Origin of the sequence: Herbaspirillum sp. NPDC101396, from assembly GCF_044767365.1 — a bacterium.
Classification (GTDB): Bacteria; Pseudomonadota; Gammaproteobacteria; order Burkholderiales; family Burkholderiaceae_D; genus Herbaspirillum.
Map to the genome: position 1 here is coordinate 857325 of NZ_JBIWNT010000001.1, position 55747 is coordinate 913071.

Annotated in this window: 57 protein-coding genes and 1 riboswitch (2 of these 58 only partly in view); of the genes, 15 read left to right on the top strand and 42 right to left on the bottom strand. The window is 62.2% G+C overall.

The annotated features are described in order from the left end of the window. The 27 genes from cbiB to ACIROY_RS03930 all read right to left on the bottom strand — a co-directional run. Positions 1–785, bottom strand: partial view of an adenosylcobinamide-phosphate synthase CbiB gene (gene cbiB / locus ACIROY_RS03800; RefSeq protein ID WP_402339783.1) — the 5' portion only. 196 nt of this gene lie to the left of the window's left edge; only the first 785 of its 981 coding nucleotides appear in the window; the start codon lies at positions 783–785; the stop codon falls past the left edge of the window. Beyond that, positions 779–1357: a bifunctional adenosylcobinamide kinase/adenosylcobinamide-phosphate guanylyltransferase gene (cobU, locus tag ACIROY_RS03805; RefSeq protein ID WP_402339786.1), complete on the bottom strand. Its 579-nt coding sequence runs from the start codon at positions 1355–1357 to the stop codon at positions 779–781. The genes cbiB and cobU overlap by 7 nt, the downstream gene beginning before the upstream one ends. After that, the gene (gene bluB, locus ACIROY_RS03810; protein ID WP_402339789.1) at positions 1354–2022 is read right to left on the bottom strand and encodes a 5,6-dimethylbenzimidazole synthase; all 669 of its coding nucleotides are present in this window, start codon (positions 2020–2022) and stop codon (positions 1354–1356) included. Before bluB ends, cobU begins: the two co-directional genes overlap by 4 nt. Further along, complete coding sequence (locus ACIROY_RS03815; protein WP_402340152.1) at positions 2019–3377, bottom strand: cobyrinate a,c-diamide synthase; 1359 nt, start codon at positions 3375–3377, stop codon at positions 2019–2021. The genes bluB and ACIROY_RS03815 overlap by 4 nt, the downstream gene beginning before the upstream one ends. Before the next feature lie 41 nt (positions 3378–3418). After that, a complete protein-coding gene (gene cobO, locus ACIROY_RS03820; RefSeq protein WP_016834956.1) occupies positions 3419–4021 on the bottom strand; it encodes a cob(I)yrinic acid a,c-diamide adenosyltransferase in 603 nt (200 codons plus the stop codon). A gap of 12 nt (positions 4022–4033) precedes the next feature. Then, a complete protein-coding gene (locus ACIROY_RS03825) occupies positions 4034–5170 on the bottom strand; it encodes a CobW family GTP-binding protein (protein ID WP_402339792.1) in 1137 nt (378 codons plus the stop codon). Further along, on the bottom strand, positions 5167–6726 hold the full coding sequence (cobJ, locus tag ACIROY_RS03830) for a precorrin-3B C(17)-methyltransferase (protein WP_402339795.1): 1560 nt from the start codon (positions 6724–6726) through the stop codon (positions 5167–5169). Before cobJ ends, ACIROY_RS03825 begins: the two co-directional genes overlap by 4 nt. A gap of 31 nt (positions 6727–6757) precedes the next feature. Beyond that, entirely contained in the window at positions 6758–7567 is an 810-nt protein-coding gene (locus tag ACIROY_RS03835) for a cobalamin biosynthesis protein (protein WP_402270979.1), read from the bottom strand. Between the two features lie 2 nt (positions 7568–7569). Next, positions 7570–8397 carry a precorrin-4 C(11)-methyltransferase gene (gene cobM / locus ACIROY_RS03840; protein ID WP_402270977.1) on the bottom strand — a complete coding sequence of 276 codons (828 nt, stop codon included), beginning with the start codon at positions 8395–8397 and terminating at the stop codon, positions 7570–7572. Further along, entirely contained in the window at positions 8394–9152 is a 759-nt protein-coding gene (cobI, locus tag ACIROY_RS03845) for a precorrin-2 C(20)-methyltransferase (RefSeq protein WP_402270975.1), read from the bottom strand. Before cobI ends, cobM begins: the two co-directional genes overlap by 4 nt. Further along, the gene (cbiD, locus tag ACIROY_RS03850) at positions 9149–10324 is read right to left on the bottom strand and encodes a cobalt-precorrin-5B (C(1))-methyltransferase CbiD (RefSeq protein ID WP_402339798.1); all 1176 of its coding nucleotides are present in this window, start codon (positions 10322–10324) and stop codon (positions 9149–9151) included. Before cbiD ends, cobI begins: the two co-directional genes overlap by 4 nt. Beyond that, on the bottom strand, positions 10311–11933 hold the full coding sequence (locus ACIROY_RS03855) for a precorrin-8X methylmutase (RefSeq protein ID WP_402339801.1): 1623 nt from the start codon (positions 11931–11933) through the stop codon (positions 10311–10313). The genes cbiD and ACIROY_RS03855 overlap by 14 nt, the downstream gene beginning before the upstream one ends. After that, complete coding sequence (locus tag ACIROY_RS03860) at positions 11930–12658, bottom strand: cobalt-precorrin-7 (C(5))-methyltransferase (RefSeq protein ID WP_402270968.1); 729 nt, start codon at positions 12656–12658, stop codon at positions 11930–11932. The genes ACIROY_RS03855 and ACIROY_RS03860 overlap by 4 nt, the downstream gene beginning before the upstream one ends. A gap of 22 nt (positions 12659–12680) precedes the next feature. Then, a complete protein-coding gene (locus ACIROY_RS03865; RefSeq protein WP_402339803.1) occupies positions 12681–14603 on the bottom strand; it encodes a putative cobaltochelatase in 1923 nt (640 codons plus the stop codon). Between the two features lies 1 nt (position 14604). Further along, the gene (locus ACIROY_RS03870) at positions 14605–18744 is read right to left on the bottom strand and encodes a cobaltochelatase subunit CobN (protein ID WP_402339806.1); all 4140 of its coding nucleotides are present in this window, start codon (positions 18742–18744) and stop codon (positions 14605–14607) included. Next, a complete protein-coding gene (locus ACIROY_RS03875) occupies positions 18737–19075 on the bottom strand; it encodes a ferredoxin (RefSeq protein ID WP_167735699.1) in 339 nt (112 codons plus the stop codon). The genes ACIROY_RS03870 and ACIROY_RS03875 overlap by 8 nt, the downstream gene beginning before the upstream one ends. Positions 19076–19164: 89 nt before the next feature. Then, a complete protein-coding gene (locus tag ACIROY_RS03880; protein ID WP_402339809.1) occupies positions 19165–19920 on the bottom strand; it encodes a CbtA family protein in 756 nt (251 codons plus the stop codon). A 21-nt stretch (positions 19921–19941) separates the two neighbouring features. Beyond that, on the bottom strand, positions 19942–20163 hold the full coding sequence (locus tag ACIROY_RS03885) for a CbtB domain-containing protein (protein WP_402270957.1): 222 nt from the start codon (positions 20161–20163) through the stop codon (positions 19942–19944). Positions 20164–20327: 164 nt separating this feature from the next. Further along, a riboswitch (cobalamin riboswitch) is annotated at positions 20328–20641 on the bottom strand. Between the two features lie 131 nt (positions 20642–20772). Continuing rightward, the gene (locus ACIROY_RS03890) at positions 20773–21207 is read right to left on the bottom strand and encodes a hypothetical protein (RefSeq protein WP_402339812.1); all 435 of its coding nucleotides are present in this window, start codon (positions 21205–21207) and stop codon (positions 20773–20775) included. Positions 21208–21253: 46 nt separating this feature from the next. After that, positions 21254–21409 (bottom strand): hypothetical protein, encoded by a 156-nt coding sequence (locus tag ACIROY_RS03895; protein WP_402270954.1) that lies wholly within the window; start codon positions 21407–21409, stop codon positions 21254–21256. 257 nt (positions 21410–21666) lie between these two features. Further along, positions 21667–23331: a methyl-accepting chemotaxis protein gene (locus ACIROY_RS03900; RefSeq protein WP_402339815.1), complete on the bottom strand. Its 1665-nt coding sequence runs from the start codon at positions 23329–23331 to the stop codon at positions 21667–21669. 212 nt (positions 23332–23543) lie between these two features. Then, positions 23544–24842 (bottom strand): cation:proton antiporter, encoded by a 1299-nt coding sequence (locus tag ACIROY_RS03905; RefSeq protein ID WP_402339817.1) that lies wholly within the window; start codon positions 24840–24842, stop codon positions 23544–23546. Between the two features lie 172 nt (positions 24843–25014). Continuing rightward, a complete protein-coding gene (locus ACIROY_RS03910; protein ID WP_402339820.1) occupies positions 25015–25590 on the bottom strand; it encodes a hypothetical protein in 576 nt (191 codons plus the stop codon). Between the two features lie 11 nt (positions 25591–25601). Then, positions 25602–25778: a hypothetical protein gene (locus ACIROY_RS03915; RefSeq protein WP_402270946.1), complete on the bottom strand. Its 177-nt coding sequence runs from the start codon at positions 25776–25778 to the stop codon at positions 25602–25604. A 197-nt stretch (positions 25779–25975) separates the two neighbouring features. Continuing rightward, positions 25976–27625: a phosphoglucomutase (alpha-D-glucose-1,6-bisphosphate-dependent) gene (gene pgm / locus ACIROY_RS03920; RefSeq protein WP_402339823.1), complete on the bottom strand. Its 1650-nt coding sequence runs from the start codon at positions 27623–27625 to the stop codon at positions 25976–25978. 285 nt (positions 27626–27910) lie between these two features. After that, on the bottom strand, positions 27911–28270 hold the full coding sequence (locus tag ACIROY_RS03925; RefSeq protein ID WP_402270941.1) for a hypothetical protein: 360 nt from the start codon (positions 28268–28270) through the stop codon (positions 27911–27913). A gap of 150 nt (positions 28271–28420) precedes the next feature. Next, positions 28421–28672: a GlsB/YeaQ/YmgE family stress response membrane protein gene (locus tag ACIROY_RS03930; protein WP_402270938.1), complete on the bottom strand. Its 252-nt coding sequence runs from the start codon at positions 28670–28672 to the stop codon at positions 28421–28423. 317 nt (positions 28673–28989) lie between these two features. Between ACIROY_RS03930 and ACIROY_RS03935 the strand changes: the two genes are divergently transcribed. From ACIROY_RS03935 to ACIROY_RS03955, 5 genes are all read left to right on the top strand, one after another. Next, positions 28990–29193, top strand: a complete 204-nt coding sequence (locus tag ACIROY_RS03935; protein WP_402339826.1) for a hypothetical protein — start codon at positions 28990–28992, stop codon at positions 29191–29193. A gap of 56 nt (positions 29194–29249) precedes the next feature. After that, positions 29250–30191, top strand: a complete 942-nt coding sequence (gene galU, locus ACIROY_RS03940; RefSeq protein WP_402270933.1) for a UTP--glucose-1-phosphate uridylyltransferase GalU — start codon at positions 29250–29252, stop codon at positions 30189–30191. Positions 30192–30476: 285 nt separating this feature from the next. Then, positions 30477–31472 carry a M14 family zinc carboxypeptidase gene (locus tag ACIROY_RS03945; protein ID WP_402339829.1) on the top strand — a complete coding sequence of 332 codons (996 nt, stop codon included), beginning with the start codon at positions 30477–30479 and terminating at the stop codon, positions 31470–31472. Further along, positions 31469–32227: an alpha/beta fold hydrolase gene (locus ACIROY_RS03950; protein ID WP_402270927.1), complete on the top strand. Its 759-nt coding sequence runs from the start codon at positions 31469–31471 to the stop codon at positions 32225–32227. The genes ACIROY_RS03945 and ACIROY_RS03950 overlap by 4 nt, the downstream gene beginning before the upstream one ends. Positions 32228–32385: 158 nt before the next feature. After that, on the top strand, positions 32386–32892 hold the full coding sequence (locus ACIROY_RS03955; RefSeq protein ID WP_402270925.1) for a hypothetical protein: 507 nt from the start codon (positions 32386–32388) through the stop codon (positions 32890–32892). A 124-nt stretch (positions 32893–33016) separates the two neighbouring features. Here the strand turns inward: ACIROY_RS03955 and ACIROY_RS03960 are convergent, their stop codons facing one another. From ACIROY_RS03960 to ACIROY_RS03970, 3 genes are all read right to left on the bottom strand, one after another. Further along, positions 33017–33334 carry a hypothetical protein gene (locus tag ACIROY_RS03960; RefSeq protein ID WP_402270922.1) on the bottom strand — a complete coding sequence of 106 codons (318 nt, stop codon included), beginning with the start codon at positions 33332–33334 and terminating at the stop codon, positions 33017–33019. Between the two features lie 53 nt (positions 33335–33387). Then, positions 33388–34533, bottom strand: coding sequence for a branched-chain amino acid ABC transporter substrate-binding protein (locus ACIROY_RS03965; RefSeq protein ID WP_402339832.1), 1146 nt, complete (start codon positions 34531–34533; stop codon positions 33388–33390). Between the two features lie 207 nt (positions 34534–34740). After that, the gene (locus ACIROY_RS03970) at positions 34741–35607 is read right to left on the bottom strand and encodes an MOSC domain-containing protein (protein WP_402339835.1); all 867 of its coding nucleotides are present in this window, start codon (positions 35605–35607) and stop codon (positions 34741–34743) included. Between the two features lie 146 nt (positions 35608–35753). Between ACIROY_RS03970 and ACIROY_RS03975 the strand changes: the two genes are divergently transcribed. After that, positions 35754–36206, top strand: a complete 453-nt coding sequence (locus tag ACIROY_RS03975; RefSeq protein ID WP_402340155.1) for a CopD family protein — start codon at positions 35754–35756, stop codon at positions 36204–36206. Here the strand turns inward: ACIROY_RS03975 and alaC are convergent. Both alaC and ACIROY_RS03985 read right to left on the bottom strand, forming a co-directional pair. After that, a complete protein-coding gene (gene alaC / locus ACIROY_RS03980; protein WP_116432969.1) occupies positions 36203–37435 on the bottom strand; it encodes an alanine transaminase in 1233 nt (410 codons plus the stop codon). The genes ACIROY_RS03975 and alaC overlap by 4 nt on opposite strands. 159 nt (positions 37436–37594) lie before the next feature. Then, positions 37595–38494, bottom strand: coding sequence for a LysR family transcriptional regulator (locus ACIROY_RS03985; protein ID WP_402339837.1), 900 nt, complete (start codon positions 38492–38494; stop codon positions 37595–37597). Between the two features lie 126 nt (positions 38495–38620). On the opposite strand from ACIROY_RS03985, the gene ACIROY_RS03990 reads away from it, so the two are divergent. Beyond that, the gene (locus ACIROY_RS03990) at positions 38621–39520 is read left to right on the top strand and encodes an alpha/beta fold hydrolase (protein ID WP_402339840.1); all 900 of its coding nucleotides are present in this window, start codon (positions 38621–38623) and stop codon (positions 39518–39520) included. On the opposite strand, the gene ACIROY_RS03995 is transcribed toward ACIROY_RS03990, so the two are convergent. Together ACIROY_RS03995 and ACIROY_RS04000 are read right to left on the bottom strand one after the other, a co-directional pair. Further along, positions 39517–40422 (bottom strand): DMT family transporter, encoded by a 906-nt coding sequence (locus ACIROY_RS03995; protein WP_402270911.1) that lies wholly within the window; start codon positions 40420–40422, stop codon positions 39517–39519. The genes ACIROY_RS03990 and ACIROY_RS03995 overlap by 4 nt on opposite strands. Positions 40423–40472: 50 nt before the next feature. Further along, positions 40473–41210: a GNAT family N-acetyltransferase gene (locus ACIROY_RS04000; protein ID WP_402339843.1), complete on the bottom strand. Its 738-nt coding sequence runs from the start codon at positions 41208–41210 to the stop codon at positions 40473–40475. Positions 41211–41317: 107 nt separating this feature from the next. Here ACIROY_RS04000 and ACIROY_RS04005 point away from each other — a divergent pair, with 107 nt between their 5' ends. Together ACIROY_RS04005 and ACIROY_RS04010 are read left to right on the top strand one after the other, a co-directional pair. Then, the gene (locus tag ACIROY_RS04005) at positions 41318–42793 is read left to right on the top strand and encodes a PLP-dependent aminotransferase family protein (protein ID WP_402339846.1); all 1476 of its coding nucleotides are present in this window, start codon (positions 41318–41320) and stop codon (positions 42791–42793) included. Positions 42794–42836: 43 nt separating this feature from the next. After that, a complete protein-coding gene (locus tag ACIROY_RS04010; RefSeq protein ID WP_402339848.1) occupies positions 42837–43583 on the top strand; it encodes a sulfite exporter TauE/SafE family protein in 747 nt (248 codons plus the stop codon). Between the two features lie 2 nt (positions 43584–43585). On the opposite strand, the gene ACIROY_RS04015 is transcribed toward ACIROY_RS04010, so the two are convergent. From ACIROY_RS04015 to ACIROY_RS04030, 4 genes are all read right to left on the bottom strand, one after another. Further along, the gene (locus ACIROY_RS04015) at positions 43586–44326 is read right to left on the bottom strand and encodes an LrgB family protein (RefSeq protein WP_053198917.1); all 741 of its coding nucleotides are present in this window, start codon (positions 44324–44326) and stop codon (positions 43586–43588) included. Further along, the gene (locus tag ACIROY_RS04020) at positions 44319–44714 is read right to left on the bottom strand and encodes a CidA/LrgA family protein (RefSeq protein WP_402270901.1); all 396 of its coding nucleotides are present in this window, start codon (positions 44712–44714) and stop codon (positions 44319–44321) included. The genes ACIROY_RS04015 and ACIROY_RS04020 overlap by 8 nt, the downstream gene beginning before the upstream one ends. A gap of 33 nt (positions 44715–44747) precedes the next feature. Then, on the bottom strand, positions 44748–45227 hold the full coding sequence (locus ACIROY_RS04025; RefSeq protein WP_116432978.1) for an acyl-CoA thioesterase: 480 nt from the start codon (positions 45225–45227) through the stop codon (positions 44748–44750). Between the two features lie 179 nt (positions 45228–45406). After that, the gene (locus tag ACIROY_RS04030; RefSeq protein WP_402339851.1) at positions 45407–46324 is read right to left on the bottom strand and encodes a 2-hydroxyacid dehydrogenase; all 918 of its coding nucleotides are present in this window, start codon (positions 46322–46324) and stop codon (positions 45407–45409) included. Positions 46325–46491: 167 nt separating this feature from the next. Here ACIROY_RS04030 and ACIROY_RS04035 point away from each other — a divergent pair, with 167 nt between their 5' ends. Further along, the gene (locus tag ACIROY_RS04035; RefSeq protein ID WP_402270896.1) at positions 46492–46839 is read left to right on the top strand and encodes a hypothetical protein; all 348 of its coding nucleotides are present in this window, start codon (positions 46492–46494) and stop codon (positions 46837–46839) included. A gap of 254 nt (positions 46840–47093) precedes the next feature. Beyond that, positions 47094–48695, top strand: coding sequence for a diguanylate cyclase (locus ACIROY_RS04040; protein ID WP_402339854.1), 1602 nt, complete (start codon positions 47094–47096; stop codon positions 48693–48695). A gap of 56 nt (positions 48696–48751) precedes the next feature. On the opposite strand, the gene ACIROY_RS04045 is transcribed toward ACIROY_RS04040, so the two are convergent. Both ACIROY_RS04045 and ACIROY_RS04050 read right to left on the bottom strand, forming a co-directional pair. Further along, a complete protein-coding gene (locus ACIROY_RS04045) occupies positions 48752–48985 on the bottom strand; it encodes a hypothetical protein (protein ID WP_053198928.1) in 234 nt (77 codons plus the stop codon). A 68-nt stretch (positions 48986–49053) separates the two neighbouring features. After that, positions 49054–49293: a DUF6139 family protein gene (locus tag ACIROY_RS04050; RefSeq protein WP_233526563.1), complete on the bottom strand. Its 240-nt coding sequence runs from the start codon at positions 49291–49293 to the stop codon at positions 49054–49056. Between the two features lie 317 nt (positions 49294–49610). On the opposite strand from ACIROY_RS04050, the gene ACIROY_RS04055 reads away from it, so the two are divergent. The 4 genes from ACIROY_RS04055 to ACIROY_RS04070 all read left to right on the top strand — a co-directional run bounded on the left by ACIROY_RS04055 (position 49611) and on the right by ACIROY_RS04070 (position 54600). Continuing rightward, positions 49611–50582, top strand: coding sequence for a LysR family transcriptional regulator (locus ACIROY_RS04055; RefSeq protein ID WP_402339857.1), 972 nt, complete (start codon positions 49611–49613; stop codon positions 50580–50582). 160 nt (positions 50583–50742) lie between these two features. Further along, the gene (locus tag ACIROY_RS04060) at positions 50743–51219 is read left to right on the top strand and encodes a (2Fe-2S)-binding protein (RefSeq protein WP_402339860.1); all 477 of its coding nucleotides are present in this window, start codon (positions 50743–50745) and stop codon (positions 51217–51219) included. Further along, the gene (locus ACIROY_RS04065; protein ID WP_402339863.1) at positions 51216–53519 is read left to right on the top strand and encodes a molybdopterin cofactor-binding domain-containing protein; all 2304 of its coding nucleotides are present in this window, start codon (positions 51216–51218) and stop codon (positions 53517–53519) included. The genes ACIROY_RS04060 and ACIROY_RS04065 overlap by 4 nt, the downstream gene beginning before the upstream one ends. Before the next feature lie 34 nt (positions 53520–53553). Continuing rightward, entirely contained in the window at positions 53554–54600 is a 1047-nt protein-coding gene (locus tag ACIROY_RS04070) for an XdhC family protein (protein WP_402339866.1), read from the top strand. A 12-nt stretch (positions 54601–54612) separates the two neighbouring features. On the opposite strand, the gene ACIROY_RS04075 is transcribed toward ACIROY_RS04070, so the two are convergent. Continuing rightward, positions 54613–55215: an NTP transferase domain-containing protein gene (locus ACIROY_RS04075; protein ID WP_402339869.1), complete on the bottom strand. Its 603-nt coding sequence runs from the start codon at positions 55213–55215 to the stop codon at positions 54613–54615. A gap of 41 nt (positions 55216–55256) precedes the next feature. After that, on the bottom strand, positions 55257–55747 hold the 3' portion of the coding sequence (locus ACIROY_RS04080; protein ID WP_402270878.1) for an EAL domain-containing protein. Its footprint extends 1612 nt past the window's final position; 491 of the gene's 2103 nt are visible here — the last part of the coding sequence; the start codon falls outside the window, past its right edge — the gene reads right to left on this strand; the stop codon is at positions 55257–55259.

Genomic DNA, 55747 nt, shown 5'->3' on the forward strand with positions numbered 1-55747 from the left:
GCCAATCCGAGCGCACCCGCACCCGACGACATCACCGGCCCGGCGTTAGGACTACTCCATGCCGGCGCCTGTTCGCGCCAGCATTTACGCGCCTGACGCCAGTTGCCCAGCACCGCATACGACAGCGCCGTCAGCCGCGCAGGAATCCAGTTGAGCGCATCGTCGATGCGCGCGGCCGTGCAGCCGAACGCCAGAAAGCGGGGAGTGCGGTAACCCCACATGGCGTCGAGCGTATTGGCCAGGCGAAACAGCAAGGCGCCGGGACCGCCGGCGACGGCAAACCAGAACAAGGTGCCGAAGACGGCGTCGTTGCCGTTCTCCAGCAACGATTCGACGGCGGCCTTGGCCAGGTCGGTTTCCTGCGACTGCGTGGTGTCGCGGCTGACGATGCGGCCGGTCAATGCGCACGCCGCCGCCAGGTCGCCGTCTTTCAGCGCCGCCGCAATCGGCATGACGTGGTCGCGCAGGCTGCGCAGGCCGATGCAGAAATACAGCAGCAACACATGCCAGGCGGCAGCCAGCCACAGCGATTGGCGCGCCAGCAGTATGGTCGCGGCGCAGGCCAGCGCCACCGGCGGCAGCACCGCCAGCAGCCAGGCGAACACGCCGCGTGCATAACTGCCGGGCTGGCGATTCAGCCGTCGTTCAATCCACTGCACATAGTGACCGAAGCCGACCAGCGGATGCCAACGCGGCGTCTCCCCGAGCAGCCAGTCGAGCGCCACCCCGGCCGCCATCAGCAGCGCCAGCAAAGTCATGTCGAAGGCGTTGAAAGCACTCAGCATGCGCGTCCTTTCAACTCCAGCGGCAAACCGGCGGCAACGAACTGCACGCGCTCGCAGAGCGCTGCCACGGCCTGATTCAGGCGCCCCGCTTCATCGACGAACCAGCGTGAAATCGCGCCCTGTGGCACGATGCCCATGCCGACTTCGTTGGACACCAGCACCACGTCGCCCGGCGCGTGCGACAAGGCTTGCAGGAAGCGCTCACGTTCCGCCGCAAAGCGTGCCGGTGCTTCGATGCGGCCGACTTCGGGATATTCCTTGTGTTCGCTGAACAGCAGGTTCGACAGCCAGACGGTCAGGCAATCCACCAGCACGACGTTGCCGGGTTGGCTGGCGCGCGCGATGGCGTCGCCCAGCGCGAGTTGTTCTTCCACGGTTTCCCAATGGGTGTATTGCGTGCTGCGCTGCTGCCGGTGCAAGGCGATGCGCGCCGCCATTTCATCGTCGCCGACGGCGGCCGTGGCGATGTAGATCACCGGCTTGCCGGCGCCGGCCGCCAGCCGTTCCGCTTGTGCGCTCTTGCCCGAGCGCGCGCCGCCGAACACCAGGGTTCGGGTGGTTTGCTGATTCATTTTCTGACCCATTGTTGTTCTTCCTTGTTTCCCCACGCATCGCGAAACACCAGATCGTCCAGCGATTGCCGAGCCGCCCAGCCCTCCTGCTCCAGCATCGGACGCGCATAGAATTCCTTGACGTGCCCCAGGCAGATCACCGCCACCGGCTTGGCGCCCGCCGGCATCGCCAGCAGCGTCGCCAGTTTGTCGGCATCGAACAGCGACACCCAGCCCATGCCGATGCCCTCGGCGCGTGCGGCCAGCCACATGTTCTGGATGGCGCAGGCGACCGAGGCCAGATCCATCTCGGGCAAGGTGCGTCGGCCGAATACGTGGCGTTCGCGATCATCCATCAAAGCCGCCACCAGCAACGCGCCGCACTCGCGGATGCCTTCCACCTTGAGCCGCATGAATTCGTCTTCGCGTTCATGCAGGGCTTGCGCGGTCAGCACGCGCTCCTGCTCGACCAGCGCATGGATGGCGTCGCGGCGGCGGCGTTCGGTGATGCGGATGAAACGCCACGGCTGCATGAAACCCACGCTTGGTCCCAGATGCGCCGCTTCGAGCAGGCGCTGCAGCAACGCCGGATCAACCGGGTCCGGCAAGAAATGACGGATGTCGCGCCGCTCCGCGATCACGCGGTAGACGGCATCGATATCGGCCTGGCTGTAACGATGGCTCATGCCGCTGCCTCAGGTTCAGCTTCAGCTTCAAGCGCAGGCTGCGGCAGAAACAACGCCGCCGCCGCTTCCGGTGACGACGCAAAATAAGCATGCAGGTACGTCGCCGTCACGCCACGTACACGATAGACGCGCTCGCCTGCCGAGGTGTCATACAGGCGCTCACCGGTGTACGCCGCAGCAAGCGCTGTCACCGTGGTCGAATAGTGAAAGGTATGGCAGCGCAGCGTGCCCTGCGGCAGCGCGATGATCTGATAGCCAAGTCCCTGCAAACGCCGCTGCATCACCGCGCGGCCGCTCAGAACGCCGAGCATGCGCGCCCTTGCGCCGTCCTTGTCGCTCAGGCTTTCCAGCAGGTAGAGCAAGCCGCCGCATTCCGCATACAGCGGCTTGCCTTCGGTGCAATGGTCGATCAGCGCCTGCCTCATGGCGACATTGCCCTGCAATTCCTGCAAGTGCAGCTCAGGATAGCCGCCGGGCAAATACACGCTGTCCGCCGGCGGCAGCGCGGCGTCGCGCAGCGGGGAAAAGAACACCAGCGTCGCGCCGAGCTTGCGCAGCAAGTCCAGATTGCCGGGATAGATAAACGAAAACGCCTTGTCACGCGCCACGGCGATGCGCTGTCCCGCCAGCAGTGGCGGCAGCGACGGCACATCAGCATCCGTTTCCGGCGCAATGAACTCGACCGGCGCCGGCATGCGCGCTAGTTCGGTGGCGCCGATCAGCACGGCGGCAGCGTCGATGCGCCGGTCGAGATCGGCAACTTCCGCTGCCGGCACCAGGCCGAGATGACGCTCCGGCAGTTTGAACTGCAGATTGCGCGGCATGCTGCCCAGATACGCAACGCCATGCGGCATGCCCTGACGCAGCATCTCTTCATGACGCGGACTGGCGACGCCATTGCCGAGCAGGCCCAGCAGCGGAAAGCCGGGCCGGTAATGCGCCAGGCCGTAGCCGATCGCCCCCAGCGTCTGCGCCACGCCGGCGACGTCCACCACCGCCACGGCGGGAATCTTCATCAGTTCGGCCAGGTCGGCGCTGCACGGCTCGCCGTCGAACAGGCCCATCACGCCTTCGACCAGGATCAGGTCGGCCTGTTGCGCGGCTTCGTGCAGCAGGCGGCGGCATTCCGCCACACCCATCATCCACAGGTCGAGCTGATATACGGGATGGCCGCTGGCGCGTTCAAGGATGGTCGGGTCGAGGAAGTCAGGCCCGGTCTTGAATACGCGCACCCTGCGGCCCTGCGAGCAATGCCAGCGCGCCAGCGCCGCCGTCACGGTGGTCTTGCCATGATTCGAGCCGGGCGCGGTGATGAATAGCGCCGGGCACAAAGCAGAAGACGCAGCAGAAGACATACCGGAAGTCGAAGCGGCGGCGGACGACAGCGTTGCCATGATCAGAACTCAACGCCCTTTTGTGCCTTGATGCCTTGTTCTTTGTAGGGATGCTTGAGCGGGCGCATCTCGCTGACCAGGTCGGCCAGTTCAATCAGCGCGTCCGGCGCATGGCGGCCGGTGACCACGATGTGCAGCATCTCGCGCCGTGCGGCGAAGACGTCGAGCACTTCCTGCAGATCAAGGTACTGGTATTTGAGGACGATGTTCATCTCGTCGAGGATTACCATGTCATAGGACGGATCCTTGATCATGCGCACTGCTTCGGCCCAGCCGTGGGCGGCGGTTTTCATGTCGGCGTCGCGGTCCTGGGTATCCCAGGTGTAGCCGGAACCGACCACGTGGAAATCACAGTTCGCATGGCCGCCGAGAAAGTCGCGCTCGGCGCTGTACAAGGCACCCTTGATGAACTGCACCACGCCCAGCTTCATGCCGTGGCCGAGGATGCGCATGCCCATGCCGAAGGCGGCACTGGACTTGCCCTTGCCGGTGCCGGTGTTGACGATCAGCAGGCCTTTTTCCTTTTGCGCGGCAGCCTTCTTTTTTTCGAAGCCTTCCTTGTGACGCTGGGTCATGCGTTTGTGCGATTCGGGATCGGTTTTCATGGTGCGTTCTCTTTATTTCCAGTGTGTTCCGGTGAGTTCGGACAGCAAGGCGGCGACCTTGCTGCGGCTCGGGTGGTAGCCGATGAAGACGAGTTCAGATTTGTCGGTTTCGACGTTCTCGTTGGCTGCATCGGCGACATCCAAATTAATCGTCACGCGCGTGCGCACGCCCTGCACCAGTTGCGGCCGCTTGCCCTCCAACGTCCGGACAAAGCCTTTTGTACGCAGGATGGGCTCCGACTTTGCCGCCTCGGCGAGGGCCTGCCTGAGTTTCTCCGCAGGTTGCGGCGACTGGCTACGCAGCGTGAACGACAGCCAGCCCGGATCCTGCTCGTGGAAATGCTTGTGCGTCGCCAGGCCGTGGCTGTGCGCGCCGAGGCCCGAATGCGCATGACCGTTCAGACGGCCCTGATCGGCCAGTACGCTGGCATCGGCGCCGGGCATGCGCACGTGCGTGTAAGTGTGTTGATGCGCCTGCAAGGTCGGCTGATGCAATCGCAGGCCGAGCGCCAGGCGGATGTCGAGTTGCGCCTGGTAGGCCAGTTCGAGGAAACGCACGTTGGGCGCACGCGAGCGCACGCGCTGCTCGGCGTCGAGCAACTGATCTTCGTTCAGGTCATCGATCTTGTTGAGCACGACGACATCGGCATATTCCAGCTGGCGCTCGAACATGGCGGCGACAGCCTCATCGGCGTCGGCGCTGCTGCCGTGCTGCTCGAACCGATCATCCAGCAGCAAGGGCGTATCGACCACCGCCAGCGTCGCGTCGAGAATGAAATGCGCGGCCAGATCCGGCGTCTGCAAGCTTTCCATCACCGCCGTTGGCAAGGCCAGTCCGGAGGTTTCGATCAGCACGTGATCGACCTGTGCGCGCCGCGCCGCCAATGCAAGCATGGTCGGCACGAAATGCTCGTCGTCGCCGTAGGCGATCAGACCGTAGGAAAAATCATGAATGCGCACCTGCCCGCCTTCATCGCTGCTGCTGGCGCGCATCAGATCGCCGTCAATCGTCACTTCGCCGAACTCGTTGATCAGCAAGGCCAGCCGGCGCGTCTGGCGGCGCTGCACCAGGCTGCGCAGCAAGGTCGTCTTGCCGGCGCCGAGGAAGCCGGTGACGATGGTGACGGGGATAGGCTGCGCTGGCATCATGCGCGTTTGCTTTCTTTCTGCCAGCGCTCCACCTGGGCCAAGGCTTCGTCCAGATTGCCGGCCTGCAGCGGATAATCCAGTGCCGGGCGGCGCACTGTCAGTAATGGAATATTCAATGCCTTCGCCGCATCGGCCTTGGCGCGATAACCGCCGACGTCGCCGGAATCCTTGGTCACCACGCAATCGATGTTCCAGTCGCGCCACAAGGCTTCATTGAAGCCCTGCGAAAACGGTCCCTGCATCGCGCAGATGCGGCTGCGCGGGATGCCGAGATCGATCGCGCGCTGGATGAACTCCGGCTCGGCGGTGACGCGCACGAACCATTGCTTGCGGTCGGCGCCGGGCGCTTGCAGGAAGGCCGCGATGTCTTTCGAACCAGTGGCGAGGAAGATGCGCTCGCCGCCGGCGATCGCCTGTACCGCAGCCTCTTCCATCGAATCGTACACCTGGGCATCGGCGGCGGCGATCCCGCTCGGACGTTCGTAGCGCAGATAGGGAATGTCGAGGCTTTGCGACAAGCCCATCAGTTGCTGCGACATCAGTGTTGCATACGGATGCGTGGCGTCGACCAGCGCGCGCGCTTCGTGACGCAGCAAGGCCTGCTTGCGCGCTTCCACGCCTTGGCGGCCGGCCCAGACCGTGACGCCTGGGCAATCCTGCAAGGCCAGTTCGCCACCGTACTCGGTCGCGGTCGATACCACGACCTCATGGCCTTGCGCGGCCAGTTGTTTCGCCAGCGCGTTGCCGTCACTCGTGCCCGCAAAGACCCACACGGCCTGCGACGGCAGCATCGGCTCTTCCGCAACGACCTTCGATTCGTCATGCCAGTCGTTGTAGCCGCGCGGGGTGAAGATGTAGCCGCGCTTGCGTTGCGTGAAACGGTTGCCGATCACGATGCTGGTGAGCATGTCGAATTGCAGCGAAGGCAATTCGTCGAGGCGATGGATGCTGACTTCCTGGCCGGGACGATAGGCGTTCTTCACCACGCCGCACAGCGTATGCGGCGCCTTCGCTTCCAGCATCAGCTTGAGGATGCGGTACACGCCCTCCTGGCGGCCGGCGCTTTGCACGTTGTACAGCACGCAGGCCAGATCAGCCTGGGCGATGTGACGTGCACGGTTCTCAATCCACTCCCACGGACACAGCAAATTCGACAGGCTCAGCGTGGCGAAATCGTGCGACAGCGGCGAACCCAGCAAGGACGCGCAGGCGTTGGCAGAGGTCACGCCGGGGATGACGTTGACCTGGTAGTCGTCGTCCTCCTTCATCTCGTCGAAGGCCAGCGCCGCCATGGCGTAGATGCCGATGTCGCCGCTCGAGATCAGCGCAACCTTCTCACCGTTGCGCGCCTTGTCGATCGCCAGCAAGGCGCGTTCGCGCTCCTGCGTCAGCGGCGGCGTGTGGATTTCCTTGCCCTCGATATGCGAACTGATCCAGCGCAGATACAGCTCATAGGCCACGATGACGTTGCTGTCGCGCAAGGCGGCGATGGCGCGCGGCACGATCAGATCGCCGAAACCGGGACCGACCGACACCAGATTCAATACTCCACTCATAACACTGCTTTCTTTTTCAATTTCATATTATTCATTTCGGATCCGCCTGACTTTCAACATCAGGCAAACCGATGTCTTCCACGATCGCGACGGTCACGCCTTCCAGTGCGGTCTTCGGCAGCGCCAGTACGCCGCGCGGACTGGCGATCAGCGCGCACGGCTCGCACACGCCGTCGACACCAACGTTCTTCTGCACCCATTCCGACGGCGCCGTCACCCAGCCGCGTGCAGCGACGTCCGAGGCTGCGATGACACGCAGCGGCAATTCATTGGCAGCGCAAAAACTCAGCAGGCCGGGCTCTTCCGCTTTCAGGTCGATGGTCGCCACTTCGCGCACGTCGCTCAGCGGACGGCCGACCAAGGCCAATGCGTGCGTCACGGCGGCGGCGATCTTTTCCACCGGCACGTTCTTGCGGCAGCCGATGCCCAGCACCAGCGGCTTCAAGGCTTCGGTCGCAGTGGTCACCACCGGCACCGCGCCGACCACGTTGGCGACGCGATAGGCAAGGCGGTTGCCGCCGCCTTCGTGACCGCCCAACAGCGATACCGCGAAACGCCCCGCTTCATCGAGCAGCACCACCGCCGGATCGGTCAGCTTGTCCTGCGGCAGGCCTTCCAGGAAACGCACCGCCACGCCGCTGGCCGCCAGCATCACCCATTGCCCCTGAGAGCGATAGGATGCGCGGAACTGCTGCTTCTGCGGAATGCCCGCATTCAGCCACGGCCGGTACAGCGTGCCGCCCAGTTGCCCCTGCAGACGCGCCGCCAAGGCTTCACTCTCCGCTCGCACCAGCCAGATGCCCAGAGAAGTCGATGGTGCGTTTTGCAGGGAATTGTTCATGATCAGACCTCGTCTCCGGTGACGGAAATTTCCACGGGTTCTGCGGCGCTGTTGTCTTTATTCTTCTTGTCTTTCTTCACCACACGGAACAGATGCGTGAAATCCTTGGAATACAGACTCGATTCGACTTGCTGTCCCTTGTCCAGTGCCGCACCGACCAACATCATCGTGGTCAGGTTCCAGGCTCCGCGTTTGGTTTCCTCTAGCACGGTCGCCAGCGTGCCCTGATAGACGCGCTGATCGGGCCAGGTGGCGCGGTACACCAGCGTCACCGGCGTGGTCTCGGGATAGTGCAGGCGCAGGTCGGTGACGATCTTTTTCAGATGCGGACCGGACAGGAAGATGCACATGGTGGCCTGATGTTCGGCCAGGCGCGCAATCGATTCCAGCTCCGGCACTGCCGACGCACGGCCGGAGACGCGCGTCAGGATCACTGTCTGCGATACTTCCGGCTTGGTCAGTTCGGCCGTCACGGCTGACGCCGCCGCAGTGAATGACGACACGCCCGGCACGACTTCATAGGCAATGCCGAGCGCTTCGAGGCGGCGCATCTGCTCGGCCGTCGCGCCGTAGATGGCCGGGTCGCCCGAGTGCAGGCGAACCACGTCGAGATCCTGCGCCCTGGCGCGCTCGTAGCATGCCTGCTGCTGCTCGAGGTCGAGCTCGGCGGTGTCGATCAGCTCGGCGTCGGGACGGCAATGCTGCAGCATCTCGGTCGGCACCAGCGAACCTGCGTACAACACCATCTTCACGCTACCGAGCAACCTGGCGCCGCGCAGCGTGATCAGGTCGGGAGCGCCGGGGCCGGCGCCTACAAAGTAAACTTTCATCCTTGATGCCTCTTTTCCAATGCGGTCTTGCGAATGAGCATGGTCGCCAGGTAGCCGCTCACGGCATGGTCCCGGTCGCCTGCTTCCAGTTCGCGCAAATCGTTTGCCAATACTTCGCCGTCCAATCCGATGCGCCGGGCGAAGGCGCAGTGTTCAGCGATGCCCATTTCTTTCAGCAACGCCAGCACCCATGGCAGGCGCGCGCCGATTTTCATCAATACGACGATGTCATGTGTGTCGATCTCCTGCTGCAATGTCGCCGGATCGTCCGGGCACGGCAGGATCAGGGTGCGCTCCTTGCCCACGCCCAGCGGCCAGTCCAGCGCCGCGGCCGCCGACGCATAACTGGTGATGCCGGGGAAAGTCCGGTGCGGAAATGCCGGCAGCAGATCCTTCAGCGCCGCCAGGATGTAACCGTAGGTCGAATACGTCAGCGTGTCGCCGATGGTCAGGTAGGCGACGCTGCGCCCGGCCTGCAATTCGACGGCGATATCCTGCGCCAGTTGCGCATAATGCTCGCGCAGCACGTTGCGGTCGGGGTCCATGTTGAACTCGACTTCGCGCAGGCGTTCCGGCGCGACGGCGACACCTTCCAGGCATTGCAGCGCGACCGAGGTGTCGGCGCTTTTGGCGCGCGGCACGTAAATCAGGTCGGCCTGCTGCAAGGCCTGCATCGCCGCCAGCGGCAAATAACCCGCCGGCCCGGGACCGACCCCGATGCCCCAGAACATGCCCTGCTCATTGCTTGCGCTCATGCACGGCCTCCCAGTAAATTGCCGTCGAGATCGAACAGGCGCACCTCGATGCGCTTCACCGACGGCACACGCGCCTGCGCCAGCGCCGCGATGCGGGCTTCGATGGTGCGCCACAAAGTGACTGCGCCAGGTTTATCCTTCAGACGTTCGATTGCTGCTTCCACTGTATTTGCACTTTCTATTTCGGCGATCAGCGATGCGGAAAATCCGAGCTTCGCCGCCAGTTCCGACGCCACCCGGGCCACACCGCCCATCGCCATATTGCTCTTGCTCGAATGCGTATCCCAGACGCCGTCGAGCACCTTGGCCAGCTTGCCGGGATGCCCCGCCAGCCACAACACGTCCAGCTGCGCACCCTGCTCGGCCAACGCCGCTTGCGTGAAGTCGAGCGCGTCGCCGAGGAAATTGGCGATCTGCACCGAGCGCGCTTCCGGCAGACCCAGCTCGTCCCGCGCAAACGTCCGGCCGATCTTGCCGGGCAGATACGCTACGCAAGACGCCACGCCGCCGGGCGTGCTGTCATCGGCCAGCGCCACGCGGATATACACCTCTATCGACGCGATCCACGAGGCCAGCGACATCGGTTCGACGATGCCCGAGGTGCCGAGGATCGAAATACCGCCGACGATCCCGAGACGCGGGTTGAAAGTCTTTTGCGCGATCTTCTGGCCGTCTTCGCAACCGATGGCGAGATCGAAACCGGCCTCGCCGTTCATGCCCAACTCTGCCAGCACCTCCGCCACCGCCAGCCGCATCATCTGGCGCGGCACCGGATTGATGGCCGGTTCACCGACCGCCACGCGCAAGCCGGGCCGGGTTGCGGTACCGACGCCGGACGCCGCCTTGAAGCGAATTTCTCCCGCATCATTACGCGCGACTTCCGCAAAAATCGTTGCACCGTGCGTGTTGTCGGGATCGTCGCCGCCGTCCTTCAATACCTCTGCACGTACACGCTTGCCATCGAGCTGCTGCACGGCCTGTATCGGCACCAGCAGGTAATGCTTGCCGTCCGGCAGGCTGACTTCCGCCTTGTCGATCTTCTCGTCGCGCAACAGCATCATCAGCGCCGCCTTGACCGCTGCGGTGGCGCAGCTGCCGGTCGTCCTGCCGCGCCGCAAGCCATTGGGAGCCGGCACGGCGAGGTCGAATTCGGCGCGTTCAAGCTCCTGCATTGACTGTTGACTCCGCGTTCTGTGCGGCGATGACCTGTCCGATGGCGTCGATCATCAGGGCGTTGACCACCGTCGCCGCCCATGGCGATCCTCCACGTGTGCCGCTGTTGGTGATGCGCGGCACTTGCAGGCAGCGGCGCAGCTCGTCCTTGCTTTCACGCGTACCGACGAAGCCGACCGGCAAACCGATCACCAGCTGCGGCCGCCAGCCGTGCTCGCGGATCAGGCGCGTCGTCTCGACGATTGCGGTCGGCGCATCGCCGATGGCGAGGATGATGTCGTTGCCGAATTTTTCCCACGCACGGCGCACGCCGGCGGCAGAGCGCGTGATACCTTGCGCCTGCGCCAGAAGATGTGTTTCTCGATCGTGCACGCCGCACCAGGTTTCGACGCCGAGCTGTTCGACCAGCGCGCGTTTCAAGCCGGTCTGCACCATGGTCACGTCGGTCACCACACGCTTGCAGCGCAGGATGGCGCGGATGCCGGCATCAATCGCACCGGCTGAAAAAAAGATGTCGTCAACGGCATCGAAATCGCCGCTGGTATGCACCAGCCGTTGCAACGCAGTCAGGTGCGCCGGCGGGAACATCGACCAGTCGCGACCGGCGGCGATGATCTCGAAGCTTTCCTTCTCGATCGGATGCGGCACATACGGTGGGAATTCCACCTTCGGCTCAGCCGCGAGCGTTTCGCGATTTAACAAGCCACGCACCTGCAGATGATGCGCACGCTGCGGCTCGCCGATCTGTTCTTCGAAACCGACGATCTGCACGCGGTATTTGCACAGGCTGCAATTCATGGCCGCGCGGCCTTCAACGGCGTCCCGCGCACGTTCCAGCAGGACGTCGGCGACGTGTTGGTGCACGCCGAGATAGCCGGCCTTCAGCACTTCCAGCCCAGGCTCGCGCTGTTGCATTTCATCAGCGGCGGCATAAATGCGTTTGACCAATACGCCGTCGAACAGGAAGAACGGCAACACCACGATACGCGCAAAACCGAGCAAGGCGGCCGCGCGCAAACCGTCGGCGACCAGCGGCTTGGCGGTGCCGGAATAGCAGACGTAGACGCCGCCGAAGCCCATGCCTTCTTCCAGCATGCGCGCGAGTTTCGACACTTCGCCGTTGGCGTCGGGGTCAGTGGTGCCGCGCCCGACCAGCACCAGGCAAGTGTCGTCGCGGCGGATGGTTTGGGATGATTGCGCTTCGGCGGCGAGGATGCGTTCCTGCGCCAGTTGCAACAGTTGCGGATGCAGGTTCATCGCCGCGCCGAAATGGAAATCGACCTCCGGATGCCTGCGCGCCAGCTCCAGCACTTCGGCCGGCATGTCGTTCTTGGCGTGGCGTGCGGCCAGCAGCACGCCGGGCACCACCGCGACCTGCTTGCTGCCGGCGGCGAGATTGGCTTCGACGGCTTCGCTGATGGTCGGGCTTGAAAATTCGAGATAGCCGTGCGTGACCACGCGGCCGGGCGCGCGGGCGCGCACGATGTCGACCAGCGCTTCGAACTCGCGCACGGCGTCGGCGTCGCGACTGCCGTGACCGGCGATCACGATACCGTAACTTGCCTGATCGTCAACAATATTAACGATATCGGCAGGCACTGCGCTCATGCCGCCTCCGCAGACTTGGCAGATGCGGCCGGTGGCGGCTCGATCTGGCTGTCCATGGGCGTATGGGTGCGAATCAGCATGATGCTCATGTCGGTGAACTCCTTGTCCACGCATTCGGCCAGGGTGCCGTGCCACTCTGCTTCACCGCGCGTGAGGTTTTCCCAGACTTCGGTCGGATGATCGGGCTGCACACCGTTTTCCAGCAGGTAAGCCGCGATATGGCGCGGCATGAAGGAGCGCGCTGCATCCCATGGACACGGTATCACAATCGCATTGCGGCCGTCATTGAGCACATGCACCAGATGGCGCTTGAATGGCGTCAGGTCGCCGCGGCGATGAAAGGTGATGAAGGTGGTTTCATCGAAGCAGACCTTGGCGCGCGAGGCCAGGATTTGCGCCGAGGAAATGCCGGGCAAGGTCTCGACCGGATGGCCGCAGGCGCGCTCGACGCGCTCCAGATACTGGAAGCCGCTGAAATGGATGTCGCCCATGAACACCACCACGCAGCGCTTGCCGGCATGATGCGCGGCGGCAACCAGATCGAGCTGGGCAACCTGGTCGCGGTAGTTCATCAAGATGACTTGCGCCGTCGGCGGGATGATGCTTTGCACCACGTTGACGACGGCGTCGAAGCCCGCCACCACGTCGGCATCGCGAATCAGCTCCGCGCCGCGTTGAGTGAGATAGCCGATGTCGCCGGGGCCTGCGCCTATACAGATGATCATTTCTTGTTCCTTGATTAATTCTCTATTGCGCCATGCGGGCGCGAATCGTCAGCGCCAGATTGTCGGCCGTCAGTTCTTCCAGCGTCATGCATTCGGCGCCGAGCGCTTGCGCCAGTTGAGCGGCGCGGCCCAGGCGGACGTAGCCGGTTTCGGTATCGAGCACCATCGCCGGTGTGCCGCGCGCGGCCAGTTGCTCGGCCAGCGCCAGCGTCTCGCGCCAGGGATCGCCGCCGCTTTCAAGCGCGACGTTGCCTTTGCCGTCACTGAGCAAAACCAGTAGCGGCGGCGCAACTCCGGCGGATTGTTCCAGTGTCTGCAAAGTCAGTTGCAGCGCATGCGGCAAGGGCGTGCGGCCACCGGTCGGCAGTTCGCGCAAACCTTGCTCCGCCAGATCGACGCTGCGTGTCGGCGCCAGCAGCAGCGACGCCTTGTCGCCGCGGAAACCGATCACCGCCACCTGGTCGCGACGCTGGTAGACGTCCGTCAGCAGGGCCAGCACCGCGCCCTTCACCGCTTCCATGCGGCGCTGCGCAGCCATCGAACCGGAAGCGTCCACCACGAACAGGATCAGGTTGGCGGTCTTGCCGGCCTTGACCTTGCCGTGCAGATCGCCTGTCTGCAATTGCAGCACCGTGCCCTCTTCCGTGCCTTCTGCAGCGCTGCGCAACACGGCGCTGCGCAAGGTGGCGCCGACGGCCAGGCTGGCCGGGTTGCTGTCCGGTACCGCGCGGATCATGCGGCCGCGCGTGGCATCGGCAGTATCGCTGCGGCGGCCGGCGAGCGTGGAGACATTGTTCACAGGGGCGTCGACTTTTAACTGACGTGCATCACCGACGTTGGCGGCGGCGAACACCTGCTGGCCGTCGCCCGATTGATCGTTGCTATCGGAAGGAGAATCCGATTGATCCTGGCCATTACCTTCCTGTTGCTCCGGTGGCATAGCCTGCTGCATCAGATCATCGAGCTTGTCCTGATCCAGCCCGGGCTGCTCGAAGGGCTTGCGGCGACGGCGATGCGGCAGCACCAGCTCGGCGGCGGCGCGCACGTCGTCCGGCGTGACTTGAGCACGGCCGTCCAGCGCGGCAAATGCACGCGCAGTCTTATGCATAACAATATCGGCACGCAGACTGGCGACTTCGAATTCGCAGCACAGATGGCTGATCAGATCGAGCAAGGCATCGCTCAGCACGACTTGCGGCAGCAAAGTCTGCGCAGCGGCGATACGCACGCGCAAAGCGTCTTGTTCATCACTCCACTGCGCAGCATAGGCAGGTGGATCGGCTTCGTAGGCAAGACGGCGGCGCACCACGTCGGCACGCAACTTCTTGTCGCGCGGCGCGACGACTTCGACCATGAGACCGAAGCGGTCGAGCAGTTGCGGACGCAGGTCGCCCTCTTCCAGGTTCATCGTGCCGATCAGCGTGAAGCGGGCCGGATGCGATACCGACAGGCCTTCGCGTTGCACCGAATTGACGCCCATGGCGGCGACATCGAGCAGCACGTCGACCAGATGGTCCGGCAGCAGATTGACTTCATCGATGTACAAGATGCCGCGATGCGCCGCGGCCAGCAGACCCGGTTGCAAGGCGTTCTGATCGCCCTTCAATGCGCGTTGCAGATCGAGCGTGCCGAGCACGCGGTCTTCCGTCGCACCCAGCGGCAACGTGACGAAAGGTACGTTCGCCGAGATTGCTTTGGCATCATTCCGGCAGACAGCACAATGTTCGGCAGGCTGACCCGGCAGGCAATTGAAGGCGCAGCCGGCGATGCGTTCGACCGGAGGCAACACCGCCGTCAGGGCGCGCGCGGCGGTGCTCTTGGCGGTGCCTTTGTCGCCGCGAATCAGGACACCGCCCAGCGTGGTATCGACTGCGCACAGCAGCAAGGCATTCTTCAGTTGCGGCTGCCCGACGATCGCCGAAAATGGAAACAGAGGAACGCTCATATCAGACTCCACGCGGGGTTTCGCCGCGCGCCTCCAGCAAGGTTTCGCTTTTGAGATAAAGCTGGCGCAGGTCTTCCAGCGTCTGCGCCTGCGGCTCTTCCCACATGCCGCGGCTGGCCGCTTCCAGCAGGCGTTCGGCAATCGCGTTCTGGGCCCAGGGATTGGCCTCTTCGAGGAAGCGCTGCATGCCCGAATCGAAGGCGTAAGTCTGCGCCAGTTGCTCGTACATCCAGTCGTCCATGACTTGCGCCGTGGCGTCATAACCGAACAGATAGTCGACTGTTGCAGTCAGCTCCAGACCACCCTTGTAACCGTGGCGCTGGATGCTGTCGAGCCACTTGGGATTGACCACGCGCGAGCGGAACACGCGCAGCGTCTCCTGCTTCAGATCGCGCACCTGGGCGCGCGCCGGGTCGTGGCTGTCGCCGAAATAATGACGCGGCTGCTGTCCGGTCAGGGCGCGGATCGTCGCGATCATGCCGCCGTGATATTGCAGGTAGTCGTCGCTGTCGAAGATGTCGTGTTCGCGGTTGTCCTGGTTGTGCAAGGCCACTTGCACGCCCGACAGGCGCGTGCGGAATGCGTCGCGCTGGTCGCTGCCCTGCTTGTCGCCGAGCTTGCGCGCATAGGCGTAGCCGCCCCAGTTGATATAGGCCTCGGCAAAATCAGCATCGGCCTGCCAGTTCTTTTCCTGGATCAGCGGCAGGATGCCGGCGCCGTAGCTGCCGGGCTTGGCGCCGAAGATGCGATAGGCGGCGCGCTCTTGCGCCTCATCCTTGTCCAGGCCCTTGCCTATCCAGTCGCCCAGTTCCTGCAGGTAATGCTTGCGCACGAAATTCTGGTCGAGCGGCTCATCGAGTGCGATCACGGCGTTGACGGCGTCGTCGATGAGGTCGATCAGTTGCGGGAAGGCGTCGCGGAAGAATCCGCTGATACGCGTCGTGACGTCGATGCGCGGACGCTGCAGTTCCTGCAGCGGCACCACCTCGATGCCGAACACCTGGCGGTTGCCGGGACGCCATACCGGTCGCACGCCGAGCAGGCACAGAATCTGCGCAACATCGTCGCCGTGGGTGCGCATGGCGCTGGTGCCCCAGATGCTGATGGCGACGCTTTCCGGATGTGCGCCAGTTTCGCGCACGTGGCGTTCCAGTACTTCACGCGCGAGCTGCTGGCCGACGCGCCAGGCCGATTGCGACGGCACACTGCGCGGATCGACCGAATAGAAATTGCGCCCGGTCGGCAGGATATGCGCCATGCCGCGCGTGGGCGAACCGCTCGGGCCGGCCGGCACGTAGCCGCCTTCCAAACCGAGCAGCAGATTGCCGATCTCGTCGCCGGCGCGATGCAGGTTGGGCAGCAACTGGCGGCAGGTGAAATCGAGGACACGACGTAACGCTGCGAACTTGTCAGTTGTCGGCGCCGGTGCTTTGGTAAGCGCCGGGGCTGCGGCCGGAGGTCTGGCGCGCGCCTGCATCTTCATCTGGCCGATTACGCTGCCCGGTTGACGCAAAGAAGCAGTTTGCAGGCGCGGCTTGTCGATGCTGAGATCGCCGAACATGGATTGCAAGATGCCGTCGACGGCACCGGCTCTGTACTCGCGCTCCTGCAAGGCCTGCATCAGCCGCACGCACAAATCATCGATGGCTTCGATCGCATCGGCGCGCGTGACCACGGCGCGGCCGGCGATACGCGCCAGCGCGCTGTCGGCGTTGAGGCGCTGGCCCTTGTTCTCCAGCAGCATGTCGAGCTTGAGGCCGAACAGGCGCGCCATTTCTTCCTGCAGACCGGGGATGTCCTGGTTCGGCAGGCGCGTCAACGACACCAGCATGTCCGGCATCTGCGTCACATCCGGTGCGCGGCCGAGGATGTGCAGGCCGTCGCGGATCTGCGCGGCACCGAGTTCACACAGATAGCCGTCGAGGTCTTCGATCAGGTGGGCGACGTCGGAGCCGCCCATGGCGCTGAGCGCTTCAGGCAATTCGCCCTCATGGCTGTGGTCGTGCGGATGGTCGTGATCGTGGTGGTCATGACCGTGATCGTGTCCATGCACATGGCCGTGATGATGGTGATGTCCATGTTCATCGTCATGGTCGTGATCATGATGGAGCAGCTTCATCTGCAGGTCGCTGTCAAGATTGGTCTGTTTGACCAGTTCCCAGATCTGCTGCTGCAGCAGCGGTAGCTTGGACGGGTCCAGCACTTCCACTTGATAGTACTCATCCACCAGTTGCGTCAGCTGCGCCAGCGCGCCGTAACTGTCGGCGGTGGTCATCGGCGGCGTCAGGTGATCGACCACGACCGCGTGCCCGCGCCGCTTGGCCTGCGAACCCTCGCCCGGATCGTTGATGATGAACGGATAGAACAGCGGCATGTCGCCCAGCAACGCATCGGGGAAACAATTCTCCGACAAGCCGACACCCTTCCCGGGCAGCCATTCCAGCGTGCCATGCTTGCCCACGTGGACGATGGCGTCCGCGCCCCATTCATCGCTTAGCCACCGGTACAGGCCGTAGTAGTGATGCGTCGGCGGCAGGTCGGGTTGATGGTAGATCGCGTCCGGGTCCATGCCGTAACCGCGCGGCGGCTGCAAGGCGACGAAGGCGTTGCCCAGCTCCACGCCGGCGAATGCCAGATGATTGTCATGGACGTAGGCGACACCGGGCGCGACGCCCCATTGCGCTTCGATCTTTTGCTGCAAGACGTGCGGCAGCTCCGCGAACCATTCGGCGTAGCGCTCTGCCGACACGCGGCCGACGGCGTGCTGCAACTGCTCGCTGGTCAGATAGGTGTTGTCGTAGGAGCAGCGATCGACCAGCGTATGGATCAGCGCGCTGCCGCTCTCGGGCAAGTCGCCGATGGCATAGCCGGCGTCGCGCATCGATTCGAGGATGCGCATCAGCGAGGCCGGCGCGTCGAGGCCGACGGCATTGCCGATCTGTGAAGCCTTGCTGTTGGAGTTGGTGAAGATGAAGGCGATGCGCTTGTCGGCATTGTCGAGCGCGCGCAAACGCGCGAAGCGCGCCGCCAGGCCGGCGATGCGTTCGACGCGGTCGGCCACGGGATGAAACTCCACCACGTCGCCGGACAAGCCCGCCGCCTGCGCCTTGAACGACAGCGGCACGCTGATGATGCGGCCGTCGAACTCCGGCAGCACCACGTTCATGGCGGCGTCGAGCGGGTTCATGCCGCGCGTCGAGATTTCCCACTGCTCCTGCGTCATGCCGCTGGTCATGGCCTGCAGCACGGGCACGTTGAGTTTTTCCAGCACCGACACCGACCAGCCCGCAGGCGTCGGACCGCCCGGCGTGATTTCGCCCATCGCGAAGGACGTGGTGTTGATCAGGACGTCGACATGTGCGCCCTTCTCTCCCGCGAAATAACTGAGCGCCGCCGGCAGATCGGAGTCCGCTGCCGAAGTGCGCAGCGAGGCCGTAAAAATCGGCAACACGTCCATGCCGCGCTGCTCCAGCGATGTCACCAGCGCATCGACGAAGCGCGTGTTGCCGCTCATCCAGTGGGCGCGATAGAAGATGATGCCGACTGCCGGTTTGCGGCGGCCTGCTACATCAATGCGCGATTTAAGTCTGAGTTGAAGCCAGTCGGCAATGCCCGCATCCTGTTCGAGATCCGGATGATAGATCCCGTGATCAGGCAAGGCCACGGCGGACTCGTAAGCGAATCCGGTCAGCAGCAAACGGTCCGACACGAAGCGTAGAAATTGCGCCAGGTTCACGCTGCCGCCGCCGTGGAAATACGCCAGCGCCTCGCGCAGCACATCGGTCGGGACAGTCGACACTGCCGCCAGTTCGGCGTCGGGCTCACCGGCGCCGCTGAGCGCAATCAGATGGCGTCCCTGACGTTGCGCATGACGCAGCAGTTCGGCAAATCCGGCAACACTGCCGAGACGGCCGAGGATGCGCAGCACGATGATGTCAGCGTCGGCCAGTTCGTTCTGCAACAACTCGCTCATGCGTGTTTCGTTTTCTACGCCTTGCAGGTTGATGCCGATGGTTGGCGGAAAATCGGCCGGCAATTGCGTCAACGCGTGATGCAGGATCGCCAGGTCGGTGGACGCATGGGTCAATACGGCAATGCGTGCAGACGTTGCAGCGACGGATTGTGTTGCCTGGTCAGACATTTTCTGGTTCCTCGGGATTGACGTCGCCGCTGCCGAGGCGATGGAAGATCAGGTCGGTGACTTCGCGCCCGCCTTCCAGATGCTCGACCACCACGCGTTCGATCGCGGCGGCATCCTCGCAGCGATACCAGACGCCTTCGGGATATACCACAACGACCGGCGCCTGCGCCTTGCAGGCCACCATGCAGTGGGTGCGCGTGCGCTTGACGCGCAGCTCGGGGCGCGCGTCGATCTGCTCGCCGAGCACGGCGAACATGGCTTCGGCCAGCACGCCGTTTTCGGTGCAGCGCGGGCCGGTGCACATCAGGACGTGGCGGTGGTGGGTTCTCATGCGTTCAGTTTCTTAATAACCAAAATGCCGATCCGGCTGCAGTGACCGGATCGGCATCCAAAATGACAACCTGAGTTTCAGGCGAATTTTCAGACGAATTTTTTATAGAAGTAACCGATCAGTCCGCCCAACGTCAGCCAGAATATGCCATTGGCCAATGCGGTGGCGTGGATGAACGCCTGCGCCAGCTCTTCCGGCGCGGCGCCGCCCGGCACTGCCGGATGCGGTGCGCCGATCAGGTGCGGCACAACCACCAAGACCAGTCCCAGCAACTTCAACGTCCAATGGCGCGCATAGACGCCGAGACCCAGGCCGGCGGCAGTCAATCCGGCCGTCATGATCCACCACAACTGGCGCGCATGCAGCGGCGCCGCCACGGTGCCCGGCACTTCCGGCGGCAAGCCCAGCGACGGTGCGACGAAGAACACCAGGTAACCGGCCACGCCCCACAGCAATCCGGAGCGCCAGGTCACTTTCTTGCCGCTGACCAGGATCGCGGCGGCGAGGAACAGGCCGAAGCCGATCGCCATGCTGACGTTGGCCAGCACGGTGTAAGCGGTACGCTCGAAGCCGTTGGCAGGTTCCCATTCATCGGCGTGTTCATGTTCATGCTCGTGAGCTTCCGACGCGGCAGGCGCGCCGGTGGAAGCTGCAGCAGAAGCTGGTACCGCGGCGGCGTGCGACTGCTCATGCGCCTTGGCGGCTGCGGCTTCTTCGTAGACTTCCGCCTGCAGGATAATGCGGGAGACTTGCGCCTGCTGCACGGCCGTCAGCAACAGGCCGGCCAACGCGCCGGCCAACAGGACGACGGGGGCAATCCGTCGCAATACTGCGAAATTGATCATCGGGGTAGTCCGCCTGGCGTCTTAATGGCAAGGAAAGCCGGCCGAATGACGACCGTCATGCGCGGCGTTGTGCAGTTCCACGGCGGAGGCAAATCCGGCAGCGTAGATCAGTGCGGCGCCGAGCACGAATGCGGTCAGGCCAGGCAGGATGCGATCGCGCCAGAGTCGCGCGCCGGAAGCAGAATTGGACTCGGAGTCGAGTGTATCGGTATCGTGGGCGGATGCGCCGGTGATGATTGCCATGTGTTTTCCTTCGGATGGGCCTGAGCCGGATTGAAACCAACCGCTTGCGGCGCTAAAGCGAAGCAGCGCAGCGGAACCGTCACGAAGGAAAATCAGGAAACAACGCGGGGTGCAAAGAAACAGCATTCCGGAAGCAGTCCGTCGATCGCCCTCCGCGATGCAAAACAAGTCGTTATACCGAGGGCCGGTCTCCGGGCTTGCGAATGGTTCACAGCGAGCATGATCTCGCCGGAACCGGAATCTGCGCCTTCCCATGCCGTGTTGGTAACACCGGTGCACAGTGGCTGGATGCAGATTCGCTGATTCGCTTACCGTTGCGGGGGCAGCGTGGGTTTTGCCTGACGGATCACATGGCATTGCAAACGATGATAAATAGCAATTCACCGACGTTCACTGCAATTGACCGACAAACGCACCGACTTCCCGATTAAATCCAGCGAATGACTATTCGCAGGATACCCAAGGCAATGCTACCCCGGCAGTATAGGTGTCGCGCGCCATTCTGGCAACCTGGAATCGGCTTGCAGAAACGCTTGCGGGCCGGTTATCCAAATGGATAACCGGCCCGCTTTGGGCTTCAGCAGAAGCCTGGATTACTGCGTGATTCTGTTACTGATTGGGCCCTCTCGCGACCTTTTTGGGAGGCTCCGGGGTCAGGTTGATGGGGTCACTGGCGGGAAACGTGTCTTCCAAGGCATCGTCGAGATCGTGATCACGCTTGATCTTTTTCGACTCCTTGACGCTATCGGTCTGTTTTTCGAGCTCACGTTCGTCGGCGGCGACGATGTCTTCGCCGCCTTCCTCGTCACTGGCGACCTGCTCGACCGACTCCGGCACTTCCGGAGCGCGGTCCCGCGAGCCGCGTTCGACCGAGGCACGCTCGCCGGTGCCGTGCGAATCGCTGTCGGCTTCGGTGGCGATGTTCATCATGTCGCTGCCGCTGTCCGAGCTGTCGCCCGGCCCAAGCGCGTGGTTGTCGTGGCCTTTGCTTAATTGCCGATCGGAAGTCGGCAAGACGTCTGGATCCAATGTGCTGGTTGCCATGATGCTGTACTCCTCATGTGTGATGCTTGATTGTTCGTGCACGGCTCTACGCCATTCTGATCGGCGTCTCGGGCGGCTCGGGGATGCCGGGCTCGGGCGGATTGAGAGGCGGATCTTCCACCGGGTTGTATTCGTCCGGCGGGATGTCTTTAGGTGGCGGCGCGGTCGGCGGCGTTTCCTGCGGTTCTTGCGGTGTATGCATGCGCACGCCTCCTCACATTGGATTCTGGTGAGGAATCGGATCCTGCGGCGGGCTCGGATCCAGCGGCGGTACTTCTACCGGCGGGATGTCTTGTGGCTTGTGCATGGAATGTCCTTTCTGCTGCAATTTAAGCTCAAGGTCGAGCTAAAAGCGACGCGGGTCGAAGGCAACGCCGACCATTCACGTCACAGCGACAGGCTACCCGCTGGCGCGGGCGCTGCGTATAGGACAAACACTTTTTCGGGCTTCCGCAACTCTTACGCCGGCGCCACCCCAAGCAGGGAGGGACGGCGTGGTGTCAATTGCGGAGCGATTTCCGGAGCAGTCGCCAGCAACTGCAACTCGCCGGCTTCAGCGGCGGAACCGACCCGGAACGCACTGACCGCATCCCACAGCTTGCGCGCCTGCTCCTGCATGTCGGCGGTGGCGATGGCGGCTTCCGCCACCAGCGTCGCGTTGGTGCGCGTGACGGCATCGATGCCGGCAATCGACTGATTGAGATCGGCGATGCCGCGATGCTGGGCGTCGCTGGCGGCGGCGATCTCATCCATGATGCCGACCACGTGCTCGACCGAATCGACGATATCGCGCATGGTGCGTCCGGCGTCGTCGACCTGACGGCTGCCGGCATCGATGCGCTCAACCGAATCACCGATCAACAGCTTGATTTCCTTTGCAGCTGCGGCGCTGCGCATGGCGAGCTGACGCACCTCGGTTGCCACCACGGCAAAGCCGCGGCCGAGCTCACCGGCGCGTGCGGCCTCCACCGCAGCATTGAGCGCGAGGATGTTGGTCTGGAAGGCAATGCCGTCGATCACCGAGATGATGTCGACCACCTTGCGCGAACTGTCCTTGATCGAGGTCATCGTACCGACCACCGAAGAGACGATCTCTCCACCCCGCGAGGCGACGTCCGCTGCCGACTGTGCCAGCCGGTTGGCTTCGCCGATCTGCTCCGCATTGCGGCCGACGATGTCGGCCAGCTCGGCCATGGCGCCTGCAGTCTGTTGCAAGGAGCCGGCCTGGGCATCGGTGCGCGCCGCCAGATCAGTGTTGCCGACGGCATTTCGCTGCGATACGCGGAAGATGCTTTGGGTGCCGTTCCGCACTTCGCTGACAGTCTGCAGCAAGCTTCGATTCATGCTGCCCAGGGCGTTCAGCAACTGTCCTGTCTCATCCCTGCCGCCGGTCGCGATGTGCGCCGTCAGATCACCTGCCGCCACGCGGGAAGCCAGACTCACCGCTTCGTTAAGCGGACGCGTGATGCTGCGATTCAGGCGCCATGCCACCAGCACCGCCAACAACATCGCCACTGCACAAATCGCAATGGTCGCCAGCGTGGTGCGACGGCCGCTCTGCGCGAAATCGTCCAGGTCGCGCTGGATCTGCCCCTGTTCCAGTTTGACCAGCTTGTCGATGGATTCCAGCCACTGGCTCTGCAGGGGCGCCACTTCGGCATTGAGCAGCTTGGTGGCCTGCCCGGCATTGAAGCCGGCGGCGAATTCTTCCGCCTGCCGCATGAACGGTTCGCTGCGGCTGTCATAGGCGGCCATATCCGAGATGATGGCGCGCTCTTCTGCGGTGACGCCGAGCTTGAGCAAGGCATCCTGATTGACGCGGTAGCGCTTGCGTTCGATGCCGATGCGGGCCATTTCCTTTTGCATGGCGCTGAGATCGGTCAGCGTGCCGACGTTGCGCGCGGCCTGGCCTTGGCGGAAGAGGCTTTGGCGCATCAACGCGGCGATTTCGGATTTGCCGTTGGTGTGGCTGAGCGCCGCGGCCAGCTGCTCCTGCGCATGTTGCGCGGACAAGCCGGCCAGCGCAGTAACGGCGGCCATCAGCACCAGAATGACGCCAAAGCAAAGCGACAGCCGGTGGCCGATCTTCAACTGCATCAGCGGTTTCAGACGGGAAAATCTCATGCGGTCTCCTGTGTTTCTGATCAGGCGCCGACCTGGCAAGAGACTTGAGCAGAATACAAGCTGGCCGACGTTATTTTATGTAGTTTTACTAGTTTTTATTTATTCTGGCACAGGATGTCGATTATTTCCAGCGAATTACGCCTTAAATACGCTGCTTCTCCGAGCAATTTCAAATCAAAGTAAAAAATGTGAATGTAGTAAATGTAGTTTTATTACTTTACTTCTTCCCCGGATGTGGCGTCTCCCTTGACCGCAACGCGCTTGCGCCAATACAGGTGCATCAACGGCGTTGATGAAATGCCATGCAACAGGATGGACAGCGCCAGCACCGTCAGCACATCCTGCGCGATGCGCGCATTGAGCTTGTCATGCCAGAACTGCAGCACGAAGCACAAGTAATAAAGCGAGCCGACGCCGCGAATGCCGAACCAGGCGATCAGCCAGCGATGCGACGTCTCGGTGCCAGAGCCGAGCAGGCCAAGCGCCACTGCAATCGGACGCACGATGAAGAACAGCAGCCCGGCAATCAGAACGCCCTCTCCCGACAATCCGTATTCGGATAACAGGATGCCAATCAGCAGCACCATGAAGAACTCCGCGAAATGCTCCAGCTGCTGGTTGAAGCCAAGCACGGTTTCGGTCAGGTAAACCGGCGCCTGTTCAGGATGAACGGCAGCGGCGTTCTTGCCGCTGTCCTGCGCGGCGGCAATCAGTTCGCCGGCCGGCTTGTCGCCGCTGCTGGCAGACTCCACCTGGCGCATCGCCAGACCTGCTGCGAACACGGACAGGAAGCCGATGCCGTGGATCAGCTCCGCCACGCCATAAGACAGCATGATGATGCCGATCGCCATGAATTCCTCCATGCCGAGCGCGAGGCCGAAACGCTGGCGCGCAAACAGCACCAGACGCGACAAGGCCCACCCCGCCAGCGCGCCGCAGCCGATGCCGGCGAACACACCCCAGGCGACGAACCAGCCAAAGTGATCGACCTGGGCAATTTCGTCGGTCACACCCAGCAGCATCAAGGCCAGGATCACGAACGGGAAGGCGCTGCCGTCGTTGAGACCGCCCTCGCCACTCAGCCCGAAACGCAACTGATCGGGATCATCGACATTCTTGATCTGGACATCGGACGCCAGTACAGGATCGGTCGGCGCCAGGATAGCGGCCAGCAGCATGGCCACGGCAAACGGCAGTCCGAACAGGAAGGCGATGCAGATCGCCAGCAAAGGCACGGTAATCAGCATTGACACCACGCCAAGGCGCAATGGAAGCCACCACAAACGACTGCCTTCGCCGCGAAAAGCCACCCGGAGCTTGAGTCCGACCGTAAACAGCGACAGCAGCAAGGCCACGCGCGTGATGACGGTCAGCGCGTCGGCGTGCGATCGCAGATCGATGTGGATCAGGCCGATGCCGGCAGGCCCCAGCAGCCAGCCGATCGGCAGGTATAGCATGGCCGCGTTGAATGGCAGTCGCTCGAGCACTGATTCGAGGAATACCATGAACATCAGCAGGATGCCGGCGATCAGGAAATAGACGGTAGGAATGTCGATGTGCGCTCTCCGCTTGGTACAGGTAGCAACATGTGAAAGCGGCAGCTGACTTCCGATGAGGTCAGCTGCCGCCTGTGCGCCAAGGCGCGATGAATGAATCCGATGCTAACGTCGGGGAAACAACGCCTCAATGCTGCTCGGAAGCGGCGCCATCCTTGCTGCGAGGCACCAGCCCGTCGTCGGCGTTGGCGCCCGGATCTTCGGTGCCGTCCGGTTCGACCAATTCAGCCGGCGTCGTTGTCGGGGGCATCGAAGGCCGCACCGTGGGAGCGACCGCAGCGGAACGCAACAGCTCGGTCGAAACCGGCGTCAATTCGCTGGCGTGCGCAGAGACGTCGCGGGCATTCTGACCACTACCGGTTTCGAGATAGTTGTCATCGCGCGCATCCGATTCGTCACCGGTCAGATCGCCTCCGGCTTGTTGATCGGTGAAACGTGGCGTGCCCTGATAAATCGGGCGCCCCAGTGGATCGACAAAATTGGAGCGAGCCTGTTGCCGGCCGGACGGAGGGGTGTCCTGCCCTTGCTGCTGGTTTTGCGACTGGCTCTGCTGGGCCGGCGGCTTTTGCCCCGAGTGGGATTTTTCGTCAATGGCTGCCATGTGATTCTCCTTGCCTGTGTGGTTCGCCTGCTGATTGTGACTGCGCTCACTGCGCGCCTCACACTCCGTGATGGCATGCAGGATCATGCTTTCGGCGAACATGTCGCGATGTCCTAATGCTTGCGCGCCGAACCCGACTTGCGGCCGCCGCCGGAAACCTTGTTCTCGGTGGCCCAGGCACGGCGTTCCGCTTCTTTATGATTGACGCCGCGCTTTTCATAGCCGGCTTCGATGTGAGCGGCCTCGCGTTTTTGCTTGTCAGTATAGGAAGATTTATCGCCTCTGGGCATGATGAACTCCTTAAGCATGATGGAACATGATTGGTAGTTCATCTTAGGCAAGTCGGCCGCTCCTGCCAGCAGGACAGGCACTTATTCCCCTGTAGGAGGACCAGCAGAATCAGGGGATGAAGGAAGACGCGGCGGTGGATGATACGACAGCGTGAGGCGGCACCGAAACGCCCGCCTCACATCTGCAAAAAAAGAGTTCAACCGCCGGCGAGCGCGGCGGTGACGATTTCCTGTGCTTCGGCAAAGATGCTCTGCAGATGCTGTTCGTCACGGAAGCTCTCGGCGTAAATCTTGTAGATACTCTCAGTGCCGGAAGGACGCGCGGCGAACCAACCGTTGTCGGTAATGATCTTGACGCCGCCGAAGGCTTTGCCATTGGCCGGAGCGGTGGTGAGAATCTGGCGGATCTCTTCGCCGGCCAGTTGGGTGGACCGCACGTTTTCAGCCGACAGTTTCGACAGCAGCTTCTTCTGTTCAGGCGTTGCCGCAGCTTCGACACGGCCGTTGCATGGCAGTCCCAGCTGCTCGGTCAGGCCCTGATAGATTTCGCCGGGATCGCGGCCGGTGCGCGCCGTCATTTCCGCTGCCAGCAAGGCAGCGGTGATGCCGTCCTTGTCGGTGCTCCATGGCGTGCCGTCGAAACGCAGGAACGATGCGCCCGCACTTTCTTCGCAGCCAAAACCGAGGCTGCCATCCTGCAGGCCGCCGACGAACCATTTGAAGCCGATCGGCATCTCTTGCAGCGGGCGATGCAACTGCGCCGCCACGCGATCGATCATCTGGCTACTGACCAGCGTCTTGCCGACGCCGGTGTCGGCGCGCCATTCCGGGCGATGCTGGAACAGATACGACACCGCAGCCGACAGGTAATGATTGGATGGCATCAAACCGACGCTCTTGGTGACGATGCCGTGACGGTCATGATCGGTGTCGCAGGCAAAGGCGATGTCGAATTTATCCTTCAGCGAAATCAGTTCGCGCATCGCGTATTGCGACGACGGATCCATGCGGATCTGGGCATCCCAGTCCATCGGTACGAAACGAAATGTCGGATCCACTTCCTGATTGACGACGGTCAGCTTGAGGTCGTAACGATCAGCGATGGCGCCCCAGTAATGCACGCCGGCACCACCCAAGGGATCGACGCCGATGCTGATGCCGGCGTCACGGATCGCACTGAGGTCGATGATGTTGGGCAGATCGTTGATGTAGGTCTCAAGGTAGTCGTACTGATGCGTGCTGGCGGCGCGCACGGCGCGATCGTAGGGGATGCGCTTGACGTCGCGCACAGCGCTCTGGAGATAGACGTTGGCGCGTTTCTCGATCCAGCTGGTGACGTTGGTGTCAGCCGGACCGCCGTTAGGCGTGTTGTACTTGAAACCGCCATTGTCGGGCGGGTTGTGCGAAGGCGTGATGACGATGCCATCGGCTTGCGCCGAGGGATGCATGCGGTTGTGCATGAGAATGGCGTGCGATATCGCTGGCGTGGGTGTGTAAGGCGTCCCGCGCGCCACCATGGTCTGCACGCCGTTGGCGGCGAGCACTTCGAGCGCACTGGCGAAGGCCGGCGCCGATAGTGCATGCGTATCGATGCCGATGAAGAGTGGACCGTTGATCTTGTTTTCGGCGCGGTAGTCGCAGATCGCCTGCGTGATTGCGAGTACGTGCCATTCATTGAAACTGTAGTTGAGCGAACTGCCGCGATGCCCCGAGGTGCCGAATGCCACCTGATGCGACGCGATGCCCGCATCGGGACGCAGGCTGTAATAGCTGGTCACCAGCACGGGGACGTCGACCAGGGAAGAAATAGCGGCGCGTTGGCCGGCCAGAGGGCTGATGCTGCTCATGTAATGTCGTTTCTCAGAATAAGGAGATAAATCTTTGGGGCATAAACCGGTTGTCCGACCGCAGGCATTGACGCAGTCACGCCTGCACGCGAATTGGATTCGCCTGGCCCCGTATTGTAGCGCTGTAGCGCCGACCACAGCCGACGGCATGCGTAGCCGTGCATTTCGGATATCTGTTGATGCGGGCTGGAATGTCGAAGGAAATGTTGCGGCGAGACGATCAAAGAAACAGCGGGACTACGAGATCCGTTGTATCACGTTCGTCTGGTACGTCTGCCATGCACGTTACGCCATGCTGACCATGGGCAGCGCATAACCTGCTTCGCGCAACTTGCTGCGTCGCGCCTTGTTAGCGGCCGCGAGTTCTTGCAGGGACATCGCGCGCTCTTCCGAATAGCTGCGCGTGATGCTGCTCTGCTCCACTGTCGCCAAGGCCTGCGCCAGTCGCGGATAGAGGTTCTCACGGCGTCGCTGATTGGCCTGCGCCAATTCCGCCTTCACATCCTCAGTCAGCACATGAGGCTGGCTTGGCTGGTAAGGCTGCGGCACGCTGGAAAGCGCACGTGTGGACTTCGTCGAGCTGCCTGATGCCACGCCTGACGAATGGATGGAAATGATTCTGTCGTTGGTTTCTGTGGTCTGCATGATCTTCACTCCCGCAATGAAGGAATCTTCTGCACGTTTTTACTGTACACGAGATATCGACTGCGAACGATACATGAGTGACAACGTCCGCAGTCTTCGTCTTCTTTGTGTGACTTTTTCCGCATGCCAATATCGGCGTCAAATGACGCCCTAAGCGCGCCGGATGAGCCTCAGGATCAGGAGAAGGACAACCGCGCCGATGGTGGCGGTAACGATGGATGCAGCGATGCCGCCGCCGATGCCGATACCCAGCAAACCGGCCAGCCAGCCGCCGATGAAGGCGCCGACGATACCCACCAGAATATCAACCAGCAAGCCGAAGCCGCCGCCCTTGACCAGTACGCCGGCCAGCCAGCCTGCTACTGCGCCGATGATCAGCCAGACAATAATTCCATGAGACATGATGTTCCTTTCAAAGTTATTTTTCTTTAAACCCGCAATGCAACTCAATGCAACGTGTGACGTCCCAAACGAACATCGCAAACGAACATGACAAGCGAAGTTGCAAGCGGCTGACAGAATCTTATTTGCCGGACCGAAACGGCAATATCGGACAGCGGCCAATTCCCTTGTAGGACAAGCGGCAAGCGCCCGCGTTCAGGGACTTCGCGGCTTGTCCTACATTCTCGAATTCCTACAAATCAAAAGGAATGTTTCCTATAGCCAAACACCGGTCGGTTTTTTTATGCTGGCGTCAACTAATTAACGGGGGAAACACCATGCATCAACTTCGCAAGGTTCGAACGCATATCAACAACCGCCTTGGCAACCGCTTTGACGACAGGTCGTCGTGGCCTTTCCTGGCAGCCGGTTTCCTAAGCCAGGCCTGTCCCGGCGCGGCGCCGCTGTTTCATTCCTGCGCGATGCTGGTGTCGCTGCACAAGAGCAAGCGTCAACAACGTTCGCCCATGCAGAAATCCTGACCACCGTCCTTGCATTCATTCCATATTCGTCCCTCGTTCGATCATCAAGGAACATCATGAAAAAAATCACTAAAGCCGTTTTCCCCGTTGCGGGCCTCGGTAGCCGCTTTTTGCCTGCGACCAAAGCACAACCAAAAGAAATGCTGCCCATCGTCGACAAGCCGCTGATCCAGTACGCCGTCGAAGAAGCTGTTGCAGCGGGCATTACCGAAATGATCTTCATCACCGGCCGCAACAAGCGCGCGATTGAAGATCATTTCGATACCGCATACGAACTGGAAAGCGAGCTCGAAGCCGCCGGCAAGACCAAGTTGCTGGAGTTTGCGCGCAACGTCATTCCGAAGCATGTCAATTGCGTCTATATCCGCCAGTCGGCGCCGCTGGGTCTCGGCCATGCCGTGCTGTGCGCCAAATCGCTGGTCGGCGACGAACCGTTCGCCGTTGTACTGGCGGACGATTTCATGGATGCGCCGGAAGGCGGCAAGAACGTGCTGGCGCAGATGCTGGACGTGTTCGATACCGAACAGAAGAGCCTTCTCGCGGTGCAGGACGTACCTCGCAGCGACACCAAGCAATACGGTATCGTCAGCACGAACCCTGGCAGCGCCCATAGCGATCGCCTGGATGTTATCAGCGGCATCGTTGAAAAACCGGCGCCGGACGTCGCTCCTTCCACACTCGCCGTGGTCGGCCGTTATGTACTGACCCCGGGCATCTTCGAACGCCTCGAAAACATCGGCAAAGGCGCCGGTGGCGAGATCCAGCTGACCGACGGCATCGCCGACCTGATGCGCGACGAGACCGTGCTGGCCTATCGCTACGAAGGCCAGCGCTACGACTGCGGCTCCAAGCTCGGCTACCTCAAGGCAACCGTCGCGATGGGCGCCAAGCACGTAGAAGTCGGCAAGGAATTCAGCGAGTACCTGCGCGAAGTCCATGCCGCCGAGGAAGAAAGCAAGATCGAACATCCGCCAGTGCGTCTGGCCAAGATTGCCTGAGTCACGTCTGCATTTCGTCTGATTCACCGCAATCCAAAGGTTTTTTGTAGCGCCGTAGTCTCCTGTAGTGTGCAGTAGTTTTTTCATTCACCTTCCCCCTCTTGGCCTGTCCTCGCCCTCTTCAACGATGGCGGCGACAGGTTCCTTTTTTTGAGCGACGACGTCCCGGTCATCCGTTTGAAACACGCTTGTCATTTTGCTGCCGCAATTGTGTGCAAGAATAGTTGCGGACCGCAGTCCCCACTGTCCCCACAATGACGTTGCGCCCAAGGAGCCGGCAGCCGCATGGATCAGAAGCTACCCGAACTGATTGAACTGGAACGCATCATCCAGGCCGGCGCGCCGCTGCTCGAAGCACGCTCCGCCTGCAACATCGAATTCCTCGGGCGTCATTTCCCGGTGTATGTACTCAGCATCGGCAGCAGCGATCCGCAAGCGCCGGCGGTCGGATTCTTCGGTGGCGTGCACGGGCTGGAACGCATCGGCACGCGCATCCTGCTGGCCTTCCTGCGCAGCCTGCTGGGCCGCCTCAAGTGGGACAAGGTCCTGCATCACCAACTGGAGTCGGTGCGCCTTATCTTCATGCCGCTGGTCAATCCGGCGGGCATGTGGAACAACACCCGCTGCAATGCCAACGGCATTGACCTGATGCGCAATGCGCCGGTTGATTCGCTGGAAAAAGTCCCGTTCATGCTCGGAGGCCAACGCTTCAGCGCACGCTTGCCGTGGTACCGCGGACCGGCCGACGCGCCGATGCAAGTCGAGGCGCAGGCGCTGTGCGACGTCGTGCGGCAGGAACTGAGCAGCCGCAAATTCAGCGTCGCGCTGGATTGTCACTCCGGTTTCGGCCTGCAGGACCGTATCTGGTTTCCGTTCGCGCACAGCTCGCAACCGATACGTCACATGCCGCAAATCCAGGCGCTCCAGGACTTGTTCAGCCAGACCTACGCCGACCACAATTACCTGTTTGAACCGCAGAGCATGCAATACCTGACGCATGGCGATTTATGGGATTACCTGTATCTGCAGACCGCCGCCGAGACCGACCACGTATTCCTGCCGCTGACGCTGGAGATGGGTTCGTGGCGCTGGGTCAAGAAGAATCCGCGCCAACTATTCACACGCGCCGGCATGTTCAACCCGAATAAGCCGCACCGCTTGCAACGCGTGCTGCGCAGCCACCTGGTCTGGTTTGATTTCCTTACGCGCGCCGCTTGCGCGCATCAGCACTGGCTGCCCAGCGAAGACGGTAGCACGCCGATCAGGGTGACGCCGGCATGAGGACGTGGATCCTGTTGCGCGGCCTGATGCGAGAAACCCGGCACTGGGGAGAATTTCCGCAGGTGTTTGGGACATACCTGCCGATGGACGATATCGTCATGCTCGACCTGCCCGGCAACGGCAGCCTGCATCGTCAGCGCAGTCCGGACCACGTACACGCCATGAGCGAAAGCTGCCGCCGCCAGTTGCGGGAGCGCGGCATCGCCCCGCCCTACAATCTGCTGGCGCTGTCGCTCGGCGCCATGGTCGCCTGTGATTGGGCCACGCGCCATCCCGACGAGATTGACAAGGCAGTGTTGATCAATACCAGCCTGCGTCCGTTCAGCCCGTTCTACCATCGCCTGCGTCCGCGCAATTATGCGACGCTGCTGCGACTGGTCATCGGCAAGGATGACGACGCCTGGCGCGAGCGCACCATCCTGCGACTCACCGGCAATCGCCATCCGCCGGCACGGCTGCTCAGCGAATGGATGCGCTATCTGCGCGAACGGCCGGTGACACGCGCCAACGCCTTGCGCCAGTTGTCGGCGGCGATGCGTTACCAAGCGCCGCTGCGGGCGCCGGCGACGGACTTGCTGGTGTTGTGCGGGATGGGTGACAAGCTGGTCAATCCACACTGTTCCCGAACACTGGCACAGCAATGGCAAGCGCCGCTGCGTGCGCATGACAGCGCCGGGCATGACCTTACATTGGATGAGCCCGATTGGGTAGCGCAACAGGTCCGCAACTGGATATCGGAGGGTGATGCATCATGATGCGATGCGTATTCAAATGACGATGATAACGATTACATCGCTTTCACTTGAAAGAAAAACCGGTAAAAAACGTTGAAATCAGGCGGGCAGCGCGTTTGCGATTGCCCAACGCAGTAAAAAAATATATATTGTTTATATTATTTTTTAATGGAGCAACCATGGCAACACAAAAAACTCAGGCAAAACCAGCTGTACGCGCAACAGCAGCAAAGCCAGCCGTCAAGGCAGTGGTCAAAGCGGCGGTCAAGACTCCTGCGGTGAAGAAGCCCGCAGTAAAGAAGATTGCTGCCAAGCCGGCAGTCGTGGCCAAAAAGCCAGTCGCCAAGGCCGTCGCACCTGCACTGAAGAAGCCGCTGGCGCCGATCGCCAGGACCACCGTGAAGCCGGTCACAAAACCGGTTGCCAAAGCCGTCGCCAAGATCGAAAAGAAAGCCGAACTGAAGCTCAAGAAAGTCAAGCAAGTGCGCGACAGCTTCACCATGCCGGAAACCGAATATGAAGTGTTGGGCCAGGTCAAGAAAGCTTGCCTCAAGGCCGGATTTGAAATCAAGAAGAGCGATCTGCTGCGCATCGGCGTGTCGCTGATCAAGAACCTGGAAACCGGCAAGCTGAAGACGCTGCTGGCAGGCCTGACGCCGCTGAAGGTCGGCCGTCCGAAGAAATAAGCAGTTGTCGCCTGTAACCTCATCCCCGGGGATTGACTGCCGGGGATGAAGCAGCGCTTCCATGCCCTGTATCTTTGCTTTGCATCGCGGCTTTACGTTCCCGCCTTAATCCGCCCCCTGCGCATCAAAACACCGGCAAACGCTCCAGCGTATGGCCCGCCCCCGCTTCGCCTTCTTCAGGATCGAGAATCGCGATCGTCTTCAGTCCCGGCTTGAGCTTCACCGCGTGCACGCGCGGCCCTGCCACAACGTGTTTTCCTTCCGGGAAAATCGTCCATACCTCTTCGCCGTACTTGAGCGCTTCCAGCACATGGATGATGTGGCTTGCGCTCGGCGCGGTGGTCCAGCGATTGGTATCGGTGTCCGCCAATCCCCAACGCACGTATTGCACGTGGCCTTGCTTGTTGAAATTGACGGCGGTAATGATGCGGATGACGGGCATGTATTCCTGGAAAGGTTGTTGTCCTGCTCAGCTACTTCTCGGCTACTTCTCGGCTACTTCTTGCCGCCGATGGTTTTCAGCGGTGTCCATTTCTGATTCCGGACCTGGTAGATGGTAAACACCGGATTGGCAAGATTGCCTTCCTGGTCGAACGCCACCAATCCCGTCAGACCATTGTGCCTGACCTGATGCATCGCTGCCACTATCCGTTGCAGGTCGAGAGAATTGGCCTGGCGGATCGCTGCCACCAGCACCTGCACCGCATCATAGGAAAAAGGTGCATACAAGCCCATGTCCTCACCGTGGCGGCTCTTGTAAGCCTTGTCGAACTGCTGCCATTGCGCGCCCTTGTAAGCGGCCGGACCGGGCTCCAGCGCGATGGTGCCGTTGCCGGCTTCGCCCGCCGCCTTCAGGAACTGCGGACCGACCGTACCGCCGACGCCGACCAGCGGAGCGTTGATGCCGAAGCGGCGCAACTCACGCGCCAGTTGTCCGGCCTGCGCATCCAGCCCGCCAAAGAAGACCACGTCGGGATTCTGCTTCTGGATGTTCTTGAGCACCGCGTTGAAATCCGAGGTGCGGCTGCTGATGCCGTTCCGGCTGACGATAGTGCCCTTGAATGATTCGACCGACTGCGCGAACTGACTGGCGTAGCCATTGCCGAACGGAGTCCGGTCGTCAATGATGGCGATGCGTTGCGCCTTCATCTGGCGCACCACGTATTCGGCGGTGTAGTACGCATTCTCGTCATCGTGCGGCACGATGCGAAAGGCGGTCGGGAAGGATTGCTGCGTATAAGCGTGCGACGTCGTGGCCTGGGCGATCTGCACGACATCGGCCTTGTTGTAGATACGCGAGGCCGGGATGCCGACGCCCGAGTTCCAGTGACCGATGACGCCGACGACGCCGCTTTTCACCAGATACTCCGCCACCAGCAGGCCGGTGCGCATATCGGAGCGGTCGTCCTGCACCAGCAGCTTGAACACCAGCTTGTCGCCGTTGATGCGCAGGCCTTGCCGGTTGGCGTCCTCCACCGCAATTTCCGCCGCCTGCACCAGACTGGCGCCAATGGAGCCCGAGGCGCCGGTCAATGGCGCCGCATAACCTATCAGTACCGTCCGGTCTTCGGCCGTTGCGGCCAAGGACAACAACGCTGCTGCACCCACACACAGCAGTTTCAAGGAACCCAGCAGCTTCATTCGTTCATTTCCCCAGATTCTTAACAAGTCGCTTGCATGAAAGACATCAATAACCTCGGCGGATATCGCAAGTTTTATGCCTGTTCTCGTGGGAATGTACCTCAAAGAACGACTGCGAGCATGACAAATAAAAGAATGCTGCTGTCAGGAAATTGCAGCTAATACCGCAGCGAAATATCGGAAGATCCGAAGGCCATAAGGCCGGGCTCAAAAAGCCAGTTCGCCCGCGACGTCCTGCCCGACCTCGAGCAGATAGTCCCAGCCCTGCACCACGATCGCGTTCTGACCGAACGTCAGGCCGCCGCCGACGCGGTCGTTGGCGCGGTAAGCGGCCATCGTATCGAGCGGTTCGTCAGGCCAGTCGGCATCGCGCAGGCCGGTCTGCTGGTCAATGCCGGGCACCGGACAGCGCGCACACGGCTTGACCAGCTTGAGCACGACTTCCCTGCCGACCGGACCGAAGCTCAGCGTGTCGAGGTAATCTTCTTCGTAGGCCTCCAGTCCCGACAGCACCAGGTTGGGCCGGAAGCGATCCATCGGCAATGCCGGCGCGCCTTTCTTTTGCAGGCGCAGGTTGAGGTCTTGCAGCGATGCTTCGCCCACCACCAGAATCGGAAAACCGTCGGAAAACTGCGTCGTCGCCGTGAGGTCTCCGGTCCAGCGCTGGCTGCAGACGCGCCGGGACTGCGGATCAAAACGCACCAGCCGCACATCGGCCTGCAGGTAATCCGAAAACCAGCGATGCGCAGCGGCGCCGCAGTCAAGCGCTTCGACGCCGTCATCCCAGATCGTCACCGGCAATCTCGGAGCGCCCTGCTCGATGCGTGTCGGCAAGTGAAGGGCGGCCATGCCGGGCGCACGCACGGTCAGCAGCGCCGGCGTATCGTGCTCCAACGCTGTCGATATTGTCGCCATGCGTCCATGTTCGCGTTGCGACAGGAAGCGTCCTTCGCGGTCGACCAGCATCCAGCTGCGGTCCAGGTTCAGGCCGAACACGCCGACGGCGGTTTGCTGCAAGCTGATGCCGCCGCAGGATTTGATGGGATAGATGTGCAAGGCGCTCAGGGTAATCATGGGTCGGTCTTCACTGGGATATTTTTATGATTTGAAGCAATCCGCATGGCTGCGCCCTGCGCTTCCGCCGGGCATGCGACAATCCGCATTCGCCGGACTGCCAGCAGTCCATTGCCGGGTTCACCACATAGATCACTTTTGCCATGATGCTCTTCGCCAAATATTTGCATATTCTCGGTTTCACCGTCTGGGTCGGCGGCATGTTCTTCGCCTACCTGTGCCTGCGCCCCGTCGCGGCAGTCGTCTTGCAACCGCCCGCGCGGCTGGCGCTGTGGAACGGCGTCTTCGGCAAATTCTTCACCTGGGTCTGGCTGGCGATCGCACTGATCCTGGCCAGCGGCCTGCTCATGATGGCGCAGATAGGCAAGCCGCCGGTGTATATCTCCGGCATGGCCGGGCTCGGCATCCTGATGATGCTGATCTTCGCGCATCTGTTCTTCGCGCCATACAAGCGCCTCAAGCGCGCCGTCGCGGCTGAAGACTGGGCTGCCGGCGGTGCAGCGCTCGGACAGATCCGCCGCATCGTCGGCATCAACCTGATCCTCGGACTGATCGTCGTCACCCTCGGCGCGCTCGGGCCGCTGCTCACACAGGTTTAAGTTTTCCGGACCGCCTTGTCTTTCGACGGGGCTTCCTTTTCACCGCGCAGCATGGTCTTGATGCCGCGGATCGCCTGACGGATGCGCGCTTCATTTTCGATCAGCGCGAAACGCACGTATTCATCGCCGTATTCACCGAAGCCGATGCCGGGCGAGACGCAGACCTTGGCCTTTTCCAGCAACTGACGCGCAAATTCCAGCGAGCCGAGATGACGGTAAGCCTCGGGAATGCGCGCCCAGATGTACATGGACGCCTTCGGTACATCGACCATCCAGCCGGCTTCATGCAAGCCCTTGACCAGCACGTTGCGGCGGCTTTCATAGTTGGCGCGGATCTCTTCCACGCAGGACTGGTCGCCTTCCAGCGCGGCGATCGCCGCCACCTGCACCGGTGTGAAACTGCCGTAGTCGTGATAACTCTTGATGCGCGCCAGGGCCGCCACCAGTTCCTTATTGCCGACCATGAAACCGATGCGCCAGCCGGCCATGTTGTAGCTCTTGGACAGCGTGAAAAATTCCACAGCAACTTCGCGCGCACCCTCGACCTGCATGATGGACGGCGCTTTCCAGCCGTCGAAGGTGATGTCGGCGTAAGCCAGGTCGTGCACCACCAGGATATTGTGCTCGCGCGCCAGTTTGATCACGCGCTCGAAGAACTCCAGCTCCACGCATTGCGCGGTCGGATTCGACGGGAAGCCCAGCACCATCATCTTGGGCTTGGGATAGCTCTCGCGGATGGCGCGCTCCAGCTCGGAGAAAAAATCCACGTCCGGACTCATGCGCACCGAGCGGATGTCGGCGCCGGCAATCACCGCGCCGTAGATATGAATCGGGTAACTCGGGTTCGGCACCAGCACGGTATCACCCTTGTCCAGCGTGGCCAGCATCAGATGCGCCAGGCCTTCCTTGGAGCCGATCGTGACGATCGCTTCACTGTCCGGATTGAACTCGACGTCGTAACGGCTCTTGTACCAGTGCGTGATGGCGCGGCGCAGTCGCGGGATGCCCTTCGACGCCGAGTAGCCGTGCGTGTCGGGACGCTGCGCCACTTCAACCAGCTTCTCGACGATGTGCGGCGGCGTGGCGCCGTCGGGGTTGCCCATCGACATGTCGATGATGTCCTCGCCGCGACGGCGTGCGGCCATCTTGAGTTCGGCGGTGATGTTAAAAACGTAAGGGGGAAGACGATCGATGCGCGCAAAGCTGCGCGGACTGCGGGATTGAGTCATGTTGTACTTTCACGTAAGCGCCCGGAACCGTCCGAGCGACGTTGGACCCGAGAGGTCCGCTGACGATTCTACGTCAACTGTTTCGCACTTGGGAAGAGATCTCGCGTAAAAAAATCCGCCACCCTATTCGTACAGAAAATCTCAACAATCAGTAGAGGATTATTGCTTCACACCTTCCTGCGCCAGGAAGGCGATCAGACTGCGCACGCGCGCCGGCAGCAAGCGTCCCGGCAGATGCAGGGCATAGACGTGGTCGCCGATGCCGACTTCCACCTGCGCGTCCGGCAAGAGATTCACCAGGCGTCCCGACGCCAGGTCGTCCGTGACGAAATAGTCGGGTATCACCGCCACGCACAAAGAACGTCGCACCGCTTCGCGCACGACGTCGAGATCGTTCGAAAGCAACATCGTCTCGTTGGCCAGCGGCATGGTGACGCCGCCGCGCGAGATCAACGGCTGCATGAACTGGCGGCTGCGCGAGAAGCCCGCCAGCGGCAGCGCCGCCAGATTGCCTGCCGCCAAGTCGGCGGCGTAGCGCCCGGCCAGGTCGGGACTCGCGCACAAGCGCCACGAAATGCCGAACAATTTCTTCGCCACCACGTCGTCCGGCAAGGTCGAGGCCACCCTGATCGCCAGATCCACAGGATCGCTGGTGATGTCGACCGCCTGCTCGCTGAAACGCAGGTCGACCTGCACGCGCGGATTGGCCTGCATGTAGGACATCAACAAAGGTTTGAGCCATACCGAGCCCAGCGTCAGCGGTGCCGAAATCCGCACCAGCCCGGCGGTGTCTTCATTGAGGCCGTGCGCCAGCATGTTGGCGTCCTTGAGGATGTCGGCCATGCGATCGGCGTGTTCGGCCAGCCGGTAGCCGGCCTCGGTCAGGCCGACCTTGCGCGTGGTGCGCATCAGCAACTGGCAACCCAGGCGCCCCTCTATCGCCTTGATGCGATGGCTCAGCGCCGAACGCGACAGGCTCAGCGCCTTGGCGGCCTTGCTCAGGCTGCCGGCCTTGGCGACGTGGCAGAAGATGATCAGGGAGTTGGCGTCGAGGCTCATATTGGTGAATTCTTTTCAACAAATTGATGAAGACAGCATAGCTTATGCAGAAGCGCCGCGCTTCCTACAATGGAAGCGCAACAACAATTTCGTTCCTTGAATCCTATTCCGCCACCCTTTCCGCCCATGTGCATCGAATCCCCCATCCAGATAGAAGCGACCGACGGCTACCTGCTCGGCGCCACGCTGTTCTATACCGGCGATGCGCCGCTGCCCGGCCGCATCGCGATCGTCAACTGCGCCACCGGCGTCAAGGCTGCCTATTACGCGCGCTACGCACGTTTCCTGGCCGAACACGGCTATCTTGCGATCACCTGGGACTACCGCGGCATCGGCGCCTCGCGGACGGATTCGCTGCGGCGGCTGCGCGCGGCCAAATACGACTGGGGCAGCAAGGATTTCGAGGGCATCCTGCAGTGGGCCGCCGACAACTTCCCCGACGGCGAAATCCACGTCGTCGGCCATAGCATCGGCGGCGTCATGCCCGGTTACGCAGCGTCCAACTGGCGCATCGACCGGCTGCTGATCGTCGGCGCGCAATACGCCTACTGGCGCGACTACGCACCTGCCGTGCGCAAGCGGATGTTCCTGAAATGGCATGTGCTGATGCCGTTGCTGACCGCTGTGGCGGGCTACTTCCCCGGTCGCCTGCTGGGCTGGCTGGAAGACCTGCCGGCCGGCGTCGCACGCGAATGGGCGTTCCGCCGCGCGGCGCTGGAGCATCCCGACGCCATGCGCGTGCAATATTTCAGCAATCTCGGTGGTCCGACCCTGGCCTATACCATCAGCGACGATCCATTCGGTACCCCCACTGCGGTGAAACGTCTGTTGCACTACTACACCGGCAGCGCACGTACGCTGGTAAGCCTGGCGCCGGCCGACCTGCATCTCAAAGAGATCGGCCATTTCGCCTTCTTCCATGACCGCTTCCGCAACAGCCTGTGGAATGAAACCCTGCAATGGCTGAACTCGGGCGCCACGCGCCGCCGCATCCTGGAAGAATGGCCGGCTGCGACCGCTGCTTAAGCCCGAGTCGTCCGTTTTTCCGGCAACGCGCCGATGGCAATCCCGATGATGATCAGGGCCATCGAGGCCACCAGGCTGAACTCCAGAGTCTCTCCCAAAGCCAGCGACGAGCAAACGATGCCGAACACGGGGACACCTAACAGGCCAAGCGAGGTGGTCATTGCCGGCAAGGAGCGATTGACTTTGTTGATGGCCCAGTACGCGATGGCGATGCCGAACGTCGCGCTGTAGACCTGCAAGCCGACCAACGGAACACTCCACTCGAACTGCGGCGGCCCTTCAAACAGGAAGGCGCACGGCACCAGCACGCAGCTTGCGACCAGCGCCTGCCATACCAGCAAATCGAACGGCTCGCCGATCCAGCGATGGCCGCGCACATACAGGATGCTGGCGGCCCAGAACATCGCTCCCAACAGGATCAGGCCATTGCCGAGCACGGAATCGTGGTTGCCCCAGTCGAACGCCAGCGGATTGAAGATCAGCACCAGTCCAAGCAAACCGAACACAGTGCCGATGGCGCGCCGCAACGTGAACGCCTCGCCGAGGAACAGGCGCGCACAGGGCGCCACCCACATCGGCGTGGTATAGGCCAGCACCACCGAACGGCCGGCGGCGACATGCTGCATGCCGACGTTACCGAGTATCGAATAGGCGGTCATGTGCAGCAGGCCGACGCTGAACACCACCGGCAGGTCGCCGCGCTGCGGCAACACCAGCCGTCCGCGCGCCAGGCACAGCACCACCAGCACCACCGTGCCGATGCATGAGCGTATGGCAGTCGACCAGATCGGCGACAGGTAGTGCAGGATGGCTTTGTTGACCGGCCAGGTCGTGCCCCATATCAATACCACGACGCCAAGGAGGACGATGGCCTGGCGGGACGACAAACTGGATTCGCGCATGTTTTTACTTTTTCGGATAAATCGGAGACGCCATTTTATGGCGCGGCGGCTTACTTCGCCGTGCGATGGCGTTCCATCAGCGCACCGAGACTCTCGCGCTGCCGCCCCTGCGCGTCGAAATTCTCCGGATCGAGCCAGTGCTCGAAGGCGCTTTTGACCTGCGGCCATTCGCTGTCGATGATCGAGAACCACGCCGTATCGCGGCTGCGGTTCTTGTATACCACCGCCTGGCGGAACACGCCTTCGAAGGTAAAGCCGTAACGCGCTGCCGCTGCGCGCGACGGTGCGTTGAGGCTGTCGCACTTCCATTCATAGCGGCGATAGCCAAGTTCATCGAAGGCCCGGCGCATCATCAGGAACATCGCTTCGGTAGCGGCGCGGGTGCGCTGCAGGCGCGGTGAAAAATTGATGTTGCCGATCTCGATCACACCGAAATTGGGATCGATGCGCATGAAAGAACCGACACCCACCGCTTCGCCGCTGTCCAGGTTGATGATGGCGTGCATCATCGGGTCCTTGCTCACGCTCATCTTCTCGACCCATGCACGGTATTCATCAATGCCTGCCGGCGGATCGACGAACAGGTAGGTGAAATTGCGGCCATCCTGATCGTCGCCGTTGGCGTCGAACAATTGCTCCGCGTGCGCCGGACGAATCGGCTCGACGCGGCAGTAACGGCCGTACATGGCGGTCGTCGGCGGCAGCTGGCGCGGCGCCCAGTCAGGCAAGGGTGCGCCGACCGGTTGGCCGAACTGGTTCTGTGTTGCTGAATTTGCAGAGGTCGTCATGGCAGATGTGTTCGAAGTTTTCTTGAAGAATTGTTGAGCATGTTGCACAGATTAATGATAAATTTGGTCTTCCAAAAGAGCCAATATCCGCTATTTTCATAAAACCAATGCAAAACAGCATCCACGCCTCGCCGTTTCCGTTCGACCTGACCGGGCTGCACCTCGCACCGGGCAAAGGACTCGCCTTGCAGCTGTACCAAAGCTTGCGCGACCGCATCCTCAAGGGCCAGATCGATCGCCAGGTAAAGCTGCCCACCACGCGCGAACTGGCGCTGGCGCTCAGCATCTCGCGCACCACGGTGGTCCGCGCCTACGACCAACTGTATGCCGAGGGTTACATCAGCGCGCGCGTCGGCGACGGCACCTACGTCTCGGCGCCGGCCAGCGATATCGCGCGCACGCCGGCGACAGGCAAGATCGATATCGCCCCGCGCCTGTCCGAACTCGGGCAGCGCATGGCGCTGCCCGCCAAGGTGCTGCCGCCGCCCGGCAAGCCGCGTACGTTCCGCCTCGGCGTGCCGGCGCTGGACCTGTTCCCGGGCGACGTCTGGGCGCGCCTGCAGGCCGACTTCTGGCGGCGCGGCACGGAAAACCGCATCGGCTACAGCGACCCTGCCGGCGATCCGCAATTGCGTGAGATGCTGGCCGGCTACCTGCGCAATTCGCGCGGACTGCTTTGTGATCCGGACCAGATCATCATCACCGCCGGCACCCAGCAGGCGCTATTCATGTGCGCGCAATTGCTGCTCAATCCGGGCGACACGGCGGCGATGGAAAATCCCGGCTATCCGCGCGCGGCCTCGGCGCTGACGCTCAATGGCGGCAAAGTGGTCGGCATCGGCGTCGACGCCGAAGGCATCATCACGCAGGAGTTGCACGCCCATCCCGACGTGCGCCTGGCCTACGTCACGCCGTCGCACCAATACCCCAGCGGCGTGACGCTGTCGCTGGCGCGCCGGCTTGATCTGCTGGCCTGGGCCGAAGCCAACCAGAGCTACATCCTGGAAGATGATTACGACGGTGAATACCGCTACAGCGGCACGCCGCTGGCCTTGCTGGCCTCGCTGGATCGCAGCGGCCGCGTGCTGCACATGGGGACATTTTCAAAGATCGCCTTCCCCGGCCTGCGGCTCGGTTACATCGTCGCGCCACCGGCGCTGGCGACGCCGCTGATCAACCTGCGTATGCAGTACGACCGCCACTCTTCCGTGCCGGAGCAGGCGGTGATGGCGGAATTCATGGCGCAGGGCCATTTCCAGCGCCACGTGCGCCGCATGCGGCGCGCCAGCCGTGCGCGCCGCGACGCCTTGGTCGACGGCTGGCAACGTCATCAACCGGGCGGCATCGACCTGCCTGACATCAACGCCGGCCTGCATTGCTCCGTGCGGGTCCCCACCATCCGGCAGCAGGACGACATGATCGACCGCGCCGCCGCAGCCGGCATCGAGATCGACGGCCTGACGCGCTTTTGGCTGCCCGGTTCGGCGCGTCGCAACGAGGCCGGATTGGTGATGGGTTTCGGCGGCGCCGACGAGGCTTCCATCACGGCCGCGATCAAGACCCTGACGAAGATATGGCGCTGAGGCTGCGCGCATCAAACAAGAACAACAAGGAATGGAATAACACATGGATGCAACAATCCTGATCATCGCCATCGGCGCGATGGTCGCAGGTTTCGTGCAGGGCTTGTCGGGCTTCGCCTTTGGGCTGGTGGCGATGTCGTTCTGGGTATGGACCATCGACCCGATGCTGGCGGCGGCGCTGGTGGTGTTCGGCTCGCTGCTGGGCCAGATCCTGGCGATGTTTTCGGTGCGGCGCGGATTCAACATGAAGCGCCTGCTGCCGTTCGTCGTCGGCGGCCTGCTGGGGATTCCTCTTGGCGTACTGGTGCTGCCGCTGCTCGACGCCAACCTGTTCAAGGCTTTCCTCGGCGTACTGCTGGCGGTGTGGTGTCCGGTCATGCTGCTCACGCCGCGGCTGCCTGCTGTGCATATCGGTGGCAAGCTGGCCGATGGCGTCATCGGTGCGATCGGCGGCTTCATGGGCGGCATCGGCGGTTTCAGCGGCGTGATACCGACGCTGTGGTGCAACCTGCGCCGGCTCGACAAGGATGAGCAGCGCGCAGTGATCCAGAACTTCAACCTGACCATGCAGGCGGTGACCTTCGCCACCTATGTCGGCGGCGGCATCATCACGCGCAAGACCTTGCCGATGTTTGCCGTGGTGGCACCGGCGATGCTGATTCCGACGCTGCTGGGGACGCGGCTCTACCTCGGCATCAGCGAGGCGACGTTTCGCAAGATTGTGTTGGGCCTGCTGACGCTGTCGGGCATCGCCCTGCTGGCGTCATCGCTGCCGAAGCTGCTGGCTTGACGCTAACGCGCCAGCAAGCCGACGAATACCGGTATCAGCCATGGTGCCAAGAATGCCGTCAGCACGCCGTTGAGGCCCATGCCGAGACCGGCAAAGGCGCCCATTTCCTGGTTTACCTGAAACGCCCGCGCGGTGCCGATGCCGTGCGAGGTCACGCCGAGCGCAAAACCGCGCACTTCGGGCGAATCGATGCGCATGCGGTTGAACAGAAAGCGCGCCGCCACGGCGCCAAAAATTCCTGTACTGATCACCAGCACTGCCGTCAATGCCGGCAGGCCGCCGAGCTTTTCAGCCACGCCCATGGCGATCGGCGTAGTGGCCGACTTGGGACCGATCGAAAACGCCAGTTGCGGCGAGCCACCCAGCAAGATTGTCAGTACCACAGCCGACACGATCGCCGTGGCCGAACCGGCCAGCAGGCCGCAGGCCAGCGGCAGAAAGGATTTGCGCAGCCGTGGCAACTGACGCGCCAGCGGAATCGCCAGCGCTACTGTGGCCGGGCCGAGCAGGAAATGGACGAATTGCGCGCCGGCGAAGTACTCGCTGTAGGGCATGCCGCTCAGCAGCAAGACCGTGCTGACCAGCGCAATCGCGATCGCCACCGGATTGGCCAGCGGCGAAAATTTGCAGCGGCTGTAAATCCAGTACGCCACGACGTAGGCGCACAAGGTCAGCGTCAGGCCCAGCAGCGGCGACGCCGCCAGGTAGACCCAGATCAGGCCGAATTGCGGCAGCTCACGCATGGTCGCCCTCACCGTCTTTCTTGCCGCCGTCGCCGAACTGGTTCTGCCGATTTTGCCAGTTCATCACCGCGCGCGTGACCGCGGCCGTGACCGCCAGCGTCAGCAAGGTGCTCACCGCGACAGCCAGAATTACCGTCAGCCAATGGCCGCGCACTTGTCCCGCAGCGGCAACGATGCCGACCCCGGCCGGTACGAACAACAGCGACAGATGACGCAGCAATTCGCTGCCGGTGGCTTCGATCCGTTCCAGCAAAGGGGGATAAGCGACCAGTGTGAAAAACAACAGCAGCATGCCGACCACGGGGCCGGGAATGGGGAGTTTCAGGGCGAAGGTGATACCCTCGCCCAGGCACTGGAATACCAGCAGGGTCGCGAAACTGGCAAGCATTTCACTTCCCCCGTGGTGGTTGGATGAGATGGATCAGGACAGCTTGGCTTCGTCGAACCGGTGCGACAACTCGGCGCGCAATTTCTTGCGCAGTTTGGCGGCTTCAAAGCGGCGTTTTTCTTCTGCCGTGAACGGACGCAGCGACGGCACCGCGACCGGCTTGCGCTCGCCGTCGACCGCCACCATGGTGAAGAAGCAACTGTTGACGTGGCGCACTTCCTGGGTGCGGATGTTTTCGGCGACCACCTTGATGCCGACTTCCATCGACGAGGTACCGGTGTGATTCACGCTGGCAAGGAAGCTCACCAGTTCACCGACATGAATCGGCTGGCGAAACATCACCTGGTCCACACTCAGCGTCACCACGTATTGGCCGGCGTAGCGGCTGGCACAGGCATAGGCGACCTGGTCGAGGAACTTGAGGATAGTGCCGCCGTGCACGTTGCCGGAGAAATTGGCCATGTCGGGCGTCATCAGGACGGTCATGGTGAGTTGGTGAGATGGCATGTCCATGGTGAGCGGCTTTCTCTTGTTTGACTTAGTCGAATTCTATGCTGGGTTTAACGTCGCCGGCGCGGCTTACTTGAACAAAAGCTGGCGTGCGGGCGCGACAAGCCGGCAAGACTATCGTGAATAGTCTTGCCAGGCAAGTTTCCCGCCTTGCGGGAGTGCGTTGTAACCGGGGTGGGGTTTTAGCCGATGGCGGCGAAATGCGCCTCGGCATTGCGCAGGAATTTGGTGATCGAGGCCGTGATGGCTTCCGGCGACCAGCCCGCCATGTGCGGCGTCAGCACCACATTCTTGAATTCCAGCAATTCACGCGGCGGTTGCGGCTCGCTTTCGTAGACGTCCAGCCCGGCGCCGCCCAGCTCCCCCTTGCCCAGCGCCGCGGCCAATGCGGCCGTGTCGACCACGCTGCCGCGCGAGATATTGACCAGGAAACCTTTCGGCCCCAGCGCCTTTAACTCGCGTGCACCGACCAAGTGACGCGTGGCGGCGCCGCCCGGGGTGGCGATCACCAGCACGTCGCACCATGCCGCCAATTGCTCGGTGCTGCCGAAATACGCATAGTCGACATCATCGCGGCGGGAGCGATTGAAATAGCCGATATCCATGTCGAACGCGGCCGCGCGGCGCGCAATCTTTTTGCCGATGGTGCCAAGGCCGGCCACACCGAGGCGCTTGCCGGCCAGTTGCGGCGGCAGTACCAGCGCGTCGCGCCAGATGCCTTCGCGGCAGGAGAGATCGAGCTGACGGATGTTGCGCATGATCGCCAGCACCAGCCCCATGGCGTGATCGGCGACGCAGTCGTCGTTGGTGCCCGCCCCGGTGGCGATCTTGATGCCGCGCGTGGCGGCATGCGCGCTGTCGATGTTTTCGTAGCCGGCGCCCAGCGCGCAGGCCAGTTCCAGCTTGCCCAGCGTATCCATCTCGGCGGCAGTCAGGCCGGTCGAACCGTTGGTCAACACGACCCGCACATCCTTCGCAGCGCCGGTGATGGCCGCTGCGCGCGTCTCGGCAGTGGGTGCGTAGATGATCTCGAAAGCGCTGCCGATGGCGGCCTTGCTTTCTTCGGAAAGATGAATAAGAGCCAGTAGTTGAGGTTTCATTGTCAGATTGAAATGAGAGGGAAAGAGATAAGCTGCAGTGGTGCAATTCTAGTGGGATTCGCAGAGGCGCGCCGGAGCCCTCGCAAGGACAGCAAGCACCATAACGACAAGCAAATCAAGGGTAGCGCCGCCGCAGATGCGACACACCCGGGGGAAAGGAAACCGCCATGCGCATCACCAAACTGGAAACCAGGCCGGACGGCTTCTTTGCCGGCAACTGTTTCCCGGACCATGAAAATGCCGCTGAACGCCTGCCCTATCAGGTGTTCGCCTCATGCCGCCGCGAGCAGGCGCCGGTCGTCGAAGAATTGATCCTGATGCAGTTGCAGCACGGCTTCGACCAGGGTTACCAACTGGAAATCAAGCCGCGCCCGCATCAGGCCCTGATCGACTTTACCGTATCGCTGGCCTGCTCGACGCCGGAACGCGCCTCCGTGGTGCGGCTGGTGAGCAGCCTGGGGCAGGAGAAGAATGTGCAGGGTCTGCGCTGGCAAAGCATGCCGCCGGTTCGATAAGCAAGCCAGGCCTGCAAGAAAACGACCGTACGAAAACCATTTCCCGACCGCCCTCTGCACCATGGGTGAAACGTAAAAATGACCGGAAGAAATTCATCTGCTCGGCGCGCACATGGTTTGACATTGCTGCTATCGTATAAAAAATTCGCGATGAGAATAATAATTACATTCACAATTACATTCCAAGACGCCGCATCCCTCGTAGTTATATTTCAGCGATAGCCGTTCCCGGAACGACAATGGAATCGAAATAAATGACTACCGAAGAAGTGCCCGACATCCCTCTTGATGTGCCGGAACTCGGCGAGACGCCTGCCGTGGCGCGCTCGAGGCGCGTCAACGTGCGCATTTTCGCGTCGGTGTTCGTCGGCCTGGTCTGCCTTTCCATCCTGATCCTGCACATTTCCTTTGCCTGGAACGTTCGCGTCAAAGATCTCGACGACGCCCAGGTCTCCACCGCCAACCTGTCGCGCGCGCTGGCCGAACACGCCCAGGCAACGCTGATTTCGGCCGACTCGGTGCTGTTTGGCATGGTGCAGCGCCTGGAAGTCGAAGGCATGGACCGCGACTCGCTGGCGCGTCTTTATCCACTGCTGGCGTCCTACGTCAAGGAGTTGCCACAGATCCAGGGCTTGTTCGTCTACGACCAGACCGGCAAGTGGATGGTCAACTCCATGGACGATTCGCCGTGGATGCTCAATAATGCCGATCGCGAATATTTCATCTATCACATGACCCATGCGGACCGGGACCCTCACGTCGGCGAACCGGTAAAGAGCCGCTCCAGCGGCGACTGGATCATCCCGCTGTCGCGCCGCATCAATCATCCCGACGGCAGCTTCGCCGGTGTCGTGCTGGCTTCGGTGGAGGTGGAATACTTCCTCAAGTTCTATCGCAGTTTCGATATCGGCAAGCACGGCGAGATCCTGCTCGCGACGCAGCCCGGCATCCTGCTGGCGAAATGGCCGGCCTCCGGTGAAATTATCGGCAAGAACATCAGCAACAGCAACATCGTCAGCGATCACGCATCGCACAACAAGAACGGCATCGCTATCATCACCGCCGCCGATGGCGTCAAGCGTCTGCACAGCTACAAGCGCCTGGAAAAATATCCGCTGTTCGTCACAGCTGCCTTGTCTTACGACGAAGTGTTGGCCAGCTGGCGCACTGAAACATTGCTGCAGTCGGTCGGTGTGCTGATTCTGGTCGGCATGCTGGCGTGGATGGGCAAGCGTCTCGTGAACCAGATCAAGCTGCGTGCGCAAGCCCAGCAGAAGCTGCTGTCGGCGCGTGAGAAACTGGTGGAGATGAACAAGACGCTGCAAAAGATGGCGCTGGAGGACGGTCTCACCGGCGTCGCCAACCGGCGTCAGTTCGATGTCACGCTGGCCAACGAATTCAACCGCGCCAAGCGCGAACGTCAGTCACTGGGACTGTTGATGATTGATGTCGATCATTTCAAGAAATACAACGACACCTATGGCCACCCGGCCGGCGACGTCTGCCTTCAAAAGATCGGCAAGCTGATCAAGATGAATCGTCCCGGCGACCTGTCGGCACGCTACGGCGGCGAGGAATTCGCTATTCTGTTGCCCAACACCGATCTCAAGGGCGCCATCAGCGTGGCGGAAAAGATCTGCGCCGACATACGCGCACTCAATATCCCGCATGGCAAGAATCCGACCGGTATCGTCACGGTCAGCGTCGGCGCACAGGCAACAGTGCCGACCAAGACCTGTAACCTTCTGGACTTGGTCAGCGCCGCGGACAAGGCGCTCTACACCGCCAAGGCCCGCGGCCGTAACCAGGTTTGCAGCGCCGACGACGACATCCCGGCCGCTTTCGAACCGGGATGAGGTCGCGGTTACGGTCGCGGTTACGGTATCACTGAGCTGATTCCCTGAACTCCCGGTCAGCGATGCTCAAGCATCGCCACCGCCGCCTTGCGCGCCTCCTGCTCCGCCGATTTCTCATCGGGGAATACCGTGTCGATCAGCACGCGCTGCGAAGGAAAGACGGGATTGCGGTGCATGGGATTGGTCGACGGACCGAAGATCGCCACATTGGCGGCCCAGTCGCCGTTATCGGCCGGCAGTTTGACGCCCGAATACTCGACTTCATAGTCGCCCAGCTGTTCGATCGGCATGATGGTCTCCTTTGCGTGGTCGTTGCTTTGTTCCGGCGCGCGGCGTTGTTGCCGCTGTTGTCATGGTGCTAGTGGACGTTGCCGTCCGTGGTGCGGTCGTTCAGGTGACTGATGGCGTAACCCTTTTCGCCGATCTGCTGGAAGGCATCGTCGGGATCGAGCGTGAAATGGATTTTGCCGGTGCGCTCGAAATCGACATCCAGCTCATGCACCAGCCACTCGGTGCTGGCCACTTCCTGAGGTAACGGTTTTTCATGCGGCACCACCAGGTACGAGCAGAGATCGTTTTCTTCGGTCCTTTTGTACACATCCACTTTCATTGTTTCTCCCTTGCCGGTTTGCCGAGCACTATCGGATAAATCTCGAATAGAACACGAGCTTTTTGCCCCCGTTCTTCCTGTGGGACTAGGGTAAAAATCTTTAGTTCAACCCCATTTTTCCTTCTATTTCGCCTCCTCTTTTCCGCGATTTCTTTCATCCGCCCTGCGCGCCGACTTCTCCTCAGCCTGCTCCTCCGACTCCTCTTTCTTCACCATAGGACATTTACGCCGATTTATCTGCCAACGCGGTAAATTCCTGATTATGGAATAATGCCCGCATCGCCAAACGCACCCTCGCTTGCAATATGCAATCGAGAGTGCATCAGCCGGCAACAAGGGAGAGCAAGCTGAACCGCATCGAGCAACTGAGGATTTTCTGCATGGCTGCGGAAAGCGCCAATTTCCGTGAGGCCGCGGTGCGCATGGGCATCTCGCCGCAGGTCGTAACCCGCGCCGTCAAGGAGCTGGAGTCGGCCTTCGGTGAGTTGCTGTTCCACCGCAACACGCGCCAGGTGCGCATCACCGCCTTCGGCGAACGCCTGATGCATCGCGCACGGCTGTCCATCAACACGCTGGATGATTTGTTTCTTGACAACAATCATCGCAACGACGAAGCCCTCAGCGGCGTGGTCCGCATCACTGCGCCAAGCACCCTGGCGCACACTTACCTGCTGCCGGTGCTCAACCGCATCGCGCGCCAGCATCCCGACATCACGCTGGACCTGCGCCTGTCCGAAATCATCACCGACGCCGTCGACGACAAGATCGACATCGGCATCCGCATCGGCTTCCTGCGCGACAGCCGCTACGTCGCCCGTGCGGTGGCCAAGGTGGCCTTCTTCGTCTGCGCCAGTCCCGACCTGATCGCGCGCCACGGCGCGCCGACGACGCTGGACGAGCTGGTGCAACGCCCCATGAGCGCCATGGTGGACCGCAATACCGGTCGCCTCTGGCCCTGGTATTTTGCCGACGGCCAGCAACTCGGTCCGCGCTTGCCCGCCTTCGTCACCGACGATCCGCAAACCGAACGCCGCGCCGTCCTGGACGGCATCGCCTTCGGCCAGCTCGGCGCCTTCATGGCAATGCCATACCTGCGTGACGGCTCGCTGGTGACGGTGCTGCAGGACATCGCGCCGGCGCCCTGGGACCTCTACGTTTACCGGCCTCAGCGCGGCCCGGTGCCGGCGCGCGTACGACTGGTGTTCGACGCACTGGTGGAGACCTTGTCGGCATCGGAAGACTTCCCGCTGGAACCGCCTCCGGCTATCGTCGGATAATTCCTCAAATCGGAATCGAGAATTCCGAAACGGTCCATTTCGTTGTAGGACAATCGTTGCGATACTCCGACATCTCCCGGAATTTGCTGCTACATTTGTCCATAGCGGCAAAACATTCCTTCACTAGGTTATCCCCAAGTCGGAAAGGTATAAAACAATAATGCCCACGCTCACCGCACTCACCATCAACGGCAAACAGCACAACGTCGATTTGCCCGAAGACACTCCCATCCTCTGGACCCTGCGCGATCAGCTCGGCATGACCGGCACCAAATTCGGCTGCGGCATGGCCTTGTGCGGCGCCTGTACGGTGCACCTCGACGGCGAACCGATCCGTTCCTGCATCACCCCGATCTCGGCCGCCGCCGGCAAGAAGATCACCACCATCGAAGCGATCGCCGAAGACAAGGTCGGCAAATCGGTGCAGGACGCGTGGATGGCGCTGGGCGTGCCGCAGTGCGGCTATTGCCAGGCCGGCCAGATCATGTCGGCCACGGCGCTGCTGCGCACGACGCCCAATCCGAGCGACAAGGACATCGACGACGCCATGAGCGGCAACATCTGCCGCTGCGGCACTTACACCCGCATCAAGGCGGCGATCAAGCAGGCCGCGGCGCAGAACGGAGGCGCCAAATGAGCGCCGATCTGAGCACCATCGCTGAAAATATCCAACTGAGCCGCCGCAGCCTGCTCAAGGGCATCGGCGCCCTCGCCGGCCTGGCGCTGACGGTGGGCGTGGACGGCATCGTGATGGCAGCCGACGCACCGAAATTCGGCGGCGACGGCATGCCGGGCGGTCTCAAGGACAATGCCCTGCTGTTCGTCTCCATCGGCGCCGACGGCGTCGTCACCATCGTCGCCCACCGCTCCGAAATGGGCCAGGGCGTGCGCACCAGCCTGCCCATGGTGGTCGCCGACGAACTCGATGCCGACTGGAGCCGCGTGCGCGTGGTGCAGGCGCAAGGCGACCAGGAAAAATACGGCAACCAGAATACCGACGGCTCGCGCAGCATGCGCCACTCCTTCGGCCCGATGCGCCAGGTCGGCGCCACTGCGCGACTCATGCTGGAGACCGCCGCCGCCGCGCGTTGGAAGGTGCCGGTCGGCGAAGTCGAAGCGAACAACCATGAACTGATCCACAAGCCCAGCGGCCGCAAGCTCGGCTACGGCGACGTCGCCGCCGACGCGGCCAAGCTGCCGCTGCCGGCGCGTGAAAGCGTCAAGCTCAAGACGCCGCAGCAGTTCCGCTACATCGGCAAGGACAGCACCCGAGGCATCGACCTGCTCGACATCGTCACCGGCAATACTCAGTACGGCATCGACACGCGCCTCGAAGGCATGGTCTACGCCGTCATTGCGCGTCCGCCGGTCTATGGCGGCAAGCTGGCCACGGTCGACAGCAGCGAGGCGCTCAAGGTGCCCGGCGTGATCCGCGTAGTCGAACTCAAGGGCAGCCCGCCGCCGGCGCTGTTCAATCCGCTGGGCGGCGTGGCCGTGATTGCGCGCAATACCTGGGCCGCGATCAAGGGTCGCGAAGCGCTCAAGCTGACCTGGGACAACGGTCCCAACGCCTCCTACGATTCCGCCGAATTCCGCAAGACCATGGAAGCCGCCGCACGCCAACCGGCCAAGGCCGTACGCAACGCCGGCGATGCCATGGCCGCACTGGCCAAAGCGCCGCGCCGTATCGAAGCCGAGTATTACCTGCCGCATATCGCCCACGCCACCATGGAGCCGCCTGCGGCCGTGGCGCGCATCACCGGCGGCAAATGCGAGGTCTGGGCATGCGTCCAGGCGCCGCAAGCCACACGCGAAACCGTGGCCGGCCATCTCGGCCTGAAGCCGCAAGACGTTACCGTCAACGTCACCTTGCTGGGCGGCGGTTTCGGCCGCAAGTCCAAGCCCGACTTTGCCGCCGAAGCGGCCCTGCTGTCCAAGGCCATGAACGGCGCGCCGGTCAAGGTCACCTGGACGCGTGAGGACGACATCCACCACGATTATTTCCACACCGTGTCGGTGGAACGCCTGGAAGCCGGCCTCGACGCCAACGGCAAGGTCAGCGCCTGGCTGCACCGCACTGCAGCGCCGACCATTGCGTCGATCTTCGCCGCCGGCGCCAAGGGCGAAGCGCCGTTCGAACTGGCGATGTCGGCTGTGAACATTCCTTATGCAATTGCCAACATCCGCGTGGAAGCGCCGGAAGTCGAAGCCCACACCCGCATCGGCTGGTTCCGTTCGGTATCGAACATTCCGCATGCTTTCGCTGTCCAATCGTTCAGCGCCGAACTGGCGGCGGCGGCCAAGCGCGATCATCGCGACTATCTGCTCGAGCTGATCGGCCCGGCGCGCAAGATCAATCCGTCCGAGATGGCCGACGGCTGGAACTACGGCGAGTCGCCGGAACGTTATCCGCTCGACACCGGCCGCATGCGCGGCGTGATCGAACTGGCAACATCCAAAGCCGGCTGGGGACGCAAATTGCCCAAGGGACGCGGGCTCGGACTGGCGGTATGCTACAGCTTCGTCACCTACGTCGCCGCCGTGGTGGAAGTGGAAGTCAACGATGAAGGCGAAGTAAGCATCCCGCGCGTCGACATCGCGGTCGATTGCGGTCCATCGATCAACCCGGACCGCATCCGTTCGCAAGTCGAAGGCGCCTGCATCATGGGCATCAGCCTGGCGATGACGGGCGAGATTTCGTTCAAGAACGGCGCCGTGGAGCAAAGCAATTTCCACGACTACGAAGTATTGCGCGCGTTTGCAGCGCCCGCCAAGATCGACGTGCACATCGTCCCGCATATGCTCGACGTGCCGCTGGGCGGCGTCGGTGAACCGGCCACGCCGACGATTGCGCCGGCACTGTGCAATGCAATCTTCGCCGCCACCGGCAAGCGTATTCGCCAGTTGCCGATTCGTGAGCAGCTCAAGAAGGCCTAGTGCTCATTCAGTAAAGAAGGAAGGAAAACCGCGTATGGAATCCATCGACTTCGACGTCCTCAACACCGCCCTTACCTGGCACGAGCAAGGCCATCGCGTCCTGCTCGGCACCGTCACCCATACCTGGGGGTCGGCGCCGCGTCCGGTGGGGTCGATGATGGCGATTCGGGGCGACGGCCACGTGCGCGGTTCAGTTTCGGGCGGCTGCGTCGAGGACGATCTGATCCGCCGCATCCAGGGCGGAGAGCTGGAGCGCACGCTGCCGTTCGGACTGACCTATGGCCTGAGCGCCGACGAAGCACACCGCTTCGGCCTGCCCTGCGGCGGCACCTTGGAAATCATGATGGAACCGGTATCCGCGCAGTCGCGCATCGCTGAATTGCTGGCTGCCGTACGCCAGGGCCTGCGCGTCACGCGTACGCTCGATCTTGATACCGGCGTCGCCACGCTCGCCACCGACAGCGAGGCGCGCCAGACCACGGTGCAGGATCGCAAGCTGATCGCACCCTACGGACCGCGCTATCGCCTGGTCATCATCGGCGCCGCACAGATGTCGCGCTACGTCGCACAGTTCGCACTGGCGCTCGACTACCAGGTCATCGTCTGCGATCCGCGCGCGGAATACCTCAAGGAATGGGACATCCCCGGTGTGGAACTTTCCGGCGAGATGCCCGACGACCTGCTGATGCGCCTGCAACTCGACGCCAACAGCGCCGTGGTGACGCTGACCCACGATCCCAAGCTGGACGACATGGCGCTGATCGAAGCACTCAAGTCGCCGGCCTTCTACATCGGCGCCATCGGCTCGCGCACCAACAACATCAAGCGGCGCGAGCGGCTGGCGCTGTTCGACATCAGCGCTGCCGAGATCGACAAGCTGCATGGTCCGGTCGGCTTGTTCCTGGGTGCACGCACGCCGCCCGAAATCGCCATCGCGGTCCTTGCCGAGATGACCGCCATCCGCAACGGCGTGGCGATCTCGCAAACGCATGCGGCGCGCACCGATCCCTTGCCCGATGCCGGCGAAAACGGCAACGGCAATCCCGGCGGCAGTTGCGCCGTCGGCGAATTCACGAAATAGATTCCAGGGAATTCAGCGCGCGTGGAGGTCGGCGCGCGTGTCGATGTCGCGGTGGATGCCGGGATCGTTGACGGGGATTTCGTTAACCGGAAACGCCTGCAGCAAGGCGCGCGCGCCACGGTCGCCGCTCAATGCCAGCAAGCCGTCAAGATGGCTGCGGCCGAACGCGACCGGATTGCCGCGCTTGCCCTGATAGGTCGGCACCGCAATCTGTACGCCGTCTTTCAGCGCCGCCAGCAGGCCGCGATGCGTCGCCGCCTGCACATGCGGCATGTCGGCCAGCGCGATGATCCAACCGGCCGCATCCGACAGCCGGCGTATCCCGCACATCAGCGAAGCGCTCATGCCCGTATCAGCGTCGTCGCAGCCGATGACCTCGCAACCCGCCGCAATCAGCCGCCGGCTCAGTTCGCTGTCGACAGTACTGACGACAGCCAGCACCGGCAACGTCTGCAACATCGCGCGCGCCGCCGCGACGGCAACAACCTCATCAACCCCGGGCAGATGCGCCAGAAGTTTGTTGTCGGCGCCGGCGGGATCGAAACGCGTGCCTTTGCCAGCGGCCAGCAACAGGCCGCGGAAAGGCGTTTGAGTAGTATGGATGGCGAAGCTCATGGCTTGCGATTATCCATCAAAACACTGGCGCGAGCAGCTGCTCAGGGCAATTTCCTGCGTGCCTGCAATAGCCGCGTGCATTCGTCCACCGGCAAGGGTTTGCTGAAGTAATACCCTTGCACCTTGTCGCAGCCGTTCTCTTTCATGATGTTGCATTGCTCCAGGTCTTCCACGCCCTCGGCCAGCACTTCCAGGTGCAGGCTACGCGCCAATGCAATCACGGCACGCGCGATGGCGAGATCGTCGGCGTTGTTGCCGACGTCGCGCACGAAGGAGCGATCGATCTTGAGCTGGTCGACCGGAAAACGCTTGAGGTAATTCAGGTTGGAATAGCCGGTGCCGAAATCGTCAATCGACAGCCGCACGCCCATGGCCTTGAGCAGCTTCATGACTTCGATGCTCTTTTCAGGTGACTCCATGGAAGCGCTTTCGGTCAGTTCCAGTTCCAGGCAATGCGAACTGAACCCGCTGTCGTCCAGCGCCTGGCGCACCACCGCCGCCAGGTTTTTCTGGGCAAACTGTTTGGCCGACA

What these genes read in the sequence shown, in the direction of transcription:
- cobU (WP_402339786.1), bottom strand. Translation starts at nt 1,357, where the DNA reads ATGAATCAGCAAACCACCCGAACCCTGGTGTTCGGCGGCGCGCGCTCG.
- bluB (WP_402339789.1), bottom strand. Translation starts at nt 2,022, where the DNA reads ATGAGCCATCGTTACAGCCAGGCCGATATCGATGCCGTCTACCGCGTG.
- ACIROY_RS03815 (WP_402340152.1), bottom strand. Translation starts at nt 3,377, where the DNA reads ATGTCTTCTGCTGCGTCTTCTGCTTTGTGCCCGGCGCTATTCATCACC.
- cobO (WP_016834956.1), bottom strand. Translation starts at nt 4,021, where the DNA reads ATGAAAACCGATCCCGAATCGCACAAACGCATGACCCAGCGTCACAAG.
- ACIROY_RS03825 (WP_402339792.1), bottom strand. Translation starts at nt 5,170, where the DNA reads ATGATGCCAGCGCAGCCTATCCCCGTCACCATCGTCACCGGCTTCCTC.
- cobJ (WP_402339795.1), bottom strand. Translation starts at nt 6,726, where the DNA reads ATGAGTGGAGTATTGAATCTGGTGTCGGTCGGTCCCGGTTTCGGCGAT.
- ACIROY_RS03835 (WP_402270979.1), bottom strand. Translation starts at nt 7,567, where the DNA reads ATGAACAATTCCCTGCAAAACGCACCATCGACTTCTCTGGGCATCTGG.
- cobM (WP_402270977.1), bottom strand. Translation starts at nt 8,397, where the DNA reads ATGAAAGTTTACTTTGTAGGCGCCGGCCCCGGCGCTCCCGACCTGATC.
- cobI (WP_402270975.1), bottom strand. Translation starts at nt 9,152, where the DNA reads ATGAGCGCAAGCAATGAGCAGGGCATGTTCTGGGGCATCGGGGTCGGT.
- cbiD (WP_402339798.1), bottom strand. Translation starts at nt 10,324, where the DNA reads ATGCAGGAGCTTGAACGCGCCGAATTCGACCTCGCCGTGCCGGCTCCC.
- ACIROY_RS03855 (WP_402339801.1), bottom strand. Translation starts at nt 11,933, where the DNA reads ATGAGCGCAGTGCCTGCCGATATCGTTAATATTGTTGACGATCAGGCA.
- ACIROY_RS03860 (WP_402270968.1), bottom strand. Translation starts at nt 12,658, where the DNA reads ATGATCATCTGTATAGGCGCAGGCCCCGGCGACATCGGCTATCTCACT.
- ACIROY_RS03865 (WP_402339803.1), bottom strand. Translation starts at nt 14,603, where the DNA reads ATGAGCGTTCCTCTGTTTCCATTTTCGGCGATCGTCGGGCAGCCGCAA.
- ACIROY_RS03870 (WP_402339806.1), bottom strand. Translation starts at nt 18,744, where the DNA reads ATGTCTGACCAGGCAACACAATCCGTCGCTGCAACGTCTGCACGCATT.
- ACIROY_RS03875 (WP_167735699.1), bottom strand. Translation starts at nt 19,075, where the DNA reads ATGAGAACCCACCACCGCCACGTCCTGATGTGCACCGGCCCGCGCTGC.
- ACIROY_RS03880 (WP_402339809.1), bottom strand. Translation starts at nt 19,920, where the DNA reads ATGATCAATTTCGCAGTATTGCGACGGATTGCCCCCGTCGTCCTGTTG.
- ACIROY_RS03885 (WP_402270957.1), bottom strand. Translation starts at nt 20,163, where the DNA reads ATGGCAATCATCACCGGCGCATCCGCCCACGATACCGATACACTCGAC.
- ACIROY_RS03890 (WP_402339812.1), bottom strand. Translation starts at nt 21,207, where the DNA reads ATGGCAACCAGCACATTGGATCCAGACGTCTTGCCGACTTCCGATCGG.
- ACIROY_RS03895 (WP_402270954.1), bottom strand. Translation starts at nt 21,409, where the DNA reads ATGCATACACCGCAAGAACCGCAGGAAACGCCGCCGACCGCGCCGCCA.
- ACIROY_RS03900 (WP_402339815.1), bottom strand. Translation starts at nt 23,331, where the DNA reads ATGAGATTTTCCCGTCTGAAACCGCTGATGCAGTTGAAGATCGGCCAC.
- ACIROY_RS03905 (WP_402339817.1), bottom strand. Translation starts at nt 24,842, where the DNA reads ATGTTCATGGTATTCCTCGAATCAGTGCTCGAGCGACTGCCATTCAAC.
- ACIROY_RS03910 (WP_402339820.1), bottom strand. Translation starts at nt 25,590, where the DNA reads ATGTTCGCCGAAAGCATGATCCTGCATGCCATCACGGAGTGTGAGGCG.
- ACIROY_RS03915 (WP_402270946.1), bottom strand. Translation starts at nt 25,778, where the DNA reads ATGCCCAGAGGCGATAAATCTTCCTATACTGACAAGCAAAAACGCGAG.
- pgm (WP_402339823.1), bottom strand. Translation starts at nt 27,625, where the DNA reads ATGAGCAGCATCAGCCCTCTGGCCGGCCAACGCGCCGCTATTTCTTCC.
- ACIROY_RS03925 (WP_402270941.1), bottom strand. Translation starts at nt 28,270, where the DNA reads ATGCAGACCACAGAAACCAACGACAGAATCATTTCCATCCATTCGTCA.
- ACIROY_RS03930 (WP_402270938.1), bottom strand. Translation starts at nt 28,672, where the DNA reads ATGTCTCATGGAATTATTGTCTGGCTGATCATCGGCGCAGTAGCAGGC.
- ACIROY_RS03935 (WP_402339826.1), top strand. Translation starts at nt 28,990, where the DNA reads ATGCATCAACTTCGCAAGGTTCGAACGCATATCAACAACCGCCTTGGC.
- galU (WP_402270933.1), top strand. Translation starts at nt 29,250, where the DNA reads ATGAAAAAAATCACTAAAGCCGTTTTCCCCGTTGCGGGCCTCGGTAGC.
- ACIROY_RS03945 (WP_402339829.1), top strand. Translation starts at nt 30,477, where the DNA reads ATGGATCAGAAGCTACCCGAACTGATTGAACTGGAACGCATCATCCAG.
- ACIROY_RS03950 (WP_402270927.1), top strand. Translation starts at nt 31,469, where the DNA reads ATGAGGACGTGGATCCTGTTGCGCGGCCTGATGCGAGAAACCCGGCAC.
- ACIROY_RS03955 (WP_402270925.1), top strand. Translation starts at nt 32,386, where the DNA reads ATGGCAACACAAAAAACTCAGGCAAAACCAGCTGTACGCGCAACAGCA.
- ACIROY_RS03960 (WP_402270922.1), bottom strand. Translation starts at nt 33,334, where the DNA reads ATGCCCGTCATCCGCATCATTACCGCCGTCAATTTCAACAAGCAAGGC.
- ACIROY_RS03965 (WP_402339832.1), bottom strand. Translation starts at nt 34,533, where the DNA reads ATGAAGCTGCTGGGTTCCTTGAAACTGCTGTGTGTGGGTGCAGCAGCG.
- ACIROY_RS03970 (WP_402339835.1), bottom strand. Translation starts at nt 35,607, where the DNA reads ATGATTACCCTGAGCGCCTTGCACATCTATCCCATCAAATCCTGCGGC.
- ACIROY_RS03975 (WP_402340155.1), top strand. Translation starts at nt 35,754, where the DNA reads ATGCTCTTCGCCAAATATTTGCATATTCTCGGTTTCACCGTCTGGGTC.
- alaC (WP_116432969.1), bottom strand. Translation starts at nt 37,435, where the DNA reads ATGACTCAATCCCGCAGTCCGCGCAGCTTTGCGCGCATCGATCGTCTT.
- ACIROY_RS03985 (WP_402339837.1), bottom strand. Translation starts at nt 38,494, where the DNA reads ATGAGCCTCGACGCCAACTCCCTGATCATCTTCTGCCACGTCGCCAAG.
- ACIROY_RS03990 (WP_402339840.1), top strand. Translation starts at nt 38,621, where the DNA reads ATGTGCATCGAATCCCCCATCCAGATAGAAGCGACCGACGGCTACCTG.
- ACIROY_RS03995 (WP_402270911.1), bottom strand. Translation starts at nt 40,422, where the DNA reads ATGCGCGAATCCAGTTTGTCGTCCCGCCAGGCCATCGTCCTCCTTGGC.
- ACIROY_RS04000 (WP_402339843.1), bottom strand. Translation starts at nt 41,210, where the DNA reads ATGACGACCTCTGCAAATTCAGCAACACAGAACCAGTTCGGCCAACCG.
- ACIROY_RS04005 (WP_402339846.1), top strand. Translation starts at nt 41,318, where the DNA reads ATGCAAAACAGCATCCACGCCTCGCCGTTTCCGTTCGACCTGACCGGG.
- ACIROY_RS04010 (WP_402339848.1), top strand. Translation starts at nt 42,837, where the DNA reads ATGGATGCAACAATCCTGATCATCGCCATCGGCGCGATGGTCGCAGGT.
- ACIROY_RS04015 (WP_053198917.1), bottom strand. Translation starts at nt 44,326, where the DNA reads ATGCGTGAGCTGCCGCAATTCGGCCTGATCTGGGTCTACCTGGCGGCG.
- ACIROY_RS04020 (WP_402270901.1), bottom strand. Translation starts at nt 44,714, where the DNA reads ATGCTTGCCAGTTTCGCGACCCTGCTGGTATTCCAGTGCCTGGGCGAG.
- ACIROY_RS04025 (WP_116432978.1), bottom strand. Translation starts at nt 45,227, where the DNA reads ATGGACATGCCATCTCACCAACTCACCATGACCGTCCTGATGACGCCC.
- ACIROY_RS04030 (WP_402339851.1), bottom strand. Translation starts at nt 46,324, where the DNA reads ATGAAACCTCAACTACTGGCTCTTATTCATCTTTCCGAAGAAAGCAAG.
- ACIROY_RS04035 (WP_402270896.1), top strand. Translation starts at nt 46,492, where the DNA reads ATGCGCATCACCAAACTGGAAACCAGGCCGGACGGCTTCTTTGCCGGC.
- ACIROY_RS04040 (WP_402339854.1), top strand. Translation starts at nt 47,094, where the DNA reads ATGACTACCGAAGAAGTGCCCGACATCCCTCTTGATGTGCCGGAACTC.
- ACIROY_RS04045 (WP_053198928.1), bottom strand. Translation starts at nt 48,985, where the DNA reads ATGCCGATCGAACAGCTGGGCGACTATGAAGTCGAGTATTCGGGCGTC.
- ACIROY_RS04055 (WP_402339857.1), top strand. Translation starts at nt 49,611, where the DNA reads ATGCAATCGAGAGTGCATCAGCCGGCAACAAGGGAGAGCAAGCTGAAC.
- ACIROY_RS04060 (WP_402339860.1), top strand. Translation starts at nt 50,743, where the DNA reads ATGCCCACGCTCACCGCACTCACCATCAACGGCAAACAGCACAACGTC.
- ACIROY_RS04065 (WP_402339863.1), top strand. Translation starts at nt 51,216, where the DNA reads ATGAGCGCCGATCTGAGCACCATCGCTGAAAATATCCAACTGAGCCGC.
- ACIROY_RS04070 (WP_402339866.1), top strand. Translation starts at nt 53,554, where the DNA reads ATGGAATCCATCGACTTCGACGTCCTCAACACCGCCCTTACCTGGCAC.
- ACIROY_RS04075 (WP_402339869.1), bottom strand. Translation starts at nt 55,215, where the DNA reads ATGAGCTTCGCCATCCATACTACTCAAACGCCTTTCCGCGGCCTGTTG.